The 57,671-nt window shown below is 31.5% G+C and carries 58 protein-coding genes and 1 riboswitch (2 of these 59 cut by a window edge); of the genes, 45 read left to right on the forward strand and 13 right to left on the reverse strand.

Annotated elements, in window-relative coordinates; genetic code table 11:
- A protein-coding gene (locus tag RIN63_RS04020) for an amidohydrolase family protein (protein WP_310443390.1) crosses the window boundary here: on the forward strand, positions 1 to 321 show its 3' portion. 936 nt of this gene lie to the left of the window's left edge; 321 of the gene's 1,257 nt are visible here — the last part of the coding sequence; its start codon lies beyond the left edge, outside the window; it ends in the stop codon at positions 319 to 321.
- A gap of 80 nt (positions 322 to 401) precedes the next feature.
- Here RIN63_RS04020 and RIN63_RS04025 read toward each other — a convergent pair whose 3' ends face one another.
- Both RIN63_RS04025 and RIN63_RS04030 read right to left on the reverse strand, forming a co-directional pair.
- On the reverse strand, positions 402 to 998 hold the full coding sequence (locus tag RIN63_RS04025) for a 4Fe-4S binding protein (protein ID WP_310443391.1): 597 nt from the start codon (positions 996 to 998) through the stop codon (positions 402 to 404).
- Positions 991 to 1,218 carry a 4Fe-4S binding protein gene (locus RIN63_RS04030; RefSeq protein WP_310443392.1) on the reverse strand — a complete coding sequence of 76 codons (228 nt, stop codon included), beginning with the start codon at positions 1,216 to 1,218 and terminating at the stop codon, positions 991 to 993. The genes RIN63_RS04025 and RIN63_RS04030 overlap by 8 nt, the downstream gene beginning before the upstream one ends.
- A gap of 389 nt (positions 1,219 to 1,607) precedes the next feature.
- Between RIN63_RS04030 and RIN63_RS04035 the strand changes: the two genes are divergently transcribed.
- Entirely contained in the window at positions 1,608 to 2,555 is a 948-nt protein-coding gene (locus tag RIN63_RS04035; protein WP_310443393.1) for a DegV family protein, read from the forward strand.
- A gap of 82 nt (positions 2,556 to 2,637) precedes the next feature.
- Here the strand turns inward: RIN63_RS04035 and RIN63_RS04040 are convergent, their stop codons facing one another.
- Together RIN63_RS04040 and RIN63_RS04045 are read right to left on the reverse strand one after the other, a co-directional pair.
- Complete coding sequence (locus RIN63_RS04040) at positions 2,638 to 3,426, reverse strand: ABC transporter permease subunit (protein WP_310443394.1); 789 nt, start codon at positions 3,424 to 3,426, stop codon at positions 2,638 to 2,640.
- A gap of 2 nt (positions 3,427 to 3,428) precedes the next feature.
- Positions 3,429 to 4,304, reverse strand: coding sequence for an ABC transporter ATP-binding protein (locus RIN63_RS04045; RefSeq protein WP_310443395.1), 876 nt, complete (start codon positions 4,302 to 4,304; stop codon positions 3,429 to 3,431).
- Between the two features lie 324 nt (positions 4,305 to 4,628).
- On the opposite strand from RIN63_RS04045, the gene RIN63_RS04050 reads away from it, so the two are divergent.
- From RIN63_RS04050 to RIN63_RS04175, 26 genes are all read left to right on the forward strand, one after another.
- Positions 4,629 to 5,324 (forward strand): ABC transporter ATP-binding protein, encoded by a 696-nt coding sequence (locus RIN63_RS04050; protein ID WP_310443396.1) that lies wholly within the window; start codon positions 4,629 to 4,631, stop codon positions 5,322 to 5,324.
- A 50-nt stretch (positions 5,325 to 5,374) separates the two neighbouring features.
- The gene (locus tag RIN63_RS04055; RefSeq protein WP_310443397.1) at positions 5,375 to 8,767 is read left to right on the forward strand and encodes an FtsX-like permease family protein; all 3,393 of its coding nucleotides are present in this window, start codon (positions 5,375 to 5,377) and stop codon (positions 8,765 to 8,767) included.
- Between the two features lie 82 nt (positions 8,768 to 8,849).
- A complete protein-coding gene (locus tag RIN63_RS04060; RefSeq protein WP_310443398.1) occupies positions 8,850 to 12,260 on the forward strand; it encodes an FtsX-like permease family protein in 3,411 nt (1,136 codons plus the stop codon).
- 115 nt (positions 12,261 to 12,375) lie between these two features.
- Positions 12,376 to 13,041: a lysoplasmalogenase family protein gene (locus RIN63_RS04065; protein WP_310443399.1), complete on the forward strand. Its 666-nt coding sequence runs from the start codon at positions 12,376 to 12,378 to the stop codon at positions 13,039 to 13,041.
- Positions 13,042 to 13,138: 97 nt separating this feature from the next.
- Positions 13,139 to 13,747: a superoxide dismutase gene (locus tag RIN63_RS04070; protein WP_310443400.1), complete on the forward strand. Its 609-nt coding sequence runs from the start codon at positions 13,139 to 13,141 to the stop codon at positions 13,745 to 13,747.
- A 104-nt stretch (positions 13,748 to 13,851) separates the two neighbouring features.
- A complete protein-coding gene (locus RIN63_RS04075; RefSeq protein ID WP_310443401.1) occupies positions 13,852 to 14,604 on the forward strand; it encodes a sugar phosphate isomerase/epimerase in 753 nt (250 codons plus the stop codon).
- A gap of 12 nt (positions 14,605 to 14,616) precedes the next feature.
- Positions 14,617 to 15,459, forward strand: a complete 843-nt coding sequence (locus RIN63_RS04080; protein ID WP_310443402.1) for a cobyric acid synthase — start codon at positions 14,617 to 14,619, stop codon at positions 15,457 to 15,459.
- Between the two features lie 86 nt (positions 15,460 to 15,545).
- The gene (cbiB, locus tag RIN63_RS04085; protein ID WP_310443403.1) at positions 15,546 to 16,481 is read left to right on the forward strand and encodes an adenosylcobinamide-phosphate synthase CbiB; all 936 of its coding nucleotides are present in this window, start codon (positions 15,546 to 15,548) and stop codon (positions 16,479 to 16,481) included.
- Between the two features lie 47 nt (positions 16,482 to 16,528).
- Positions 16,529 to 16,706: riboswitch (cobalamin riboswitch) on the forward strand.
- A gap of 278 nt (positions 16,707 to 16,984) precedes the next feature.
- Positions 16,985 to 18,025: an ABC transporter substrate-binding protein gene (locus RIN63_RS04090; RefSeq protein ID WP_310443404.1), complete on the forward strand. Its 1,041-nt coding sequence runs from the start codon at positions 16,985 to 16,987 to the stop codon at positions 18,023 to 18,025.
- Positions 18,026 to 18,041: 16 nt separating this feature from the next.
- Positions 18,042 to 19,043 carry an iron ABC transporter permease gene (locus tag RIN63_RS04095; protein WP_310443405.1) on the forward strand — a complete coding sequence of 334 codons (1,002 nt, stop codon included), beginning with the start codon at positions 18,042 to 18,044 and terminating at the stop codon, positions 19,041 to 19,043.
- Entirely contained in the window at positions 19,043 to 19,822 is a 780-nt protein-coding gene (locus tag RIN63_RS04100; protein WP_310443406.1) for an ABC transporter ATP-binding protein, read from the forward strand. Before RIN63_RS04095 ends, RIN63_RS04100 begins: the two co-directional genes overlap by 1 nt.
- Before the next feature lie 14 nt (positions 19,823 to 19,836).
- On the forward strand, positions 19,837 to 20,886 hold the full coding sequence (locus tag RIN63_RS04105; protein WP_310443407.1) for a histidinol-phosphate transaminase: 1,050 nt from the start codon (positions 19,837 to 19,839) through the stop codon (positions 20,884 to 20,886).
- Complete coding sequence (locus RIN63_RS04110) at positions 20,887 to 22,206, forward strand: cobyrinate a,c-diamide synthase (protein WP_310443408.1); 1,320 nt, start codon at positions 20,887 to 20,889, stop codon at positions 22,204 to 22,206.
- A 3-nt stretch (positions 22,207 to 22,209) separates the two neighbouring features.
- A complete protein-coding gene (locus RIN63_RS04115) occupies positions 22,210 to 22,830 on the forward strand; it encodes a precorrin-8X methylmutase (RefSeq protein ID WP_310443409.1) in 621 nt (206 codons plus the stop codon).
- Positions 22,827 to 23,903 carry a cobalt-precorrin-5B (C(1))-methyltransferase CbiD gene (gene cbiD, locus RIN63_RS04120; protein ID WP_310443410.1) on the forward strand — a complete coding sequence of 359 codons (1,077 nt, stop codon included), beginning with the start codon at positions 22,827 to 22,829 and terminating at the stop codon, positions 23,901 to 23,903. Before RIN63_RS04115 ends, cbiD begins: the two co-directional genes overlap by 4 nt.
- Positions 23,897 to 24,493: a precorrin-6y C5,15-methyltransferase (decarboxylating) subunit CbiE gene (gene cbiE, locus RIN63_RS04125; protein ID WP_310443411.1), complete on the forward strand. Its 597-nt coding sequence runs from the start codon at positions 23,897 to 23,899 to the stop codon at positions 24,491 to 24,493. Before cbiD ends, cbiE begins: the two co-directional genes overlap by 7 nt.
- A complete protein-coding gene (gene cbiT, locus RIN63_RS04130) occupies positions 24,480 to 25,034 on the forward strand; it encodes a precorrin-6Y C5,15-methyltransferase (decarboxylating) subunit CbiT (RefSeq protein ID WP_310443412.1) in 555 nt (184 codons plus the stop codon). Before cbiE ends, cbiT begins: the two co-directional genes overlap by 14 nt.
- Positions 25,027 to 25,782: a precorrin-4 C(11)-methyltransferase gene (gene cobM, locus RIN63_RS04135; RefSeq protein WP_310443413.1), complete on the forward strand. Its 756-nt coding sequence runs from the start codon at positions 25,027 to 25,029 to the stop codon at positions 25,780 to 25,782. Before cbiT ends, cobM begins: the two co-directional genes overlap by 8 nt.
- Positions 25,779 to 26,840 carry a cobalt-precorrin 5A hydrolase gene (gene cbiG / locus RIN63_RS04140; RefSeq protein ID WP_310443414.1) on the forward strand — a complete coding sequence of 354 codons (1,062 nt, stop codon included), beginning with the start codon at positions 25,779 to 25,781 and terminating at the stop codon, positions 26,838 to 26,840. Before cobM ends, cbiG begins: the two co-directional genes overlap by 4 nt.
- Before the next feature lie 25 nt (positions 26,841 to 26,865).
- On the forward strand, positions 26,866 to 27,597 hold the full coding sequence (gene cobK / locus RIN63_RS04145) for a precorrin-6A reductase (protein ID WP_310443415.1): 732 nt from the start codon (positions 26,866 to 26,868) through the stop codon (positions 27,595 to 27,597).
- A 78-nt stretch (positions 27,598 to 27,675) separates the two neighbouring features.
- Positions 27,676 to 27,930, forward strand: coding sequence for a cysteine-rich small domain-containing protein (locus RIN63_RS04150; protein ID WP_310443416.1), 255 nt, complete (start codon positions 27,676 to 27,678; stop codon positions 27,928 to 27,930).
- 19 nt (positions 27,931 to 27,949) lie between these two features.
- On the forward strand, positions 27,950 to 29,023 hold the full coding sequence (gene cobT / locus RIN63_RS04155) for a nicotinate-nucleotide--dimethylbenzimidazole phosphoribosyltransferase (protein WP_310443417.1): 1,074 nt from the start codon (positions 27,950 to 27,952) through the stop codon (positions 29,021 to 29,023).
- Positions 29,024 to 29,078: 55 nt separating this feature from the next.
- The gene (gene cobU / locus RIN63_RS04160) at positions 29,079 to 29,615 is read left to right on the forward strand and encodes a bifunctional adenosylcobinamide kinase/adenosylcobinamide-phosphate guanylyltransferase (RefSeq protein ID WP_310443418.1); all 537 of its coding nucleotides are present in this window, start codon (positions 29,079 to 29,081) and stop codon (positions 29,613 to 29,615) included.
- A complete protein-coding gene (cobS, locus tag RIN63_RS04165; RefSeq protein ID WP_310443419.1) occupies positions 29,612 to 30,346 on the forward strand; it encodes an adenosylcobinamide-GDP ribazoletransferase in 735 nt (244 codons plus the stop codon). The genes cobU and cobS overlap by 4 nt, the downstream gene beginning before the upstream one ends.
- On the forward strand, positions 30,337 to 30,903 hold the full coding sequence (locus RIN63_RS04170) for a histidine phosphatase family protein (RefSeq protein WP_310443420.1): 567 nt from the start codon (positions 30,337 to 30,339) through the stop codon (positions 30,901 to 30,903). The genes cobS and RIN63_RS04170 overlap by 10 nt, the downstream gene beginning before the upstream one ends.
- Before the next feature lie 124 nt (positions 30,904 to 31,027).
- Positions 31,028 to 31,501, forward strand: coding sequence for a hypothetical protein (locus RIN63_RS04175; RefSeq protein ID WP_310443421.1), 474 nt, complete (start codon positions 31,028 to 31,030; stop codon positions 31,499 to 31,501).
- A 103-nt stretch (positions 31,502 to 31,604) separates the two neighbouring features.
- Here RIN63_RS04175 and RIN63_RS04180 read toward each other — a convergent pair whose 3' ends face one another.
- Positions 31,605 to 32,525 (reverse strand): pseudouridine-5'-phosphate glycosidase, encoded by a 921-nt coding sequence (locus RIN63_RS04180; protein ID WP_310443422.1) that lies wholly within the window; start codon positions 32,523 to 32,525, stop codon positions 31,605 to 31,607.
- Between the two features lie 288 nt (positions 32,526 to 32,813).
- On the opposite strand from RIN63_RS04180, the gene RIN63_RS04185 reads away from it, so the two are divergent.
- The 4 genes from RIN63_RS04185 to RIN63_RS04200 all read left to right on the forward strand — a co-directional run bounded on the left by RIN63_RS04185 (position 32,814) and on the right by RIN63_RS04200 (position 35,340).
- Entirely contained in the window at positions 32,814 to 33,122 is a 309-nt protein-coding gene (locus RIN63_RS04185; protein ID WP_310443423.1) for a helix-turn-helix domain-containing protein, read from the forward strand.
- A gap of 196 nt (positions 33,123 to 33,318) precedes the next feature.
- Positions 33,319 to 34,020 carry a pirin family protein gene (locus tag RIN63_RS04190; protein ID WP_310443424.1) on the forward strand — a complete coding sequence of 234 codons (702 nt, stop codon included), beginning with the start codon at positions 33,319 to 33,321 and terminating at the stop codon, positions 34,018 to 34,020.
- A 15-nt stretch (positions 34,021 to 34,035) separates the two neighbouring features.
- Positions 34,036 to 34,635, forward strand: coding sequence for a nitroreductase family protein (locus RIN63_RS04195; RefSeq protein ID WP_310443425.1), 600 nt, complete (start codon positions 34,036 to 34,038; stop codon positions 34,633 to 34,635).
- Between the two features lie 147 nt (positions 34,636 to 34,782).
- On the forward strand, positions 34,783 to 35,340 hold the full coding sequence (locus RIN63_RS04200) for an NAD(P)H-dependent oxidoreductase (RefSeq protein WP_310443426.1): 558 nt from the start codon (positions 34,783 to 34,785) through the stop codon (positions 35,338 to 35,340).
- A 94-nt stretch (positions 35,341 to 35,434) separates the two neighbouring features.
- On the opposite strand, the gene RIN63_RS04205 is transcribed toward RIN63_RS04200, so the two are convergent.
- On the reverse strand, positions 35,435 to 36,349 hold the full coding sequence (locus RIN63_RS04205; protein ID WP_310443427.1) for a PfkB family carbohydrate kinase: 915 nt from the start codon (positions 36,347 to 36,349) through the stop codon (positions 35,435 to 35,437).
- A gap of 131 nt (positions 36,350 to 36,480) precedes the next feature.
- Complete coding sequence (locus RIN63_RS04210) at positions 36,481 to 36,798, reverse strand: hypothetical protein (RefSeq protein WP_310443428.1); 318 nt, start codon at positions 36,796 to 36,798, stop codon at positions 36,481 to 36,483.
- Between the two features lie 136 nt (positions 36,799 to 36,934).
- On the opposite strand from RIN63_RS04210, the gene RIN63_RS04215 reads away from it, so the two are divergent.
- The 11 genes from RIN63_RS04215 to RIN63_RS04265 all read left to right on the forward strand — a co-directional run bounded on the left by RIN63_RS04215 (position 36,935) and on the right by RIN63_RS04265 (position 46,946).
- Entirely contained in the window at positions 36,935 to 37,414 is a 480-nt protein-coding gene (locus tag RIN63_RS04215; protein WP_310443429.1) for a hypothetical protein, read from the forward strand.
- 183 nt (positions 37,415 to 37,597) lie between these two features.
- Positions 37,598 to 38,458, forward strand: coding sequence for a dipicolinate synthase subunit DpsA (gene dpsA, locus RIN63_RS04220; RefSeq protein ID WP_310443430.1), 861 nt, complete (start codon positions 37,598 to 37,600; stop codon positions 38,456 to 38,458).
- A gap of 2 nt (positions 38,459 to 38,460) precedes the next feature.
- A complete protein-coding gene (locus RIN63_RS04225; protein WP_310443431.1) occupies positions 38,461 to 39,039 on the forward strand; it encodes a dipicolinate synthase subunit B in 579 nt (192 codons plus the stop codon).
- A 141-nt stretch (positions 39,040 to 39,180) separates the two neighbouring features.
- Positions 39,181 to 39,663 (forward strand): DUF1232 domain-containing protein, encoded by a 483-nt coding sequence (locus RIN63_RS04230; protein WP_310443432.1) that lies wholly within the window; start codon positions 39,181 to 39,183, stop codon positions 39,661 to 39,663.
- Between the two features lie 62 nt (positions 39,664 to 39,725).
- Entirely contained in the window at positions 39,726 to 39,989 is a 264-nt protein-coding gene (locus RIN63_RS04235) for a YciI family protein (protein WP_310443433.1), read from the forward strand.
- 82 nt (positions 39,990 to 40,071) lie between these two features.
- Positions 40,072 to 40,584: a thiol peroxidase gene (tpx, locus tag RIN63_RS04240; RefSeq protein ID WP_310443434.1), complete on the forward strand. Its 513-nt coding sequence runs from the start codon at positions 40,072 to 40,074 to the stop codon at positions 40,582 to 40,584.
- 116 nt (positions 40,585 to 40,700) lie between these two features.
- Positions 40,701 to 41,204, forward strand: coding sequence for an SEC-C metal-binding domain-containing protein (locus RIN63_RS04245; RefSeq protein ID WP_310443435.1), 504 nt, complete (start codon positions 40,701 to 40,703; stop codon positions 41,202 to 41,204).
- 154 nt (positions 41,205 to 41,358) lie between these two features.
- Entirely contained in the window at positions 41,359 to 43,047 is a 1,689-nt protein-coding gene (locus tag RIN63_RS04250; protein WP_310443436.1) for a phospho-sugar mutase, read from the forward strand.
- Between the two features lie 139 nt (positions 43,048 to 43,186).
- Complete coding sequence (locus RIN63_RS04255) at positions 43,187 to 44,053, forward strand: sulfide/dihydroorotate dehydrogenase-like FAD/NAD-binding protein (RefSeq protein ID WP_310443437.1); 867 nt, start codon at positions 43,187 to 43,189, stop codon at positions 44,051 to 44,053.
- A complete protein-coding gene (gene gltA, locus RIN63_RS04260) occupies positions 44,053 to 45,435 on the forward strand; it encodes an NADPH-dependent glutamate synthase (RefSeq protein ID WP_310443438.1) in 1,383 nt (460 codons plus the stop codon). The genes RIN63_RS04255 and gltA overlap by 1 nt, the downstream gene beginning before the upstream one ends.
- A 143-nt stretch (positions 45,436 to 45,578) precedes the next feature.
- Positions 45,579 to 46,946, forward strand: coding sequence for an MATE family efflux transporter (locus tag RIN63_RS04265; protein WP_310443439.1), 1,368 nt, complete (start codon positions 45,579 to 45,581; stop codon positions 46,944 to 46,946).
- 6 nt (positions 46,947 to 46,952) lie between these two features.
- On the opposite strand, the gene RIN63_RS04270 is transcribed toward RIN63_RS04265, so the two are convergent.
- The 6 genes from RIN63_RS04270 to RIN63_RS04295 form a co-directional block, all read right to left on the reverse strand.
- Positions 46,953 to 47,993, reverse strand: coding sequence for an NAD(P)H-dependent oxidoreductase (locus RIN63_RS04270; RefSeq protein ID WP_310443440.1), 1,041 nt, complete (start codon positions 47,991 to 47,993; stop codon positions 46,953 to 46,955).
- Positions 47,990 to 49,240 carry a lactate/malate family dehydrogenase gene (locus tag RIN63_RS04275; protein WP_310443441.1) on the reverse strand — a complete coding sequence of 417 codons (1,251 nt, stop codon included), beginning with the start codon at positions 49,238 to 49,240 and terminating at the stop codon, positions 47,990 to 47,992. Before RIN63_RS04275 ends, RIN63_RS04270 begins: the two co-directional genes overlap by 4 nt.
- 13 nt (positions 49,241 to 49,253) lie before the next feature.
- Entirely contained in the window at positions 49,254 to 54,071 is a 4,818-nt protein-coding gene (locus RIN63_RS04280) for a cytidyltransferase (protein WP_310443442.1), read from the reverse strand.
- The gene (gene sdaAA / locus RIN63_RS04285) at positions 54,068 to 54,937 is read right to left on the reverse strand and encodes an L-serine ammonia-lyase, iron-sulfur-dependent, subunit alpha (RefSeq protein ID WP_310443443.1); all 870 of its coding nucleotides are present in this window, start codon (positions 54,935 to 54,937) and stop codon (positions 54,068 to 54,070) included. The genes RIN63_RS04280 and sdaAA overlap by 4 nt, the downstream gene beginning before the upstream one ends.
- Positions 54,938 to 54,941: 4 nt before the next feature.
- Positions 54,942 to 55,613, reverse strand: a complete 672-nt coding sequence (sdaAB, locus tag RIN63_RS04290) for an L-serine ammonia-lyase, iron-sulfur-dependent subunit beta (RefSeq protein WP_310443444.1) — start codon at positions 55,611 to 55,613, stop codon at positions 54,942 to 54,944.
- Positions 55,614 to 55,697: 84 nt separating this feature from the next.
- Complete coding sequence (locus RIN63_RS04295) at positions 55,698 to 56,339, reverse strand: undecaprenyl diphosphate synthase family protein (protein WP_310443445.1); 642 nt, start codon at positions 56,337 to 56,339, stop codon at positions 55,698 to 55,700.
- A 159-nt stretch (positions 56,340 to 56,498) separates the two neighbouring features.
- On the opposite strand from RIN63_RS04295, the gene RIN63_RS04300 reads away from it, so the two are divergent.
- Together RIN63_RS04300 and RIN63_RS04305 are read left to right on the forward strand one after the other, a co-directional pair.
- Positions 56,499 to 57,470 carry an MBL fold metallo-hydrolase gene (locus tag RIN63_RS04300; protein ID WP_310443446.1) on the forward strand — a complete coding sequence of 324 codons (972 nt, stop codon included), beginning with the start codon at positions 56,499 to 56,501 and terminating at the stop codon, positions 57,468 to 57,470.
- A gap of 46 nt (positions 57,471 to 57,516) precedes the next feature.
- Positions 57,517 to 57,671, forward strand: the 5' end (the start) of a protein-coding gene (locus RIN63_RS04305; RefSeq protein WP_310443447.1) for an iron-containing alcohol dehydrogenase. It continues 1,015 nt past the right edge of the window; the window shows 155 of its 1,170 coding nt (coding positions 1-155); it begins with the start codon at positions 57,517 to 57,519; its stop codon lies beyond the right edge, outside the window.

A 57,671-nucleotide genomic window follows, 5' to 3' on the forward strand; every position in this document is an offset into this window, starting at 1 on the left:
CCATGGTATCCAATGGGTAATGGAAATATGATGAATATCCTTGACAATGGAATTCACTTAGCTCAAATTATGTCACCAGAAGAAATAAGAACTGATTTAGATTTAATCACATATAATGGAGCTCGTTGCTTGAATATCCAAGATAGATATGGATTGGATGTAGGAAAAGATGCAAACTTCATCCTTCTTGATGGAAACAGTCCATTCGATGTAATAAGAAATCGTGCAAGAGTTCTTGCTTCCATTAGAAAGGGAGAATATCTATTTAAGCAAAAGACAGTAGAATATGATGTTGAACTTGATTTAGGTTTAAACAGTTAATATGAATTTAATCCACCAGTTTTTCTGGTGGATTTTCTTTCTAATTTTATTATTTAGCAGATCATGATAAGATTGATGGATTACATATTTTTTATTCTTTTAATATACTTAATAGTGGATATTCCATGTGTCATAGTTCCCATAGGGCAGTAGACACACCAAGATCTTGGTTTATAAAGTACCATGGTCACTAACCCTAATATAGTAGAAGTGAGCATAACACTATAGAATCCAAAGGCAAATTGAGCAACTCCAGGTGATACAATGCTTGTATTTGCCCAATTCCATGGTAGTTTAAATGTCCATAGTAAAGTCACCACTTCCTTAAGATTATTAATTCCAGAAAAGACTAGGTAAGTGTTAAACAACATATTTCCAAACATAATCATAAAAAATATTAAGAATCCATATCTAAAGTAGTTTGATTTCATAAAATTAGGCATAGGTTTATTTCTTGAAAGCTTAAGCTTTTTACCAAGAAGGTATAGCAGTTGACCTCTTCCACAGTAGTTATTACAATATGATTTTCCACCACCTACTAATGATATAATCAGTGGAATTGAAAAACATAATAATCCCAACCATGCAAAAAGGATATTGAATACACCAAGTAATAAATACAATATAGATGCAATATAAAGATAATCATTCCATTTTTTCTTATCTTTACTAGGCATATGTAACGACCTCCTCTATGGTAATCATCTCAATGATGGAAGCAGGACATTCTTTTGTACATATAGTGCATCCTATACACTTACTTTCATCAACTTCTGCAAATACACCATTTACTATTTTAATAGCATTCCTAGGACATATCTTTATACAAGTACCACAGGCGACACAGCTATTTTGAAGAACATTAGCTTTTTTCTTAATCTTAGTTTTTACATCCAAGTTTAAAACCTCCATAAATTAAATTCAGGAATATATATACCCCTAGGAGGTATTATAACAAATATAGCAGACATTGTAAACATACCTACCGGGGGTATAACTATTTAATTTTGAAAAAGCTATTCTATTGTGCTAAAATAGCCATGAATTTTTGAATATTTTAGATAAATCTGGTACTGTTGAAACTGGCAAAAATGCTTAAAACTATAGCAGATGGTACTAATGAAACTAGATAACAAATCTCTCATCCGAAATGGATGAGAGATTCTTTGAAATTCTATCATTCTACACTCATATATCTTTTACTTATAATATGATATAATTATATTCATGACAATTTGTCGAATTTTAAGAGATTTTGACTGTAAAGATTAGAATGGAGGAATGAAATGATTAAGATAATGGCTGATTCAACTTGCGATTTGTCTCAAGAGATAATTGATAAATACAATATTGGAGTGGCTCCGCTTAATATTATAATAAATGATATAACATATAGAGATAAAATCGACATTAACTCAGATGAATTTTTTAAAATATTACCGACTTTAGATAATTTACCTACTACATCAATGCCAAGTCCAGAGGAATATTTAAAAATAATAAATAATTCTATTACAGATGGATATACTGAATTTTTATGTATTTGCATGTCAAGTGGGACGAGTGGATCTTATCAATCTGCTGTTCTAGCAAAAGATATCTTCTTTGGAAATAATCCAGGTTCCAGTATAAAAATTCATGTAGTAGATTCATTATCTATGAGCCATGGCAGTGGATGGTTAATTTTAAAAACAGCAAAATTATTAGAAGCGGGATATAATTTTAAGAAATTAGTTGAATTTAATGAAACTTATAAGACTAATGTTAAACATTTTCTTTGTGTAGATGACTTGAATAATCTAATTAAAAGCGGAAGATTGACAAATGCTAGTGCCTTTATAGGGAAATTATTAAAAGTAAAACCTATTATGTCAATGAAAAAGGGAAGAGGCGCTATAGTTGCTAAGGAAAGAGGCCGTAATAGGGTATTAAGTTTTTATGTAGATGAGTTTGTTAGAAGAGTAGAAAAAGAAATTACAGATTTTATTATTATTGGATACTCTTCGGATATTGATATTGCAAATGTTCTAAAGGAAAAAATCAAAGAAGAAACAAATTTCGATGGTACCATCTATATAATGCAAATGGGAGTTGCAGTAGGGACTCATGTTGGATTAGGAGGACTCTCCATGTTCTTTATGGAAAGGGTAGATCTAAAAGATGGTTTGGTTAAAAATGAAATAAGGCATATTAAAAATAAAAAAGATGAGATAGTTAAAAAAATCAGAGGGTAATAAAGGGAACTATTGAATCTAAATAAAAAATCTCTCATCCGAAATGGATGAGAGATTTGTATACATCATACTATCTTCTTAACTAAGCTGCAATATCCTTTCTGCTATATTTCCAGTAAGCTAATCCAATGCAAATAATAGAATATAAAATTCCAAGAAAAACTAGAGTACCATCAAGGGTTGACTCTGCAATAATATCTGCTGGCTCTGCATAGCGAAAAGGTGTAATGTATTTAACAAAATCAGCTTTTTCGCTGATGTTACCAATGATATTTAGAAAATACAAAAGTGCAGCAAATCCTAACCCAATGCCCATACCCCTAAGTTTTAAAAAAGCAGAAAGGCAGAAACATATGCAGGCAATTTCAATATGCATTAGAAATTGTCCTAGATGGAATAACAAAAATTTATCCCAAATAATATCTTCCCCAATTATATAAAAGGAAACAATCGATACCACGATGCAGATAGCATTAAATAACATAAGTTGTGTAATTACTGCAAGTAATTTTTCACTTATGATACGATATCTACTAATAGGGTGAGTTAGCAGAAACTCTGCCGTATGATTTGCTTCTTCTTTAGCTAATGCTCCAACCCCTAGCATAGCTGCAAAAAAGGCTCCACCAATGCCTAACATATTTCCACCCTCAATAGCATAAAATCCCATGACTTCTCCAAAATTTATTTTATCCATCCCAAAGGCAGCAGTAAAATCTCCCATACTTGTAAACATTTCATTTACTCCATCCATTTGATTTTTCATTTCAGGAAACATAATCATAACAATAAAGAGCATAAAGGCAACAATACCGCTCCAGATTAATAAAGATTTTCTGCCACGCCTCAATTCATGAATGTATAGTGTCATTTCTATTCACCATCCTTTTCGTAATAATGGAGGAACACTTCCTCTAAAGTTGGCTCTAATACTGTCATATCAGTAATTGTAAGACTGTTTAGAGTTGAGATAAGCTTCTGCATTTCACCTTGGTAGAGGAAGCTAACGCTACCATCCTGTAGGACTAAATCTTTAATACCTTCTAAAGAAGGCATCTCTGAAATTCCATGCAATGTTACTCTTCTTGTTGCAGTTTGAGAAAGTTTTGTTACAGAATCAGATACAATCAACTTACCCTCACGGATAATAGCTGCATTTTTACAATGTCTTTGAACTTCTGAAAGAACATGTGAAGATAGAAAAATAGTAGCATCTTCATTGTACCTTTCTTCCATAAGACTCCAAAACTCCTTCTGCATCAGGGGATCAAGTCCAGATGTTGGTTCATCTAAGATGTATAGCTTAGGCTTATGCTGTAAGGCACAGACAATACTTACTTTCTTGCGATTACCTAGAGATAATTCCTCTATTTTTTTCTTTGTATCCAACTGTAGTCTATCACATAGTTTTTTGGACTCAGCAGTACAGTCTTTTTTATGCAATTTTGCAGATAAATCTATTACCTCACTTACCTTCATTCCATCCCAAAACATTGCTTCAGATGGCATATAACCAATACTTGATAGAATAGATCTTTTATCCTTTGTGCAATCCTTACCAAATATGGTAGCACTACCAGAAGTGGGTGTAATTAGCCCTAGAAGTGTACGAATAGTAGTACTTTTCCCAGCTCCATTTGGACCAATAAAACCAAAAATATCTCCTTCATGAACTCTTAAATCAAGATCAATTATTCCTCTCGCTTTTCCATAATATTTTGTAAGATTTTTAGTTTCCATAATTACCATGATTCACATTCCCCCTTATAACGGATTTATATAATTATTAGGCTTCCTAAGAACATAATCATATATAGTAAGACCCTAATAATAAGTATATATAAAGACTTAAATACTGTCCATAACTATGTTCAATATTTGAGTAAGAATAAGTAAAAAGTGCTAATTGAATAAAAATTCTCAATATTATGGTATTATTAGTTATTGAATGGTATAATTGATTTAACAAATATTGTATATATAAAACCATACTAATATTTGATTATTTAAGGGGGGAGGTAAAAAGTCTCATTGTAGTCAAAAAATAACTTAATAGGAACAGGGGGAGATTTTGTGGAAATTATACTTAAAGCAGAAAACATTGAAAAAACTTATGGAAAAGGTGAACTACAGGTTCATGCTTTGAAAGCTTCAAATCTGGAGATTGAAGAGGGAGTTTTTCATGCGATTATCGGACGCAGTGGGTCTGGTAAATCGACGTTATTACATATTCTAGGAGGGTTAGATAAACCTTCTGGAGGAAAATTGTACTTAGAGGGAAAGAGTGTATTTGATAAAAAGGATAGTGAATTAGCTATTTTGCGTCGCAGGCGTATAGGCTTTGTGTTCCAATCCTTCAATCTCCTACAGGAGCATACTGTACAGGAGAATATTTTAATGCCTATTCATCTAGATGGAAAGGATCCTGATATGACTCATTTCAATGATGTTATTGATACTTTAGGTATTAGAGAAAAGCTTTCATATTATCCTGATGAACTTTCCGGTGGAGAAAGGCAAAGAGTAGCTATTGCGCGTGCTTTAGTATCAAAGCCTGCAATAGTCCTTGCAGATGAACCAACAGGTAATTTAGATGAAAATACAGGCCATGAAGTGTTACGACTTATGAAGGAATCAGCTAAAAAATTTGGTCAAACTATTATTCTTGTTACCCATGATATGGATATAGCAGCACAGGCAGATAGAATTATTACTATTGTAGATGGTAGAATTTCATCTATAGTAGATTCTGAGAACTATTTAAGCTAATCAAATATCTAATTGATATATTCAATTCACGGGTAAAGGAGTAGAATAAAATGAAAATATGGGATATTGCTAGAAGAGGTCTAAAAGGTCGGAAAAAAGATACTCTTCTACTTAAATTGGTTATAACTTTAGCCTTTATATTTATAGTTACATCAACTATTTTTGAAGCTAGTATAGGAAAGACTAAATCAGAACAACTATTTGATCTTTATGGAGAATGGCATGCTGCATATCTAGGAGGAAATCAAGAAACTTTAGAAAAACTAAAAGCTGAACCCAATATAGATAAGCTTGGCTCTAGTCTGATAATAGGCGAATCGGATAAAACTGGAGTAGTGGGAACTTTCAATCAAGACTTAATTGATATGGGAAGATTATCATTGTACAAGGGAACTTACCCTCAGGCAGACAATGAAATCATGTTAGAGCTTAATCAGATGAGCAATATGGGTCTAGAACTTGAAGTAGGGCAAACAGTACAGATTGCCATTACCATTCCAAGAAGTGAAGCTGACCCATCCGAATATATTCTCAATCTAAATAAGAAATTTTATGAGAGAAAAAAAGACATGCCTAGACCTGCATTTTACGATGAGTTAGATGAAATTTATAAAGAGTTAGATATGTTGTATGCCTCAAACCCTGAAGATGAAGAAGAACTTCAAAAGAAAGAAGCAAGAATTAATGAGCTAGAGAATAAAAGAAGTTCAATTTATGGAAGGTACTATAATGAAATACGAATGGGTAGACCTGACTATTATAATCACCATGAAACACCTTTTGAGCAAAGTGGTGATGTATACTTAGTAGTTAGTAATGATTATTTTTTCTATTACTTGAATGGTGATGAGGTTAATCCAGAGATAATCAGGGAGAAGGGGCTTCTGAGAAATCAAAAGATTGTATTGAAAAAAGAGTTTGTTGTTACAGGAATACTCCAGACCTATACAGATAAATGGGACTTAGGGGTATACAAATCTCCTAATGCATTTATTACTGAAGGTGGAGGTAAAAGCTTTACAGATGCATTATATGGCTCTTCTCTGGGAGACTTTTCAGATTATAAATTGGATTACAATATATTCTTACATTCTAGTTCATTAAAAGAGGAGTTGTACTCGTCTATAGTATCAAATTATCCAAATATAGAAACTTCGCCTGAAAAAGAGAAAGTAATTATTAATGATGTTCATTTTTGGATGAATATGTATGGTAGATCTGATGAGGAAATAGAAAAAAGCCTGGAGAACATGAATAACTATGTCAGTATTAATAGAAAGCCTGAAGATTGGATGGATAATTCAATTGAGGGGAAAGTAGTACAGGACAGTAAGATGGAAGTAAATACGGATAATTTTAGAAGGAATATCTTCTCCTATCCTGAGGATACTGTATCCACTGAGAATGTACTTACATTGACCATTATTGCTGTAATCTTTATAGCTACTGCCTTAGCAATATTTCAGATATTTCTAACACAAATGAAGAGAAGGTCACGAAAGATTATTCTATTAAAATCCATTGGTGCTACTAATTTGCAAATTGTGAAGACCCTCATATGGGAAGGGTTGTATTTATTACAAACAGGATTATTGATTGGAATCCCAAGTGGCTTCGCTCTTTCTGCAATAATAATATTTGGGATGAATGCTTTTGGAGGAAGGAATCTTCACTATCATGTAATTCCATCATTCCTTATTTTAGGTATTATAGCAGGCTGTATGGCATTATTCATAGGCATGGCTGTACCTATGATATTTGCAATACGAATACCTTTAGTTGGAACCATGTCAAAACCTCCAAAGCACAAGAAGATTAAGAGAAAAAGTGATAATAAAGAAATTCGTCGTCAGACCTTTAGATATATTAATTGGAAAAACTTTCAGTTAAATAAAGGAAAGTCTTTTATTTCTTTTGGCATATCTTTAGTTATCATAACAATTTTATTATCTACGATTCTGTTGTCTTATTATTCATTTAACAACTACAGAACTAAGGTCATAGCAAATAATCAACCAGATTATGCCATGGAGACTTACTTTGGAGAGACAACTAGACATATTAAAGCAATAGAAGCAGAGCTTAAAGAAATTGATGGTATTGAATCTGTAGAATACTACAAGGTTGGGAAACAGACTTTCCTTTGGTATGATGGCATTGAAAACAATAAGATTATAGAAAGTTATAGACAGCTACTACCTAGTAAACTCTCAATTCGTCATTTTAGCAGTTACAACGAAGACCTTCTTGATGAACCTGAATGGATAAAAAATGCCTTCTTTACTAAAATCTATGGAATAGATCCTAAGGGGGAAATCTTTGACTCCTACAATTCAATGCTAACAGAGGGAACTATCAATAGGGAAAAATTTGAAAAAGGTGAAGATGTTATATTGCTAATTCCAATGTATTTACCTGGAAAATCTGATATTGGAAGTAGAGCTTTTACTCCAGAAGAAGTCTTGGCTGCTAGTAATGAAAATAATAGGATGAATTGGATTTTAAACAATGCTAATATTTACAATACATCTTATAATAGTCGATTTAACAAATACTATTATAAGCAAAATGATATTAAGATAGGGGATTCAATTTACCTATCTGCCGATGAGGAAAAAATTGATGGGGACAGTTATGTTATAAGCCATAAAACTAAGGAGGTAACAGTTGGAGGCTTTATATACTATTTCCCAAAGGAAGGTCAGTGGCCATTTTCCAATACTGTAGATTCTCACATAGTAATAGGGTCTATTAACTGTATGGAATCTATTTATCCAAGCTCCATGATGGGATTAAGTAGAAATTCCCTTGATGAGATGAGAGCTATGATTGATGTTCTTTATCCAAATAGATATGGACGCACTATTTGGTATATAAATACTAACTCCGATAAAAAGGATCTAGTTATGGATGCAAAATTATTGGGATATGCAAACAATAATGGATACACTGTTTATAATTATAAAAATAGTGCTGCACAACTACATCAAGAAGCCTTTAACAATGCTTTAATTATAGCATTATTAGGTATTACATCAGCTGCCATTGCATCTATTATTTTATACAATACGACAGTATCTAAGATGGAACAGGATAAGAATCGAATTGGAATATTGCAGTCCCTTGGAGTAACAAGATCAGAATTTTCTAGTCATTATATTTATACAGGGGTTATTCATGGTGTATTAGCAATATTAATTGCAAATCTAGCATTACTAATAGTACTATTCCTGACCTCTTTAGCTTCCGTTGGAGGCATAAATATGACCTTTGCTGATTCTATTATGGATATATTTGCTTATAGACTTTGGCAATATCCATGGACATTACACATTATTGGATGTGGGATATTTTTTCTATTAACAGTATTGATGCATTATTTGCCTTCAAGAAAGATTATTAACCTATATCCAGTTGAAAACATAAGGAGTTTGGGAAGATAAAGTTAAAGCCTTGATTATAGTAATGGTCAAGGCTTTATAGATAAATATAAAATGATTTCATAATGGGATAGGGGGGAATCAAATGAAAATGAAAGATATTGCTAGAAGAGGACTTAAAGGTAGGAAAAAGGACACTCTTCTACTTAAATTGGTTATAACATTATCCTTTATATTTATAGTTACATCAACTATTTTTGAAGCTAGTATAGGAAAGACTAAATTAGAACAGAGGCTTGACCTTTATGGAGAATGGAATGCTGCATATTTAGGAGGCGATGAAGAAACTTTCGAGAAATTAAAATCCGAACCTGATATAGAAAAATTAAGCAGTAGCTTGATTATAGGCGAATCTTTTAAATCTGGTGTTATAGGAACATTTAATCAAGATTTAATAGATATGGGAAGATTGTCATTATATAAAGGTCGCTACCCAGAAACTTCTAATGAGATAATGGTGGAATTAAATCAAATGACTAATATGGGACTAGAGCTTGAAGTGGGGCAAAAATTAGGAGTTGATATTTATATTCGGACGATTGATGTAGATCCAAAAGAATATATCCTAAATCTTAATCAAGAATTATTTGAACGAAGTGGTGGTCAAGCATCTAAAACACAATATCAGAAAGAATTAGATAGTCTTTATGAAGAAAGACTAGCAATTATAGCCATAGAAGCTGAAAGCGAAGAAGATAATGAAGAGAAGGATGAGCAGTTAAGAGAAATACAAAGTAAAATAAACAAGATATATGATGAGCATATTTTTACTTATGAAGTTGGCAGACCAGAACACTACAAACATCATGAAACTCCTTTTGAAATAATAGATGATGTAACGGTAGTAGCTAGTAATGATTATTTTTTCTATTACTTATCTGGAGACGAGGTCAACCCTGAAATAATTAGAGAAAAGGGCTTATTACATAATCAAAATCTTGTATTAAAGAAAGAGTTTATAATTACAGGTATACTGGATACTTATACTGATAAATGGGACTTGGGAGGATATAAATCTCCAAATACTTTTTTAACAGAAGAAGGTGGAAGGTCTTTTATTGATGCCTTGTATAGTACAAGTTTGGGAGATTTTTCAGATTATGAATTTGATTATAATACATTCATATATTCAAAATCATTTAATCAAGAGCTAATGGCAAATCTTGAGATGAATTATCCAAACAGAGAAAAATCTTCTGAGGAAATAAAAATACAAAATTTTGGAGACTTTAATACTTGGATGTCTATGTATGGCATGAGCAATGAAGAAGTAGAATCATATCTAGAAAAACAAGAAGAACTGATGGAAAAACTCAGTGTTAAGAGAAAACCAGAAGAATGGAGAGATGATTCCTTAGAAGGCTCGCAAAAAACTGGAGGTAAAATAGAGGTAAATACAGCTAACTTGCGTCAAAACAGATTTTCCTATCCAGATCATAGTGTTTCAACAGAATATGTTTTAACCTTAACTATTATAGCAGTAATCTTTATTGCTACTGCATTAGCAATATTCCAGATATTTTTAACTCAAATGAAGAGAAGATCAAGAAAGATAGTTTTATTAAAATCCATAGGTGCCACTAATATGCAGATTATAAAAGTTCTTGCCTTTGAAGGACTATATCTTTTAAAAAATGGTCTTTTAATAGGTATCCCTGGAGGAGTTGGACTGGCCGCTGCTATTATTTATTCTATGAATACTTTTGGAGGAAGGGATCTTCAGTTTCATGTAATTCCAACATTCTTTATACTTGGTATAATAGCAGGTTGTTTAGCTTTATTTATAGGTATGGCTGTTCCAATGTTTTTTGCCATAAGAATTCCTTTAGTAGGTACCATGTCAAAACCTCCAAAGCATAAGATAATTAAACATAAGGAAAATGAAAGCAAAAAGATTTATCGCCAGACTTTTAAGTATATTAACTGGAAATATTTTAAGTTAAATAAAGCTAAGACATTTATATCCTTTGGCATATCTTTTATTACAATTACAATACTTTTAACTACTGTTTTACTTTGTTATCTCTCTTTTGATAACTATAGGACCACAGTTTTAGTAAAGAATAGACCAGATTATGCAATGGAAGCATTTTTTGGTGAAACTAGTAGACAAATTTGGTCTTTAGATAAAGAAATATTAGCAATCGAAGGGGTTGAATCCATAGAATCATATAAAGTTGGTAAGCAAACATTTCTATGGTATGAAGGTATAGAAAAGAATGAGATGTTACAAACATTCGATAATCTATTGCCACCAAGACTACTAAATAGTCATTTTTCTTTCTATAATAAAGAACTTGAAGATCAACCTGAGTGGATTAACAATGCACTATATACTAAAATTTATAGTATAGATCCTAGTGGTAGCTTATATAAGCGTTATGAGGCCATGCTAACAGAGGGAACTATAGACAAAACAAAATTTACAAAGGGTGAAGAGGTCGTTCTGCTGATCCCAATGTATCTCCAAGGAGATAGTAATATAGAAGCAAAACCTTTTGAGGAAAAGAAAGTATTAGATGCTACAAATGAAGATAATAGAATGAATTGGATGTTTGAGCAAACGGGCTCTTACAAAACTACTTATTCTAGTAGATATAAAAACTACTATAGTAGACAAAAGGATATAAAACCAGGGGATACAATCTACTTATCTGCTGACAAGGAGCAAGTAAGTGGTGAATCACTTTTATCTTCCTATTCTAGTAAAGAAGTTGTTGTTGGAGGGATAATATACTATTTTGATAAAGATGAGATTTGGCCATTTTCAAATAATGTTGCACCCTATGCTGTAATTGGATCTCATAATTGTATGGAATCAATATATCCAAATTCCAAATTTGGAATGGGGTACTATAGTCCTAGTCAGATGAAAACAATGATAGATATTTTTTACCCATATAGATATGGTCGTACATTATGGTATATAAATACTAATTCAAATGTGGAAGACCCAGTATTGGATTCTAAGTTGCTGACTTTTGCTAATCGCAACAGCTATACCCTTTACAATTATAAAGAGAGTAATGTTCAATTGTATCAAGAAGCCTTTAACAATGCCTTAATAATAGCATTATTAGGTATCACATCAGCAGCTATTGCATGTATTATTTTATACAATACTTTAGTATCTAAGATGGAGCAAGATAAAAATAGAATTGGAATACTACAAGCACTTGGAGTAACAAGAAAAGAGTTTTCCAAACATTATATTTCTGTTGGAGTATTAAATGGATTACTTGCTGTCTTAATTGTTAATCTAGGATTAATGATTGTAATGTTTATTACTTCTGTAATTGCAATTGATGGGATGACCTTATCCTTTGCTGACTCAATAAAAGATATATTTGTTTACAGACTTTGGCAATATCCATGGATGCTCCATACTATAATATGCATAATATTTTTCATATTAACAGTAATTATGAATTATTTACCTGGCAGGAAAATTGCAAAAGACTATCCAGTTGAAAATATTAGGAGTTTAAGTAGATAATATAGCAAGGGATAAACTAGCAAATAATAGCAAAATATATTTTTAGATTATAGCCAAACTATTAAAAAGAACTTACAGCTAGAGGGTGAAGGTCATAATCTATGAATCAAAAGTAATGAGATCAATATTAACAATTATATTTATATTATATGTTTCCTTTGTTTATATGGAATTTAACAATATTAAAATAACAATGCCCTTAGAATCACTCAAATATATAGGTATATTACTTTGTTTTTTAATATCCTTGACTATAGAAGGAAAGGGGCTAAATGCAAGAGATACAAGGCTATTACAAATTGGTATGTTCTTTACTGTTATAGCAGATCTCTTCCTTGTAATATTAGATTATTATTTCTTAGGTGTATTAGCATTTTGTATAGTTCAATTAATTTACATTAAAAGATACACAGAAGACAGATTTTCTTCAATTTTCAAGAAATCAATTATTTCACTTATGTCTATTTTTATAGTTTATTTTATCATTAGAAGATTTATTGTTGATTTGGATATAATATTTCCATTGGCAATCTTTTACTCCATATGCTTATTTATTAGTATTATTAAAACTATAGATGCAATGGAAAAGAATATCTATCCATATCCAAATAAACTTATGATAATAGGTGGAATGATATTATTTACTTTGGGTGATATAAATGTTGGCCTATCTTATTTGGGAATAAACTACGATCTTTCAACTAATTTAATTTGGGTATTTTATTTTCCTTCACAAATACTCTTATCCTTAAGTGGATATAATTACAAAAATAAATTTTAATTTTGGCAAATGATAATGTTTATCATTTAAAAATATGGGCATATATATAATACAGTGATAATTATGAAATTAATATATATGACAAAGGAGAGATACAATGAAATTTTTATTGCCAGAATTAAAATATTCTTACGAAGGATTAGAACCACATATAGATAAACTTACAATGGAAACTCATCATTCAAAGCACCATCAGGCTTATGTTGATAACCTAAACAAGGCATTAGAAGAGCATGAAAAATATCAGGAAATGGAAATTGAAGATATACTAAAATCCCTAGATACTTTACCAGAAGCTATTAAAAATGCAGTAAGAAACAACGGTGGTGGGCATTATAACCATTCCTTATTCTGGGATACTATGTCACCAAATGGTGGCGGTAATCCAGAAGGCGAGTTGGCAAAGAAAATAGATGAGGATTTAGGTGGATTTGAGAAATTTAAAGAGGATTTCAAAAAAGCTGCATTAGGTCAATTTGGTAGTGGATGGGCATGGTTAGTGCTAGATAATGGAAAACTTTCAATAGTTCCTACTCCAAACCAAGATAATCCAATATCACAAGGAAAGACTCCACTTATTGGTATAGATGTATGGGAACATGCATACTATCTAAAATACAAAAATAAAAGAGCAGATTATATAGATTCTTGGTGGAATCTAGTTGATTGGAAGAAAATCGAAGAAATATACAAGAGTAATAAATAAGACCTATGACATTTGCGACAGGAGATGATTCCTGTCGCAAATTTAATTTTACTAGACATTGATTAGGATAGTTATATATAATGATTGGGGAAGGATGTGAATATATGGAAAGAAAGATATTGAAAACCATAAGGACAGTAGATAGTCTAGATATAGAAGAAATAAAAGAGTTAAATATGAGTATTGAAATACAGGATTTTACTGAGCCAAATTTGCTTGTTTCAGAATTAGCTATAGCAATAGCTGTTTATAAAGAAAAGCTTAAGGATTTCAATGATATCAGAGCTCTACATGGTCCATTTTTAGATTTAAAGCCTGCAAGTCCAGATAAGTTAATTAGGGAAATAAGCTATAATAGGTATTTAAACACAATAAATATAGCTAAAGAGCTTGATATAGATTATCTAATATTTCATAGCCAAATAAGTCCATATTTGAATCAACCAAGTTTAAGAAAGCTAAATAATCTCCAAAGCAAAGAATTCTGGAGAAAGATATTAAATGAAGTCCCAGATTTTAATGGAATCATACTATTAGAAAATATATTTGAGGAAACACCTCTTATGTTAAAGGAATTAGTTGAAACAATAGATTTACCTAATATTAAGATTAACTTAGATATTGGTCACGCTAAATTAGGGAAAGTTTCTCTGGAAGAATGGATAAAGGAGCTTAAAGATTATATTTTTTATATACATGTCCATTCCAATGATGGATTGTATGATGACCATCAGAGTCCAACTGACGAGGAAATAAAGAATCTATATTGCTTACTAGATAAATACTCATTAAACCCCATATTATCATTGGAATATCAAGTAGACAATCTGGAGAAAGAAATAAAGAGATATTTATAGGAGGAAAATGAAATGACAAATATTATGATACAAGGAACTACTTCTTCTGCAGGTAAGAGTCTTATGTGTACAGGGTTATGTAAGATATTTAAAGAAGATGGATATAAGGTATATCCCTTTAAATCTCAGAATATGTCATCAAAATACTATACTACTAAAGAAGGATATAAAATAAGTACAGCTCAAACCTTGCAAGCAATGGCAGCTGGACTAGAACCAGATCCAAATATGAATCCAATCTTACTTATACCAAGAACTGATATAGGATCAATGGTGGTTATAAAAGGTGAAGATCAGGAACACATGGAGGCTATAGAATATTTCAAGTATAAAAATACTCTTAAGCCAATGATTTTAGATACATATAAAAAGATAGAAAAGGAAAATGATATAATTGTTATTGAAGGAGCAGGTAGCCCAGCAGAAATTAACTTAAAGCAAAATGATATAGTCAATATGGGTATGGCTGAAATGGCAGATGCTCCAGTGCTTTTAGTAGCAGATATAGATAGAGGAGGAGTATTTGCTTCCCTTTATGGTACTGTGATGTTACTGGAAGAGCATGAAAGAAAGAGGATAAAGGGTCTTATAATCAATAAATTTAGAGGTGATAAGACTTTATTAGATTCGGGAATTAAAATGATTGAAGAAATATTAAATATACCAGTTATAGGCACTATACCTTTTACACATTTAGAATTAGTTGATGAGGATTCCTTAGTAGATTATGAGAAAGAGTGCAATACAAAACCACAGACAGAAGAGCAAATGGAAAGAGAATTAAGTAAATGGGCAAATGTTTTACGGGAGCATATGGATATGGATTTTGTTTATAGGATTATGGGAGTAAAATAAATCTGCGAATAGTGAGTAGTGAATAGACAATAGCCAATAGAGGAAAGTAGGGACGACCTTTGGTCGTCAGGTAAGGAGAATTAAAGATGCTAATTAGTATAATACTTGCAGTAATTCTAGATTTTATTATTGGAGATCCATATAGCTTTCCTCATCCGGTAAAGCTAATGGGCAGAATAATTTCCTTTGAAGATAAATTAGCCAGAAGAGTAGCTAGGTCGAAACAAGGACTAAAATTAGCTGGATTTATCATTGTTATAATAAATATTTCACTAGGTTTTTTTGTGCCATATGTATTTTTACAATTTTTAAAACAGTATAAAATACTATATATCATAGTAAATACCTATTTGATCTATACTTGTATAGCTGCCAGATGTTTACATGATGAGGCTATTAAAGTTTCTAAAGCCATAAATATTAGCATAGAACAAGGAAGGACAAGGCTTAGCTACATAGTTGGTAGAGAAACTAAAAATCTTGCAGAGGAAGAAATTATAAAAGCGACGGTAGAAACTGTGGCAGAGAACACATCTGATGGGGTCATTGCTCCATTATTTTATATAATGCTTTTAGGTGCTCCTGGAGGACTAGCTTATAAGTTTATAAATACTATGGACTCTATGTTAGGATATATGAATGAGAAGTACATAGACCTTGGATATTTTCCTGCAAAAGTGGACGATATATTTAACTATATTCCTTCTAGGTTAACTGGAATATTAATGTGCCTAAGTTCTCTAGGGAAATTCAATGCAAAAGATGGTATCAAAGTAATGATAAGAGATAGAAAAAATCATAAAAGCCCAAATTGTGCCTATCCAGAGGGAGCTGTGGCAGGGCTTCTAGGTATTCAGTTAGGTGGAAACAATTATTATCATGGAAAGTTAGTAGAGAAGCCAACAATTGGTGATAGGATAAATGATATTACAAAAGTAGATATTAATAATACTATAGAAATTATGTATCGTAGTGAATTTTTACTTTTAATCACTTATTTTGCATTGAACTATTTATTGTAGAATTAACTTGAATTAAACATAGGATTGTGATAGCATAAAAAAGAAAACTAAATATAATTACATTAGGTTCTACAAGATTAATAGGGAAATCGGTTAAAGTCCGATACAGCCCCCGCTACTGTAAGTGATGATGAAATCAACTTATACCACTGGAGAAATCTGGGAAGGTGTTGAGAGTAAAATGATTCACAAGTCAGGAGACCTGCCTAATAGTATTAAGTGACCTTCGGTGGGAAGGAAAAGCTCGTAATTGTACTATTTTTACATAATTTTTAACACTAGTATAATTTCCATCCCTAATCTGATTTCAGGTTAGGGATTTTTATTTTCCATTGTAGGTCAGCTAATTTAGTAATAAATGATTATTCCTTTAAAGATAAAAGAAAGGTGGTTGAGGAAGGATCTAATACATACTAAGAAAGGATATTATCAGAAAACCATATGGCATTTAATGATAATGACTACATATTATCAGTTATGCTAGAAAAACTAGGAGGATTACAATGAAAAATAAAAAAGCATTATTATTAATACTAGTCATAGTACTAATAGCAGGAAGCTTGGCAGGGTGTAAATCTAAGGAAAATGATAAACCAATAGCTAGGATTGAAGACAACAGTAAAGAAATTGAATCTATTTCCACTTCAACTGAAGATATGATGGATGAATATGGAATCATAATTACAGATGATACAGTACAATTTACTGATGGAAGAAATGAGGAAGTTACAATAAATAAGAATCCTGAAAGAGCAGTAGTACTTTTTGCATCTTTTGCAAATATTTGGGTTAGAAATGGAGGAGATATGGTAGGAATGGTGGAGCCTTCAAATGAAGACTTTATACCAGGAACTGACCATGTGGAAACACTTGGCAAGCAAGGTTCCATAAGTCTTGAGAAAGTTATAGCATTAGAGCCTGATTTAGTAGTTTTAAGCTATAATACGAAATCACATCTTGACATGATTCCAGCCCTAGAAGAAAATAACATTCCAATCATGGTATTGGATTATCAATTTAAAGATGATTATTTTAAAATATCTAAGATATTTGCAGCATTAAACGACAATATGGAAGTATATGAGCAAGATACAAAAGTTGTAAAAGAAGAAACTCAAAGAATAATCGATAATGTTCCTAAGGACAAAGAATTAAAAGTACTTATTATAATGGCGACAAAAAATAATATCAATGCTAGGAATTCAGAAACCACAATAGGAGAAATGTTTAAAGATCTCAATACCATAAATATAGCAGATTCATCAAATGATACCTTAAGTGATAAGAACTTTAGTCTTGAAAAGATTATTGAAGAGGATCCCGATTTTATTTTCGTACAAGCCATGGGGTCTGATATGGCAGCAATTGAAGAAAGATTAATAAATGATGTTAAATCAAATCCTGCATGGTCATCTTTATCAGCAGTAAAAAATGATAGATATATATTATTAGATAAAAGTTTATATACCTATAAGGCAAATGAAAGATATGCAGAAGCCTATGAAGAATTAGCAAAGATTCTATATCCAGAGGTATTTAAATAAACAATAGGAGAGTGCTATGATTAAGTATATTGAAAATGAATCTAAAAAGACTATAATCCTAGGCGTTTTTATACTATTATTCATAGTGAGTTTCTTTTTTAGCGTTGGTAATGGAGCAGTGAAAATTAGTCCTTTAAGTATAATTAAGTCCATATTTGTTGAACAGGATACAACTAATTTTCAAATAATATGGAATGTAAGACTACCAAGAACCATAGTTGCAGCCTTAGTAGGCATATGTTTATCATTGTCCGGTGCAATACTTCAAGGAATTATGAGAAATCCCCTGGCAGGACCCAATATCATAGGAGTTTCCTCCGGGGGAGGCTTCTTTGCTTTAATTATTCTAATAATCTTCCCACAATATTATTACTTAGTGCCAATAGGAGCTTTTATTGGAGCCTTATCAGCCACATTATTTATATATTCCTTGGCATGGAAAGAAGGTGTACTTCCTACAAGGCTGGTACTAGCAGGAGTAGCAGTATCATCGCTCTTTAGTGCAGGTAGCAATGGGCTTATGACATTTTTCCCAGATAGAGTACAAGGGGTCTTAGGATTTATGGTGGGAGGATTATCTGCTATTACTTGGAAGGATGTAAGGATGATTCTACCCTATGCAATACTAGGAGTCATACTATTGCTATTTTTACCAGATAAATTAAATATTCTTATGTTAGGTGATGAAGTAGCCACGGGTCTAGGATTAAAGGTAGAGAGGACAAGATTTCTATTTATTATAATCTCATCTTTATTGGCAGGAGCAGCTGTATCTGTAGTAGGTTTATTGGGATTTGTTGGCCTTATAGTACCTCATATGGCTAGATTATTTGTTGGATCAGATTATAGATATCTTTTTCCAGGAACCCTTTTCTTTGGCGGATCCATTGTGATGATATGTGACACTTTAGCTAGAATATTATTTGCGCCAACTGAAATTCCAGTGGGGATTATTATGTCAGCATTAGGAGCACCTTTCTTTCTTTATTTATTGAGAAAAAAGGAGGTAGCTAAGTAATGGGGATAGAAGCTGTAAACTTACAAATTAAATATGGAGACAAATTAGTATTGAAAGATGCCAATGTAAAAATAAATAGTGGTGAAATAGTTACAATTATTGGACCAAACGGCTCAGGAAAAACTACACTTATTAAAGCACTGTCAAGATGCCTAAGACCACATACAGGAAGGATATTCCTTAATGGAAAGGATATATATAAAATACCAACCAAGGAAATAGCCAGGGAGATGGCCATATTACCACAGGTAAAGAATGTATCTCAAGATATCACTGTAGAAAGTTTAGTTTCCTATGGAAGATACCCTCATCTAAGTTTTAAAAAAAGAATGAGTAAGGATGATAAAAGTATAATCGATTGGGCTATTGAAAAGACTGGACTTATAGAACTTAGAAATAGACATGTAGTTACTTTATCAGGTGGAGAAAGACAAAGAGCTTGGATTGCCATGGCTTTAGCACAAAACCCAAAGATATTAATTCTTGATGAGCCAACTACTTATTTAGACATATCCTATCAATTGGAAGTATTGGAACTAGTAAAGGAATTAAACCAATCCTTAGGTATTACAGTTATTATGGTTTTACATGATTTAAATCAAGCAGCAAGATATTCAGATAATATTTATGTAATAAAAGATGGAGAGATTTTTCAATACGGGAAGCCAGATAGTATTATAAGATCAGAATTATTAAAGGATGTATTTAGAATAGAGTCTAATATATACAAGGATGAAGTAAATAATTGTCCATATTTTATACCAAATAAGATCGTGTAAAGAAGGTGAAGAAATTGGAACATGGAGGAGATTTATTATCCTATGAAAATTGCTATAATGGAGAGTTAATAGATTATAGCAGCAATATAAATCCCTTAGGACCACCAAAGGGATTAGAGAAAGTGCTCATAGATAGCTTCAAAGATTTAGAGGCATATCCAGACATAAAGTATAGAAAGCTAAAAGAAGCTATATCTCAATATTTAAATTGTAGTATTGCTAATATAGTAGTTGGAAATGGTGCAGTAGAGCTAATTGACAATTTTATAGACATATCCAATAGAGTGTTGATTTGTACTCCATCCTTTTCTGAATATGAGAAAAGAGCTATTGTTCATAAAAAGGAAGTCATTAGAGTTCCATATAATTTAGATTATACAATAGATAGCTTAACTATAGGAAATAAGATTCAAAAAGATGATCTAGTAATATTAGGTAATCCCAACAATCCAACAGGCCTAAGAATTGATAAAGTAGAATTGATAATGTTATATAATAGCATTGTAAAATCTGGAGCATATTTATTATTAGATGAGGCATTCTTTGAGTTCTGTCCTATAGACTATGATAGTATAGAGCTTTTTAGACAAAGTAATTATGAAAATCTAGGTATTATAAGAGCTGCAACAAAATTCTTTGCATTACCTGGCATAAGACTAGGCTATGGTTGCACATCTATATCTTTAGCTGAAAGGATATCTAAAATTCAGTTACCTTGGAGCGTTAATTCCTTGGCAGAATCAGCAGGAAGATACATATTTAAAGACAAAGAATATATAGATGAAAGTAAAAAGTATATAGATAATGAAAGAAAGTACATGATCGCAGAACTATCAAGGATTTCCAGTATAAAGGTATATCATACAGAAAGCAATTATATTTTAGTTAAGTTACTAAAATGGGATGAAGAATTTGTATTTGATTTTTTCGTAAAAAGAGGAATAGTAATAAGGAAATGTTCAAGTTTCATTGATCTTGATACAAAGCATATTAGACTTGCCATAAAGAGCAGGGAAGATAATATGAGACTTATAGAAATCTTTAAAGAACTGGAGTGTATATAAATGGAATCTATAATGATTACTGCTCCATCTAGTAATACCGGTAAAACCACTATTACCCTTGGATTAACTAGGGCAATAAAAAATAGGGGAATAGATATATCTGCTTTTAAAACGGGCCCAGATTTTATCGATAGAAAGTATTTAGAAGTGGCTTCAAAGAAACGGGCTGGAAATCTTGATATGCATTTAATGGGAAGAAAAGGAATTAAAGAATCTATGGCCATGAATTATGGAGAATATGCCTTAATAGAGGGAGCCATGGGATATTTTGATGGCATATATAATACCTTTGAAAACTCCAGTTTTCATATATCTAAGGAACTGGACATACCTGCCATTTTAGTATATAGCCCTCAAGGAGAGATGTTTTCAGCCATTCCAAAAATAAAGGGGATAGTAGAATTTCCAGATTCAAAGATTAGAGGAATTATACTCAATAAAGTAAGCAAGGAGATGTACTTACTATTAAAGGAGAAAATAGAGGAATACATAGATGTAAAAGTATTAGGCTATCTTCCAAAAGATTTATCCCTAGAAGTAGAAAGTAGATATCTTGGCTTAATGCAAATTTATGAAAATACTAATTGTGAAGAATTTATGTCTAAAGTAGCTGAAACTGTGGAAAAGACCATAGATATAGATTTGCTTTTAGACTTAGCTAGAGATGTAGAGATTATTCCCAATAAAAGTCTGAAAAAAAGGGATATAAGAGTTGCCATAGCCTATGATGATGCCTTTAACTTTTATTATAATGAAAATTTAAATTTACTAGAAAATACATGTAAAGTAGAATATTTTTCTCCTCTTAAAGATAAGGAAATCCCAGAAGCGGATATTATATATATTGGGGGCGGATATCCAGAGCTGTATAAGGAGGAATTATCATCAAATACAGATATGATAAATACCATAAGAAAAAATGCTATGAAGGGTAGGATAATATTAGCTGAGGCAGGGGGTCTTATGTATCTAGTATCCTCAATAGAAGATTATCCAATGTGCAACATATTTACAGGAAATGCAGTTATGACAGATAGGCTACAAAGATTTGGATATGTGAATTTGGAATTAAAGCAAGATACCATATTGGGCAAGAAGGGCAGTATAATTACTGGAAATGAATATCATCGTTCTGCCATACACATAAATGATTCAACTGTATTTAATATTACTAAGCCAATGAATAATAAAAAAACATGGCAATGTGGATATATATATAAGAATGTATTGGCATATTACCAGCATATTAATTTCCTTGGAAATATGGAGTGCTTTGAATATTTACTGAGTTATGCAGAAAATCATAGCAAAGGAGAATAAGAAATGTATATTAAAAATCCTATGGAAATAGAAAATAAGAGCATGGATATTATCGATGAGGTCATGGGAGATACTAATTTCTCAGAGGAAGAAAAAATAATTGCAAAGAGAATGATTCATACTACTGGAGATTTTGATTATAGGAATATAATTGTATTTAAAAATAATTTTATTGAAGAGGCAAAAAAGGTTATTTTAGAAAAAAATATTATATTTACAGATACAAAGATGGCCTCTATTGGAATCAACAAGCCAGCCCTTAATAAATCGGGGTGTGAATTAAAATGCTATATAGATGATGAACGAGTTTTTGCTCTATCTAAAGAGTTGGGAACTACAAGGTCTGCCTGTGCAGTGGATTTAGCTGTTAAAGATGGGGTGGAAGTATTTGTCATTGGCAATGCACCTACTGCCTTGTTTAGGATATTGGAGTTAGTTAAAGAAGGTAAGGTCAATCCAAAACTAATAGTAGGAGTCCCTGTTGGCTTTGTAGGTGCGGCAGAGTCAAAGGAATATTTAAGAGAGTTTAATATACCATCAATATCCACCGTAGGAAATAAGGGTGGAAGTAATGTAGCAGCTTCCATTATCAATGCCCTATTATATATGGTGGTAGGCAGATGACCTTAGATTTATATGTAATTAAGGAAGGGAAGAGTTTGAGATGTGGATATACTACAGGTTCCTGTGCAGCTGCAGCAACTAAGGCTGCTGCCATTATGCTTGAAACAGGTGGGATAATAAAATATGTTGAGATAGATACACCTGCAGATGTTAGATTAAAGCTTGAAGTGACAAATCCATTTATCGAAGATAATATAGCAATCTGCTCTATTGTCAAAGATGCTGGAGATGACCCTGATAATACTGATGGGATAGAAATATTTGCAGAAGTCAGAAAAAGGGAAGATGGAAAGATAAATATAGATGGGGGAACAGGGATTGGAAGAATAAAAAGAAAAGGCCTATTTGGTAAGGTAGGAGAAGCAGCTATCAATCCAATACCTAGAGAGATGATTCAAAAAGAATTAAAAGAAGTCTCAAATAGTGGATATGATGTACTTATATTTTCACCCCATGGTGAGATTATTGGGAAAAAGACATTTAATGAAAATATAGGGATTGAAGGTGGAATCTCTATTATAGGAACTAAAGGTATAGTGTATCCAATGTCTGAGGAAGCCCTAATAAAAACCATTTATATGGAAGTGGATATGGCAGAGGAGACATACGGAAAAGATCATATAGTTCTGGTACCAGGGAATTATGGAGAAAAGATATCTGAATCAATGGGTATCCATAAGCCCATGGTAAAGGTTTCTAATTTTTTTGGGGATAGTCTTTTATATGTATATCATAAGGGATTTAAGTCCATTACCTTAATAGGTCATATAGGCAAATTTGCAAAATTATCTATAGGAGTATTTAATACTCACAGTAAAGTATGTGATGGAAGAATGGAAGCCTTTATCTACTATTTATCATTAATGGGAGCACCAATGGAATTACTAAATAGAGTAAACAACTCAATTACAGCTGAGGAAGGCTTAAATATCTGCATAGAAGCAGGATATGGTCATGTTAAAAAGCATATGGAAAAGGGTGCAGAAGATAGAATAAGAAAATATCTAAAGGATGAAAGCTATAATATTAAGGTAATCATCTATTCCATGGAAAGGGGAGTGAGCATATGCTGACTATAGCAGGTGTAGGACCAGGGAATCCCAGATATTTAACCTATGATGTTAGAGAGAAAATAGAGGAAGCAGAGTATATACTGGGATTTGGTAGAGTTGCAAACTCATTAACTGATATCCGAGATGATATTGTGCAAGTAAATAAAGTGGATGAAATATTAAACTATATAGATAAAGACAAAGAAACTCTTTTACTTGCCTCAGGAGATCCGAATTTTTTTGGTATAGTAGATTTTATTAAAAGAAAAGAAATACCTATAAAAGAGGTCTTACCTGGCATATCTTCATTCCAATATATGCTGGCAAAACTTCAAAAACCATGGCAGGAATCATTTTTTTTGTCCCTCCACGGAAGAAGTGAGGAATTAAAAGAAATTAAGGGAAAGAAACTTACTATATTACTTATAGATAAGGATAATACGGCAAGCAATATATCAAAGGAACTTTATGGATTAGGAATTAGGGGAAAAATTTATACAGGATTCAATCTATCCTATGATGATGAAAAAGTAATTATCAAAAATATTGGAGAAGAAATAGAAGATGTATCTTCCCTAGGAGTGGTGGTTATTGAAAATGAAATGGATTAAAGATGAGGAATTCATGAGAGGCAATATTCCCATGACTAAATTTAATATCAGGGTACTAACAATGGGATACTTAGCCATAGAAGAAGGAGATAGACTACTGGACATTGGAGCAGGGACAGGCTCTATATCCATAGAAGCAGCCCTTCATGGAGCTAAAGTTTGTGCAATAGAAAAGGAAAAAGAGGGCATAGAACTAATAGGGATTAATAGTAAAAACTTTGGCACAGATATTCATTTAATACATGGACAAGCTCCAGATGCCCTTCCCACAGATAGATTTAATAAATGCTTTATAGGAGGCTCTGCTAGCAAATTAGAAGAAATATTCTTATATCTAGAAGAAAATCTAGAGGGCAAGGGAATCGTATGTGGGAATTTCATAACCTTGAAAAATCTAAATAAGTTCATTGAATTTTTAAACAAATATAACTACAAAGATATAGAAGTACAATTAATCCAAGCATCAGTCATGGACAAAATAGGACTATTAAAAGGGCAAAATCCAATCTTTATAGTAAAAGGAGTGAAATCTAATGATTAGTTTTGTAGGTGCAGGACCAGGAAATGTAGATTTAATTACAGTAAAAGGAAGAAAGCTCTTAGAAGAGGCAGATGTAGTCATATATGCAGGTTCATTAGTATCCAAAGAACATTTAGAATTTTGCAAAGGAGAAGTTCAATTGCATAATTCAGCTTCAATGACATTAGAAGAGGTAATTGAAGTAATGGAAGACTCAACAAAGAAAGATCTAAAGCTAGTTAGACTTCATACAGGAGATCCTACAATTTATGGAGCCATAAGAGAGCAAATGGATTTGTTAGATAATAAGGGTATTTCCTATGAGGTTATACCAGGAGTCAGCTCATTTACAGCTGCTTGTGCATCTATTAAAAAGGAGTTGACACTTCCTGATGTATCTCAGACCATAATACTAACTCGAATAGAAGGCCACACTCCAGTACCTGAGGAGGAGGACCTTGAATCTTTGGCTAAGCATAGAGCTTCAATGGCAATATTCCTTTCAGTACAAGAAATTCATAGAGTAGTTGAGAAACTAATAAAGGGATATGGCAGTGATGATGTGCCAGTTGCCATAGTGTATAAAGCAACATGGGAGGATGAAAAAATTATATTTGGTACTCTTAAGGATATTGAAGAAAAGGTAAAAAAAGAAGGGATCAATAAGATGGCTCAAATTTTAGTTGGTGATTTTATAGAAGGGGATTACGAAAGATCAAAGCTATATGATCCAAGTTTTACACATAAATTCAGGAGTGCATCAAAATGAAAATAGCTTGTTTGTCATTTACTGAAAAAGGTAAAATTCTAGGTGATAAACTGAAATCTTTAGATATAGAGAGCAAATTTCATGTAATTCATCATCTTTATAATAAGGATATACATGGTGGAATAAAAGGTTTTTTGAGCAGTTCTTGGGATGAATATGATGGCTTTGTATTTATTTCTTCTACTGGAATAGCTGTAAGGATGATAAATCCATATATAAAGGATAAAAGCATAGATCCAGCAATTGTGGTAATAGACGATTGTGGAAGATTTTCCATATCCCTATTATCAGGGCATTTAGGTGGAGCAAATGAATTATCCAAATGGATAGGGGAAATGATAAATGCCATTCCTGTCATTACCACAGCATCTGATAATAGAAATATAGAGTCTTTAGATATGTTTGCTCAGAAAAATAAATATTATATAGAAGATATGGAAGCTATAAAAAATATTACAGCAATGATGGTAAATGGTAAAAGCATTGCTTTCTACTCTGAAGAGGACAAAATAATAGATTATCCTAATCTTCAAGTTTTATCATTGAAAGATGTTATTCTGAATGAAATTACCTCTGGCGTAGAGGGCATGATTATAATTAGTTCAGCAAATTTAGAAAATCAGGACAATGATATTCCAATAGCATATTTGAGACCTAAAAATATTAATATTGGTATAGGTTGTAGGAAAGGTATAGAAGGAAGAAGAATTATTGAGGCAATAGAGACAACCCTTGGGCAAGTAAATTTATCCGATAGGAGTATCAAGGCCATTGGAACAGTTGAAGTAAAAAAAGATGAAAAAGGAATTATTGAGGCAGCGGAGTACTTCAATTGTCCAATGAAGATATTTACCATTGATGAAATAAAAGAAGTAGAAGATAATTTTGACAAGTCTCAGTTTGTTAAGGATACCATAGGAGTTTATTCAGTTTCTGAGCCCGCAGCATACTTGCTTGGAGGAAATTTAATTGCAAAAAAAGCTAAATATAATGGTATTACAATATCTATATCAAAGGACATAGGAAGTATTAATTTCTATGAGAAGGATAATAAATAATTATATTGAGAGGATATAGTATAAAATGATTTGGATTATCGCAGGTACCAGTGAAGCAAGGGAAATAATAGAAAGAATAAAAGATTTAGATAACTATATTGCCACCATAGCCACAGAAGGAGGCAAAGAATTTATCAATACTCATAGACTCATAGTAGCTAGAATGAATTATGAGGAAATGATGAGCTTCTGCCAAGACCGTAATATATCATTAATAGTAGATTTAACCCATCCCTATGCAAAAATAGTATCCCAATACGCTAAGAAAATAGCAGACAAGCTAAATATTGACTATATTAGATATGTTAGAAAAAAGATAAATATGGCAAGAAGTGCAATTTACTTAAATAGCTATGAAGCTGCTTACGAATATCTATCTAATATTTCAGGAACAGTATTTTTCACAACAGGGTCAAAAAATATTGGTGATTTTGAAAAGGTAAGAAAGGGCAATAGATTCATTTATAGAGTACTACCAGCCTTAGACAGCATAGAAGAATGTAGGAAATACAAGATTTCAATGTATGATATAGTAGCAGTCCTAGGACCATTTTCTACAAAGTATAATGAAATAATGTTTAAAGAATATGGGGTTGATTATGTTATAATGAAAGATAGTGGAGATAAAGGTGGAACCATTGAGAAAATAAGAGCTTGTGAAGAGCTTGATATAATACCAATAATAATAGGAAGAGAAGAAGAAAAAGGTATATATAGTCTAGATGATATAGAAAAAATCATCAGAGAAAAAATTTAGTTAAGGGCTTGAACACTTTCACAAAAAAGATAAAAGAAATGTCAGGTTGTCTTTTTTGGAAAAAAGGGGGAGAAATAAATGGAAAACTCATATAGATTTTATAGAAATACTTCCTGTGACTATTTTCCCTGTCACAAGGTAGAAAAAGAAGATGAATTCAATTGTATGTTTTGCTATTGTCCATTATATCTTTTAGAGGATTGTGGTGGAAATAATATAGACAACGATGGAGTCAAAGATTGTTCATATTGCATAATACCTCATAGACCAAAAGGCTATGATTATATAAATAATAAGTTAATGGAACAAAATGATTTAAAAAGACGAAAATAATTGTAAAGGTGGGATATATATGAATTCATTAAAAGAAACATTAAATCTCATAGGGCCAGTAGATGAGAATGCAAAGAAAATTACTAGAGAAAAATGGGATGGATTAGTGAAACCTATGGGTAGCTTAGGTACATTAGAAGAAGCTACTATAAAAATAGCAGGTATGACTGGTAAAGTAGCTAACAAAATCGACAAAAAAGCCATAGTTGTAATGTGTAGTGACAATGGAGTGGCAGATGAAGGAGTAAGTTCTGCACCTCAAATATTTACAAAGATTTTAACAGAAAGCATGACTAAGGGATTGACTGGTGTTGCTACATTGGGCAAATATACAAATACGGATATTGTAACAGTAAATCTAGGTGTAATTGGTGAAATAAATGACCCACAAATAATAAATAGAAAGATTGCAAATGGGACAAAAAACTTCGTAAAAGAATCAGCTATGACTTATGAAGAAGCAGTTAAATCCATAGAAGTAGGTATAGAAATAGGGGACAAACTATATAGTGAAGGATATGATATTTTAGGCACTGGAGAGGTAGGCATAGGAAATACTACTACATCTGCAGCAGTTTTATCTGCTTTAACAGGTTTAGATGTAGATATAACCTGTGGAAAAGGAGCGGGTCTTACGGCTGAACAACATTCTAACAAGAAGGATATAATCAGAAAAGGAATAGAGGTAAACAAGCCTAATAAAGAAGATCCAATTGATGTACTAGCAAAGGTAGGAGGCTTTGATATAGGTGGAATGTGTGGAGTAGTTTTATCAGCAGCTAAAAATAAAAAGCCTGTAGTAATAGATGGATTCATTTCTGGTGTAGCAGCTCTTTGTGCTGTTAAATTAAATCCATTGGTTAAAGACTATATAATTCCGTCTCATTTATCAGGAGAACCAGGAGCTCAATATGTATTGAATGAATTAAAGTTAAAACCGATGTTAAATTTAGGTATGAGATTAGGAGAAGGATCAGGTTGTCCATTAACATTTCAAATCATAGAAGCGGGTCTTTATACATTAGAAAATATGGGCACATTTGCTGAATTAGCCTTAGATGGGGATGCATTAGTAGATATAAGAGAAGAATAATACAAAGGTAACACAGAGGGACAGTCCCTCTATGTTGTTTAGATGGAGGGATAGAATGATTACTTTAGTTACAGGTGGAGCAAGATCAGGGAAGAGTCGTTTTGCAGAAAATCTATATAAGGACAAAAAAGATGTAGTATATATTGCTACATCTAAGATATTTGACGATGAAATGGAAGAAAGAATAAAACTGCACCAAAATTCTAGACCACGGGAGTGGAGAACCTATGAAGGCAATTATAATCTTCAGGATGCTATAGATAAGGAAAAAAATTATCTTCTAGATTGTATTACAGTCCTTACATCCAATATTATGTTTGATATATCTAAGGATGCAGAATATATAGATTATGAGATGCAAAGAGACATAGAAGATACTATAGTTTTAGAAATCAAAAACTTAATCAGTAATATTAAAACAAAGGATTATAATCTAGTTTTAGTTACCAACGAAGTAGGAGATTCCATAGTTCCTGAGCACCATGTATCTAGGGTATTTAGAGATATTCAAGGAAGGGTAAACCAACAGATAGCTCAACTCACAGATCAGGTTTATTTGGTATGTTGTGGCATACCAGTGAAAATTAAATGATAAAGGGGCTAATACTTTCTTTGCAGTTTTTTTCAAGAATACCAATTAATATAAATGTAGATTTTAATGAGAAAAACGCCAAATACTCGGTATTTTTTCTACCCTTAGTTGGAGCTATAATTGGAGGATTAGGAGGACTGGTCTACTATCTAATTTCTCCATATAATAAACTTATTGCTTCTTTTCTTGCATTACTTACCACTATAATAGCAACAGGAGGCCTGCATTTAGACGGACTTTCAGATACTTGTGATGGTTTCTTCTCCAATAGAGATAAGGAAAAGGCTTTAGAAATAATGAAGGACAGCAGAATTGGAGCCTTTGGAGTATTGAGCATTGTTCTTTTGATTTTATTCAAATTTATACTTATAGCAAGTATTGAAATGTTGCCAATAGCAATAATACTGTCCTTTGCTAATAGCAGATTAGTTGTTGCAAGAATAATATCCTACAAAAAGAGCGCTAGACCAGGGGGTCTAGGAGATTTTTTTCATAGTAGCAAACCTGAGAAGCTAATGATTGCAAGTGCAGTTATCTATATAGCTATCTTGATATTATTAGATATAAGGTATTTGATTCCATTATTGATTACAGCTTTGGCTGGAGAATATATCTCACATGTATCTTGTAAAAAAATAGATGGACTAACAGGAGATGTCTATGGTGCTATTATAGAAATAGGAGAGGCAATTTCCTTATTGAGCTTTTGGGGAGTGATGATATGGATATAATAATGATAAGGCATGGGGAATCTGAGGATAATATAAAAAAGATTTTCAGTAGAGATGATACATCACTTACTGAAAAAGGTATAGAGCAGATAAAAAGAACTAAAGAAACATTAAAAGAATTTACTTATGATAAAGTATATTACAGCCCATTATCAAGAACAGTAGAAACCTTAGAAAATTTAGGATTAGTAGGTACAGAAGAGCTAAGAGTCAGAGAGATTAATTTTGGAATCTTCACTGGAAGAACCTTTGAAGAAATATCAGAAGTCTATTCTGATGAAACCAAACTATGGCTAGAGGATGCAAATAATTATGTAATCCCCCAAGGAGAAAGTTTATTAGATGTATACAATAGAGTAAAGGCATTCATAGAAGAAATATCTAAAGAAAAGGAGAATATACTAATAGTTACCCATGATTGTGTTATTCGACTAGCCATGTCATGGATATTCGATAACCCAGATTATTTCTTTAAGTTTAAAATAGATAATGGTAGCATCAATATAATATCTATAGAGGATGATTATAAATATATAAAGAAGTTGAATTACAATTAAGTATACTATAAGTCAACTTATGTCCTAAGTTCATTTGTTTTGATAAGGAATCAAATTAATGGGTAAATTCAATATACATACTGCTGCTTATAAAGAAAATTCGTATATTGAAAGGGATATGACAATGAGTAAACAAACTGAAGAAAAAATAATTAATTTTATAAAAAAAGATCTTTTAACTAAAGAAGAGAGTCTAGAGTTAATAGATAGTTTGTATTGGGCTGATTGGGATTTGATAAATAGAGAATATCAAGAAAGTATAGATGATATATTCCAACATTTAAGCAAGGAAGGATTATCTAACGAGGAAATATCTTTAATTCTCAAACTCTACAACAACCCCAATGGGGCATATGTAAATGAGTTTGCCAATGTAATTGTCAATCTGTACAAGAAAGATAAAACTAAATTCATTCAATCTTTAAATCTAGAAAAAGAAGAAGCAATAAACTTGGTCTATATATTTAGAACTCATTATATAAAACTAGATGAAGATCAAGAACTACTTGACATCATTAATTCAGGAGAACTATCTGAAGAAGAGATAGATACTGCAGAGAAGTTTATAAAAATGTACGAAAATATTTGCAACACCTGAGTGTAAGATAAAGAGAGGTTCTCTAATGATAAAAAATCCTTGTGAAACTATAATATAGTCATCACAAGGATTTTTTAACTAGAGATGAATTGACCCTCTAATCTTATAATTTACATAATTCAGAAGAAATCTGCGCTCCTAATTTTACATTGTTATATACCAATTGAATATTAGCTTCAAGGCTTTTACCTTCTGTTATCTTTTGAATTTTATCCAGTAAATAAGGCGTTGTATCCTTTCCTTTGATACCAAGTTTTTCAACTTCAACAGTTGCATCTTCTATTGCTTTTGAAATATAGGAGCTATCCATGGCATATTCTACAGGAATAGGATTTGCAATGACCATAGAACCCTTCATATTTAAATCTTCCTTTGCCTTTAGGGACTTCGCAATTTCAATTGGAGTATCCATTCGATAATTTACCTTAAATTCACTATCTCTAGTATAAAAAGCAGGAAGTGTATCTGTTTCATAGCCGATAACTGGAACTCCCTTAGTCTCTAGATATTCCATAGTTAAGCCAAGGTCCAAGATGGATTTTGCCCCAGCACATACAACAGCTACATTGGTATTAGCTAATTCTTCAAGATCTGCTGAAATATCCATAGTTGTTTCAGCTCCTCTATGAACACCACCTATTCCACCTGTGGCAAATATCTTTATTCCAGCAAGGGCAGCTATAATCATAGTAGCAGCAACAGTAGTAGCGCCATCTTCTTTCCTTGCTACAAGTATTGGAATATCCCTTCTACTTGCCTTAGTTACATCAAGACCTTTCTTTCCAAGATAGTCAATTTCCTCATGAGTAATACCTACAGAAAGCTTTCCGCCTATTATAGCAATAGTAGCTGGAATAGCTCCATTTTCTCGAACTATTTTTTCAACATTAAGAGCTGTTTCCACATTCTTTGGATATGGCATCCCATGGGATATAATAGTGGACTCAAGTGCTACTACAGGTTTATTTTCGTCAAGAGCCTTTTGAACTTCTGGATTTACTACTAAAATATCCTTTAAATTCATAAAATTACCTCCAATTATTTTATATATTTGTAAAACTTATTAACTAATAAATCTATTTGATTCTAATTAACAGATCAAATAGTATTATATGTTTTTATTGATAAATATAACCTTATAGTATATCTAGTATTTAACTTTGTCAATAAATTATATACTAATAATAATTAAATAAATCTAATAAATACAATGAAATATGTAAGCCTGATTATAAGAAAATTCAATTATATATAATAAGGTACTTACTTTATTATACTAACTATGATATAATACAATTAGGTGGTGATTAATATGGAAAAATATCATTTATGTCCAAAATTTGAAGATGCTTTTGAGTTATTGGGGAAGAGATGGACAGGATTAATTATAAGAACGCTGCTAAGTGGAGAGAAACGCTTTAGTGATATATCAGCAGCTATACCCAATATGAGCGCAAGAATGCTAACAGAAAGATTTAAAGAATTGGAGCATCAAGAAATCGTTATTCGTAATGTATATCCTGAAACCCCTGTAAGAATCGAATATGAACTTACTGAGAAAGGAAAAGAACTTAGCGTAGCTATGGATGAGATACAAAAATGGGCAGAGAAATGGATATAAAACAATATAAAAAAGTATATGGAAAATCCTCTGAACTTAAATTTAGAGGGTTTTTTATATATAAATAAATATTTTAAAGTTTTACTTGACATATAAATTAAGTTATGTAATAATATAAATATACAAAGTAACAAATAGTAACTAAGTAATCAATGCGAACAAAATAAATAATAGTAATCGATTAGGAGGATAATAAATGTTAAGAAGACTAGAAAGCAAAGATATGGGTAAATCAGATTTAGGTTGGTTAAAAAGCCTTTTTCATTTTTCGTTTTCAAACTACTATAATCCAGATAATATGAACTTTGGTGTATTAAGAGTAATAAATGATGATTTATTAAAAGCTAATACTGGATTTGATACTCACCCTCATAAGGATATGGAGATAATATCTTATGTAGTGGATGGAGAACTTACTCACGGTGATAGTATGGGAAATAAAAATGCTATAGGAAGAGGCCATGTGCAGTATATGAGTGCAGGAACTGGAATTTATCATAGTGAACATAATTTTGGTGAAGACACTTTAAGGTTTTTACAGATATGGATATTACCAAGTGAAAAAGGGCTTAAACCAAGCTATGGTGACTATAGATTCAAATGGGAAGACAGAAAGAATAAATGGCTTCAAATAGTATCAAGTGTTGAAGGAAACGCACCTATAAAAATATATCAAGATGCAAATATATATGTATTAGAATTAGATAAGGATAAAGAAATAGAGTTTAAAGTAGATGAAGGTCGCCAAGCTTATTTAGTACAAATAGAAGGAAGTACACAGATAGATGGAAATATATTAAAAGACCGAGATGCATTGGAAATTGTTGAAGAGGACATAATAATAAAAGCAAATGACCTATCTCATGTCTTAATAATAGAAATGAAAAAAGAAAATTAATTGGAGGAAGAAAAAATGACAAAAAATTTTTATGAAGGATTAAAAGAAAGAAGATCATATTATGGAATTAGTAAGGAAAATGTCATATCAGATGAAAAATTACAAGAATTAATAGAAGATGTAGTGAAACATACGCCATCAGCTTTTAATTCACAAACAGCTAGAGTAGTATTGTTACTTGGCAAAAATCATACAAAACTATGGGATATTACAACAGAAATAATGAGACAAAAATTGTCACCTGAACAGTTTCCTACTACAGAAGGAAAGCTTAAGACTTTTGAAGCTGGATACGGTACAGTTTTATTCTTTGAAGATACAAGTATAGTAAAAAGTCTACAAGAACAATTCCCTTCTTACAAAGATAATTTTCCAATATGGTCATTAGAATCATCTGGAATGAACCAATACAATGTTTGGCTTGCACTAGAACTAGAGGGATATGGAGCATCATTACAACACTATAACGAGCTTATAGAGGAAGATGTTAAAAAAGAATGGAATATACCAGATAGCTGGCAATTAAGATCACAGATGCCATTTGGTAAAGCAGTATCTGAGCCAGGTGAAAAAGACTTTAGTCCTATAGAAGAAAGAGTAAAAGTATATAAATAATAATATTATATAGATTTAAGACATATTGCATTAGGAAAAAGTTTTTCAAATTATGTTTAGTGTATATATTCGAGGGTATAATATTATTAGAAGCAACTTATTAATAGTAATAAAGTAATTAATCATAACCATATAGGAGGTAGTAAAATGTTAAAGATAGGTATAATTATAGGAAGTACAAGACCAGGTAGAAATGCTGAACAAGTTTCAAAATGGTACTATGAAGTAGCAAAGAAGAGAACAGATGCTGAATTTGAGCTTATAGATATTGCTGATTATAACTTGCCATTGTTAGATGAAGAACTTCCAGCAGGATGGAATCAATATGCTAAGGAACACACTAAAAAATGGGCTGCTAAAATAGCTGAATTTGATGGATTTGTAATGGTAACTCCAGAATATAACCACGCTCCATCTGCTGCACTTAAAAATGCTATAGATTATTTAGCACTTGAATGGAATAATAAGGCAGTTGCATTTGTAAGCTATGGTAGTGCAATGGGAGTTAGAGCAGTAGAACATTTAAGATTGGTTGCGGGAGAGCTTCAAATGGCTGATATTCGTCAACAGGTTATGTTCTCTTTATTCACTGATTTTGAGGATATGAGTGTATTTAAACCAGGTGAAGGTAAGGATAAGAGTGTAAATGAACAACTTGATCAATTGATTCCTTGGACTAAAGCTATGAAAACAGTTCGTGGATAATAAAAAATAAAAGATAAAAAAAGAGTTAATAATTCCAAATTATTAACTCTTTTTTTTTATGATATTTTAAAATATAATTATATGTTTTAAAATTCTATTTGATTAAATTTATTATCTTTTCAGCAGACATATGCTCTGATACAGTCATATTTGATTGTATGCAAATAGAAGATGCAGCTAATCCGGCTTTTGCTGATTTTTCTATATTAAAATCCTTTAAATATGCCCAAACTAAAGCTGCTATATAACTATCTCCAGCCCCTGTAGTATTTATCACTTCTGTAGAAATAGGTGGAATACTGCCCCTTTTTACTCCATCTGTATAATATACACCTTTTTCCCCTAAGGAAACAAACAGCCTTTCAATACCTTTTTTTAGAATAAAATCAGTTGCCTTTTCTAAATCTTCTGTGGTGTGAATTTTCATATTAGATAAGATTTCTGCTTCTATAATATTAGGTTTTAAAGTATGAATATTACGAATAGAGTCTTTAATTTTCTCGGTTTTTTTAGTAGAAACCGTATCAAGAAATATAGGTACATTTGAATTATCCATTATATACTCCAGTGATTCTTGAGGAATATTAGTATCTAGTACACATGCTGCTCCACCATTAATTATTTCTAGTTTTTTTTCCAAATAATCTGGGGTGATATATTTATAAATCTCCATATCAGAAATAGCCAATTGCATTTCTCCTAGTTCATTATTGATGCAAAGATAAGTAGAGGTTCTCTCATCAGGCATAATTAGAGAATGTTTTAAGCTAATATTTAGATCCTGACAACTGCTTTGTATTTCATTAGAATAACCATCGGCACCTAATACAGTGATAAATTCTATATTAACTCCCATTCTACTAAGATTTTCAGCAATATTTCTAGCAACTCCACCTAATGCCAATGCAGATTTACCTGGATTTGAATCATTTGGGTTTAATTTATAATAAGGTGTACCTATAATATCAATATTGGCACCACCAATAATAGACACATATTGTCTTTCCATCTATTTACTTACCTCCTACTTACCATAGTATATATTTATATTATAGTTGATAATTAATTTTGTCAACTAACATCTGATCTAGGAGAAAAAGAATAAAAACCATTAGAAGAAAGAGTTAAAGTATATGAGTGTCAAGTCCAATTGTTATCCTGAATATTTATAATGTCTTCATCGCTACTATCATTTCTCATATTTACTAATGATTCTACACTATTACAATATTCATCTAGTAAACTATAATCCAGATATTCCTTAAATTCTCGTATGATTATAATCAGTTCTTCTCTACTAAATTCTCTTCTATCTTGTACCATATCCAGGTAATTTCTAATATTACTTTTAATATTTATTTTTAAATATTTACCTACAATACCTAATTCTCTTCCATAAACTTCAGTTTTATTTATTATTTTTTGTATATCATTAACATATCTTTGAACTCTCAACAAAAAACTCACCACCTATGTATATTTTATCTTATATTATTATTTTTATACTATTTAAGACTAATAGCTTTAAAAAATGGATTTAATTCTACAATTTTGATATAATATATTTTGAATTAAAGTAACTCAAGAGGAGTTGATGACAATTATTAAATTAGTTAAACTTGCAGTATTAGTAATAATTATAATTTTAATACTAAATTCATTGGGCATGTTAAATCTAGAAACAAGTAAAAAGGTAGATGAAGCAGTGGAGACAACAAAAATAAAAATTAGTGAACTTAAATATAAGGACACTCCAATTACTGAGATGTCATTAAAAGAGCTATCATCCAATATTTCTTCGGATATTACTTATCTAAAAGAAAATGTAATAACAGAAGATGGATTAAAGCTTTCTGGTAAAGGACTAGATGTAATGATTAATCCGACGAAGGAGAGAATCCTTTCTGCTCAAGTTGATACTGCAGAATCTAAGTCAGTGGAGACTATAGAGAAACTTTTATATAATTTAACCAAGAAGGAAATTAAGGTTCCAGATGAACTATTAGAAAAGGGTAATTTTTCAGTTGTAGTAGATAAGATAGATGGTGAATTTAGCGTTAAGTTTGATAAATAGTCATTCATAGAAGCATCACAATAATAGATAAGTTTATTCTATTACTGTGATGTTATTTTTTTGCCCTCAGATATGCTAATTATCAAGATTATTCATTAGCATTAGAAATACAAGCACTTAATACTTTGAAGTACATAATATGTATTAGTCTCTAAATATTTTTAGAGTATAGGAGGGAAAGTAATGAAAATTGCTGTAATAGGTGGAGATAAAAGAAGTATTGGGTTGGCAAAAATGCTCTGGGAAGATGGTCATGATATTAAAGTATTCGGCTTTAATAAATTAGAGGATACTTCATTAAATCATATAGATGATATGAATTTAGCTATTAAAGAATCAGAAACAATCATAGGGCCATTACCTTGTTCAAAGGATAATATAATATTAAATACTCCATTTAACCTAGAAGAAATACTATTAGAGGAAGTTTTTAGTTTAATGGAAAGCAATCAAATATTTATTGGTGGAAAAATTACTGAAAAAATATCAGATATTGCAGGAATCTATAATATTTCTACTATAGATTTACTTGAAAGAGAAGAGATGGCAGTACTAAATGCAATACCCACTGCAGAAGGGGCGATTCAGGTTGCAATGGAAAATATAGATATTACTCTTCATGGTTCTAATATTATGATCTTAGGATTTGGAAGGATAGGAAAAATACTTGCTAAAATGCTTCATGGAATTGGTTCTAATGTCTTTGTTGAGGCAAGAAATCATACAGATTTAGCATGGATTAGTAGCTATGGTTATATACCAATACATTTAGATTCAATAAATGACTATATTCACAATATGGATGTAGTTTTTAACACTATTCCTACCATGGTTTTAGGAGAAAATTTATTAGTAAAAATGAAGAAGGAATCCTTAATTGTCGACCTAGCATCTATACCTGGAGGCATTGATTTTAAAAAAGCTGAGGAATTGGAGATAAAGACTATTTGGGCATTAGGGTTACCTGGAAAGGTAGCGCCTATTACTGCTGCAAAAGTTATGAAAGAGACAATTTATAATATCGTAGGAGAATTGGAGGGGTAATTATGTTGTTAGATGGGGTAAAGGTTGGTATTGCAGTTACAGGTTCATTTTGTACCTTTGAAACTATATTAATAGAAATGCAAAGACTAGTTGATGAAGGAGCAGATGTTTATCCAATAATGTCTTATAATGCATATAATTTTGATACTAGATTTGGTACTGCAGAAGAATGGAAAGAGAAAATAAAGACAGTAACAGGGAAGGAAATCATATCAACAATACAAGATGCAGAATCAATTGGTCCAAAGGCATACCTTGATATAATTGTTATAGCACCTTGTACAGGAAATACACTTGCAAAATTAGCAAATGCAATCACGGATACACCAGTGACTATGGCTTGGAAAGCACATTTAAGGAACAAGAAACCAGCAGTAGTCGCTATATCTACAAATGATGGACTTGGAGCTAATGCAAAGAACATAGCTGTATTATTGGATAAGAAAAATGTATATTTTGTGCCATTTGGCCAAGATGATGCAATTAAAAAATCCACCTCACTAATTGCTCATTATGACATGATAGTGCCTACTATTCTAGAGGCACTCAAAGGAAAACAAATTCAGCCATTGTTAGTATAATGAAAGGAAGCTTAGAGTATCAGTTGCTACTCTAGCTTCTTTTCATATTGAATAATAAATAAACTATTTTATGAAGTTTATAATATAGTATAATTAATATTGGGTATATTAATTAATAATACTATTTATTGGAGGGTGTATATGAAAATAGATTTTAATGCAATTTTTAGAAAGTTAGAGGGTAAAGCCAATGCAATTTCCTTTGATAATGCTAGACTAAAGAATCTTTTAGAATCAGCTAGACAAAAGGCAGAAGGAAATAAACAAATTATGGAGATTTGGGATGATTTAAAAATACTTATAGAATTAATTAGAGATTGGATGAAAGGGGAGTATAGGGACTTAAATAGATCTTCTGTTGTCATGGTAATAATATCCTTATTATATCTAGTTAACCCATTAGATTTAATACCAGATTTTATTATAGGGGGTTTTGTTGATGATTTAGCAGTTATTGCATATGTAATTAAAAAAATATCTGAGGAGTTAAATCTATATAAAAAATGGAAGAATATAGACAATAATAATAATAAAGATGAAGAGGCAGAAATATTTGAAAACACGAAAGATGATGACAATATAGAAGTAACAGAGTATACAGTATATGAAAATGAAGAAGATTAAAGCTAAAATATGGTATAATATACTATGCCAATGATGGCCTATTATATTTTAAGGAGGACAAAATGATATTATATGCTGCCATATTAAAGACTATTGACCCTAGGAAGGATGCAGAGGTATTAGACGAGCATAAGGCTTATCTTCAAAAGTATATTGATATAGGGAAAATTTATGCAAAAGGACCTTTTACAGATCATAGCGGAGGGTTGGTTATTTATAAAGTAGACAGTATTGATGAAGCAAGAGAAATTATAGAAAATGATCCAGTCATTAGAGAAAATTCTAGAGAATATCTCCTTAAAGAATGGAGAAGCAATATTGATTAACTATTATTTGATTGATTCTGCCCTTTTAGGGGTAAATTCATCTATAAGATAATATATGAATTTATGAAGGGAGATATAAATAATGGAAAAAAGAAAAGATTTAGTTACTATGGGTGGAAATCCAGTGACATTAATAGGTAAGGAAGTAAAAGTAGGAGATATAGCACCAGACTTTACAGCACTAAAAAATGATATGTCCCCATATTCTTTAAAAGACGCAGGCAAAGGAGTAAAGGTAATATCAGTAGTGCCATCTTTAGATACAGGAATATGTGAGCTACAAACTATAAACTTTAATGAAACTGCTACAGAGTTAGGTGATGTAACTATTTTAACTTTGTCAGTTGACTTACCTTTTGCTCAACAAAGGTTCTGTTCTGCAAATAGTATAGATAAAGTTGTTACATTATCTGATCATAGGGATTTGTCTTTCGGAATGAACTATGGTTTTGTAATGGAGGAGCTTAGACTTCTTGCTAGGGGAATAGTAGTTATTGATAAAGATAATATAGTTAGACATGTAGAATATGTAAAGGAAATAAAGACTCATCCTGACTATGATAAAGCTATGGAAGTAATAAAAGAACTAATTTAATTAACATTTAATATTAGAGACTAGCCATTAGCTAGTCTCTAATATTCAGTGTTGCAATAAATGTTATTATTTGATATATTTTTAGTATGAAAATTATATAACAAAGGAGATAAGGTATGAGTCTGTTAGAAACTTGGAGAGAAGAAGCATATGAAATTGAAGGGGAAGAAAATCAAGAGAAGTTTTGGCAAGAATACTTTGATATTGAAAAGAGAATATATAGTGAAATCCTAGATAACCCAGGTGAAGCCATTAAAGGAAAAATGTCTGACTTAGCAAATCATTTTAATACAGACATATTGCATTTTACTGGATTTTTAGATGGCATTAATACAAGCCTTACAGAAGCAATCAATCTAGAAGAAATGGAAGAAAACACTGAATTAAATTTCACTATAGACACTGAAAAACTATATTATAACATGCATGGAGCTAAAGCAGATTGGTTATACAATTTACCACAATGGGATAATATATTAACTGTAGAAAAAAGAAAAGAAATTGAAAAAGAAGAGAGACTTTCGGGAACAGTTATAAAGGGAGAAAAAATAGGTAGAAATGATCCTTGTCCATGTGGAAGTGGCAAAAAATACAAAAAATGTTGTGGAGCAAACAATTAATTTAAATAAAGAGAGATTACAGGACATGGAAATCATCATTAGATGTTTCTATGTCCTTAATATTTATTTTAACCTTATCTAGCTATGGACAAATGGGTAAATAACTAATAAAATGGTATCAATAGATAAAGAATATTTAAATTGGGGTGAATTTATGAATTATAAAGATAAGTATAATCTTTGGTTGGAAAGCGAATATTTTGATGCTGATACTAAACTAGAGCTTAGTAGTATCACAGATGAAAAAGAGATAGAGGATAGATTTCATACTAACCTATCCTTTGGTACAGCTGGATTAAGAGGTAAGATTGGTGCTGGAACAAATAGGATGAATAGATATACTGTATCCTTGGCTACACAAGGATTAGCACAGACCATCGTGAAAAAGGGGCAAGATGCCATGAATAAGGGTGTGGCTATTGCTTACGATGTAAGACATTATTCAGATAAATTTGCTGAGATTGCTGCTAGAGTTTTAGCAGCTAATGGAATAAAGGTCTATCTTTTTGATGGGATAAGGCCAACACCTCTATTATCATATACAGTTAGAAAATTGAAAACCATTTCAGGAATAGTAGTCACTGCTAGCCACAATCCACGAGATTATAATGGGTACAAGGTTTATTGGCAAGAAGGTTCACAGATATTAGATGAAATAGCAGATGAAATATTAGGTGAAATTGACTCTATTAAAGATTATTCAGAAATAAAGCTCATGGATTTAGATGAATCTATAGATAAAGGATTTATCCAATATATAGGTAAAGAAATTGATGAGGCGTATGATAAAGAACTTCTGAACTTATCTCTAAATGACAACATAGATAAAAACATAAAGATAATTTATACTCCATTAAATGGTACTGGTAATATTCCTGTAAGAAGGATATTAAAAGAAAGAGGATTTACTAATGTAATTGTAGTAGCTGAACAAGAAAACCCAGATGGAGATTTTACTACTGTAGGTTATCCAAATCCTGAAGATATAAAAGCCTTTGATTATGCTAAAAGATTAGGAGAAAAGGAAAATGCAGATATTATCATAGCTACTGATCCAGACTGTGACAGAGTTGCAATGATGGTGAAGGATGCTAATGGAGAATTTAGCTTTATAAATGGAAATCAAACAGGTGCTTTGCTTGTAAATTATATATTATCCCAAAGACAAAGAATAGGGGACATACCCACTAATGGAGCAATAGTGAAGTCCATAGTAACAGGAGACTTAAGTAAAGCTATAGCTAAAAAACACAAAGTAGAAACTATAGAAACTTTAACTGGATTTAAACATATTTGTGGGAAGGCAAATGAATTTCAAATTACCAAAGAGCATACCTTTATTTTTGGATATGAGGAAAGCATAGGATATGTCTATGGCACTATAGTTAGAGACAAAGATGGAGTAAATACATCTATGTTTATAGCTGAGATGGCTGCTTTCTATAAGAGAGAAGGAAAAACATTAATAGATGTATTAGAAGATCTCTACAAAGAACATGGATATTATAAAGAAAAGTTAATTTCTATAGTATTAGAAGGGCTAGACGGGAGTAAGAGAATTGGAAATATAATGGAAGACCTTAGAAGGAGCCCTATTAAATCCTTAGGTCAAATGAATTTACTAAATACTGTAGACTATTTACTTGATGAAACAGGAAATCCAATATCAAATGTATTAAAATACTATTTAGACGATGGATCTTGGTATGCCATAAGGCCATCGGGAACTGAGCCTAAGATAAAATTATATATTTATACTAAGGATAAAAATAATAAAATAGCTACTGAAAAAATAGAAATTATTGAAACAGAAGTAATAAACAGAATCAATTCTGTTAAATAAATATCCATGACAATTAATTGTCATTAAAGGTTGAATTAAATATTTTGTTATGTTAGAATTTTAGTGATGTTAATGTATATTATTTTCTATATGGTACCAATTAACTAAATAATTATTTTATTATAAGGAGGAAATGCAATTGTATAAAATTGTTGAAAAACAAATCCTGGCTCCAAATATTTTTTCAATGGATATTTTGGCACCAAGAGTAGCTAATTCTGCAAAACCTGGGCAATTTGTTATTGTAATTGCTGACGAAACAGGAGAAAGAGTACCTCTAACAATCTGTGATTATGATAAGGAAAAAGGAACGGTACAAATAGTTGTTCAATCCATGGGTAGTTCTACAAAAAAACTTGCTAAACTAGAAGAAGGTGAATATGTAAAGGATTTTGTTGGACCTTTAGGAATGCCTTCAGAATTTGTTGAAGAAGATTTAGAAGAGTTAAAGAAAAAAAGAATACTATTTGTAGCTGGTGGAGTTGGTACAGCACCTGTATATCCTCAAGTTAAATGGTTAAAAGAGCATGGTGTTGATGCAGATGTTATTATAGGTGCAAAAAATAAGGATTTAGTTATCTTAGAAGAAAAGCTAAAATCAGCTTCTGGCAATCTATATGTTTGTACAGATGATGGTTCCTATGGATTCCACGGAATGGTTACTAAGTATATAGAAGAATTAGTAAACAACCAAGGAAAAGAATATGATGTATGTATTGCCATTGGACCTATGATAATGATGAAATTCGTTGCATTAACTACAAAAACTTTAAATATCCCTACAGTAGTATCTCTTAATCCTATAATGGTTGATGGGACAGGCATGTGTGGAGCATGTAGAGTTACAGTAGGTGGAGAAACTAAATTTGCTTGTGTACATGGTCCAGAGTTTGATGGTCATATAGTTGATTTTGATGAAGCTCTAAAGAGACAAACACAATATAAGCCTGAAGAAGCAAAAAAAGATGAAGCTTATGAATGCAAAATAGAGGAGGGAAGTAACTAATGGATAGATTCACTAGAACTCCTATTGCGGAGCAAGATCCACAAGTAAGAAATCATAATTTTGAAGAAGTATGTCTTGGTTATACTGAAGAAGAAGCTGTTATGGAAGCAAAGAGATGTTTACAATGTAAAAACCCTCTTTGTAGACCAGGATGTCCAGTATCTATAGATATACCAGGATTTATTAAACATATAGCAGAAGGTAATTTTGGAGAAGCAGCACAAGTTTTAGCAGAATATTCAGCGCTTCCAGCTGTTTGTGGTAGAGTATGTCCACAAGAAAGTCAATGTGAAAAAACTTGTATCTTAGGAAACAAGGGAGATGCAGTTGCAATAGGTAAATTGGAAAGATTTGCAGCTGACTGGGCTAGAGAAAATAATGTTGAAGTTGGAAAAACTAAACCTAGCAATGGTCATAAAGTAGCTATTATTGGTTCAGGTCCTGCTGGAGTTACATGTGCAGGAGAATTAGCTAAGGAAGGCTATGATGTAACTATTTTTGAAGCTTTACATGAACCAGGTGGAGTATTGGTTTATGGTATTCCAGAGTTCAGACTTCCAAAAGAAAAAGTAGTAAAGCATGAGATAAATAACCTGAAAAAACTAGGAGTAAAAATTGAAACTAATGTTATAGTAGGTAGGACTATAACTGTAGATGAAATATTTGAAGAAGGTTACGAAGCTATATTCATAGGTTCAGGAGCTGGACTTCCTAAGTTTATGAATATTCCAGGAGAAAACCTTAATGGTGTATTCTCTGCTAATGAATTTTTAACTAGAAACAATCTAATGAAAGCTTTCAAACAAGAATATGAAACACCTATTAAAGTTGGTAAAAAAGTTGCTGTAGTGGGTGGTGGAAACGTAGCTATGGATGCTGCAAGAACTGCTAAAAGACTTGGAGCAGAAGTATATGTAGTTTATAGAAGAACAGAAGCTGAACTACCGGCAAGGGTAGAAGAAGTTCACCACGCAAAAGAAGAAGGAATTATTTTTGAACTACTTACAAATCCAATTGAAGTAATTGGAGATGGAAACGGTTGGGTAAAAGGTCTTAAATGTGTAAGAATGGAATTAGGTGAGCCAGATGCATCAGGTAGAAGAAGACCTAGAGAAATAGCAGGATCAGAATTTGAGTTTGAAGTAGATACTGTTATTATGTCACTAGGTACATCACCAAATCCACTAATTTCATCAACTACTGATGGATTGGATGTAAATAATCATCTATGTATAGTGGCTGATGAAAATGGACAAACTTCAAGAGAAGGCGTATTTGCTGGTGGAGATGCAGTAACAGGTGCAGCTACAGTAATATTAGCTATGGGTGCAGGTAAAGATGCAGCTAAAGCTATGGATAAATATATAAAAGCAAAAAACTAATAAAAATAAATATTATAAATATAAAATAAACTCTCCTTTGGGGAGTTTATTTTATAGAAGATTTATGATATAATATTTAGAGTGCCGAATTAATTTTCAAGATATTAGGCAAAATAATTAATGAAAGTCAAGGTGGAATCAAAATGGAATCTAGTCTCAACAAAAAGCATCTAAAATCCGAAATAGTTAAGATAGCTAGCCCTGTATTTATAGAACTTCTAATGGGTACTCTCTTTGGTATGATAGATATGATGATGCTTGGTAGATCAGGAGATGCTGCTACGACTGCTGCATCTATTGCTGCAGTAGGGGTAACTAACCAATTAGTGTTTATAGGACTATCTTTGGTGCAATCTCTTAATATTGGAGCCACAACTATGGTAGCAAGGTACATAGGAGCAAAACGAGAAGATAGGATTGAATCCGTAGTTAAACATGTTACCATATTGACTCAGATACTTTTAGTAATACCTATATTGTATATAGGATTGGGAATGACAAACTCTGCTATGAAGTTTTTTGGTGCCCATAAAGATACTATACTAATAGGTAGTGGTTACTTTAGAGTAGTTGCCATGGGATTTGTTTTTCAAGCTTTTAATTTCTCAATGTTTGCTTCATTAAGAGGTTCAGGTGATACTAAGACACCTATGAAAATCAATATTACAGCCAACTTATTAAATGTTGTTGGTAATGCTGTTCTGATATATGGTCTATTTGGTTTTCCTGCATTAGGTGTATTAGGAGCAGGAATATCCACATCATTATCTCAAGTAGTAGCAAGTATTTTATTACTTAGGGTTGTATTAGATGAAAAAAACTTAGTTCATATAAAGTTAAAAAAGAAATTTAAGTTTGATAAAGATATTATCTACAATTTAGTTAAGATTGGATTACCAGCTTCACTAGAGCAAATTGCAATGAGAGCAGGCTTACTTATATTTACAAAGATAATTGCTTCATTGGGTACTATAGCCTATGCAACACATCAGATTTGTATTAGTATACTTAGTCTTTCATTTACACCAGGACAAGCCTTTGGAATATCTGCATCTACTTTGACTGGACGAAGTTTAGGTGAAGAAGAACCTGATAAAGCAGAAGCCTATATTAAAATGTGTATGAAAATAGGTTCTCTGATTGCAACGGGTATGGCGGTTATGTTTTTCTTCTTTGGATCTTTTATAGCATCCCTATATACAAACAATAAAGAAGTAGTAGCCCAAGCGGGAGGAGTACTAAAGCTAATAGCATTTATTCAACCATTTCAATGTTCACAGCTGATTATTTCAGGTGGATTAAGAGGAGCAGGAGATACGGTATGGACTCTTATATCTACTTTTATAGGAATTTTAGTAATTAGGTTAATATTTGCATATATTTTTGTAATAAAGATGGGTATGGGACTTCAAGGAGCATGGCTTTCTATATTAATAGATCAAGGTATTAGATGGATATTTATTTCAATTAGATTTAGAACCAACAAATGGAAATATGTGACTATAAGATAAGCAGCCTCAATTGAGGCTGCTTATCTTATCAGCAAACTCCTTTGCCAATATTTCTATATCTGCTACATTTTTTATAGCTCCCTTATCATTAGCAGTTGCCATAAGTGAAAAATAGGGTGGGAGCATGAAGGTCTTATTGATATTTAAGCTAGATATTAATTGTTTACCTATTGCATCTCCACCGGAATATCCTGATACGATAATTGAGAATATACTCTTATGAAAAAACTTAGTTTGTCTAAATAAAGCAGTAAGTCTATTTATTGTTGCAACTAAATTGGCATTTACCATATCATTGTAGTTTGGACAAATAAATAAAATAGAATCAGATTCAAGTATTGCTGGATAGACTTCATCAACAACAATTCCACCATAGAAACACCTAGATTGCATACCTAAATGCTTGCAAGTTTTATATGGGCAACCTCTGCAATCCAATATATTTCCATTCCCTACATTAATCTCATTTATTTCAATTCCTTGTAAGTGAATTTTCACCATATCCCATAGCATTAATGTATTGGATGTTTCTCTATTACTTGAATGTAAAACAAGTAGCTTTTTAACCCCAATATTATTATTGTTTTCTAAAAACCTATTACCTAGTTCCTTACATAAATGTAGGCATATTTCCTCTAATGGCATATTATATATATTTTCCACTGCTACAAAGCTATCAAGATTAGCTGTTGCCTCCACAAGTGGTCTACCTATGAAGCTGCATCCTAGGCTGTTTGAAAGGAATATAATAGACTGAGCTGTAGTTTTTGTAAATAATAAATAATTACTATGGATTAATATAGCTCCCTCAGAATTGAGTAAAGAATCATTTCCTCTTTTATAGAGTTCTAGAAAAATATCATTTAAGTTATTTGATGTGCCTATTTCATTTAATTCCACTACAAATAATATCTTCTTGTTTTGCAGATTCCCCAATTCATTATATGATCTTATTATAGTATGTTTTTCATTACCTAAGGTATTAGACATCATCCTAGACAATAAATCGCTAGGTTTCTCAGGCATTATAACTATGATCTCCTTCATATTATCGCCGCCAATTTATTATAGGTATCTTTAATCTTATTTTCCAAAGCTTCAGGTAAATTTAACTGTTCTACTTCAATTCCAGAAGGCAAAAGTCTACATTTAGATCCCATATATACTTCATTCATAAAAGTAGATCCATAGAACCAATCCCCCCTAATAGTGGCAATAAGGGATAAAGCACCAGAAGAAAGAGAGGGAGCAACAAATGGTTTATATCCAAATCCTCTTACTTCTTTATTTGCATTTATGGTTTTATCAGTTAAATAATTTGATATTTCTTGATTATAATTTTCTATACTATTAGCTACAATAAGCCCTTCTCCATGGGGACCGAATACTCTACCTTCATTAAGATAGTGGATCATTTCTTCATTCTGCTCTGCATAGAAGCAGGCTCTACCATTCATTACCCCAAGACCATATCCAATAATTTGATTTGCAGCTAGACCATTAAAATCCATATTCCCCTTATTATCCTTGTTGCTTTCTAGAAATGCTACCTTGCATAATAGATCTACAGGGTCTGATACAACAGCAAATATACCTTCAAACTTCTTATCTCTAGCCATTTGAGCATAACTAGAGATAATCTTTGAATTTGACTCAAACTGAGCCATTCTAACATCTGAAATGCTACTACCTACAGGAGGTATACCCTTAGATGCACAAAAGACAAATATATCGCAATCAAATAAATCCTTTTCGTCAATTGCTTTCACAGGAGTAAAGGCCCTTTCATCAAAGGGACGCCTTATTTGATTTAACTCATATTCCCATCTTTTAATTCTGTTTATATTCCTATCATATATACCTATATCACTGATGCAATCTTCTCCAAGTAGTCTCAATCCTATGAGTAAAGTACTACCAACATCGCCTAAGGCAACTAAATTGAGCCTCCATTTTTTCTTATGCTTTTTATTTAATATGTTTTTCCAGTTAGGATAATTGGTATTGATTGAGACTGTTTCTCTATTATGAATTTTATTTTCCATCCATTGAGGAATATTATGGTCTGGCATTTCATTACCTGAATTTAATAGATTTAAACCTTCCTCAGCTAAAAACAAATGGGAAATAGAAGATACAGAGAATGATTCCCTAGAATTTAATGGAGGCAGCTGGTTTAAGAAATAAATTAATTTACTCTCGTCCTTTATTTCCTCCTCAGATACATTTACGAATTCATCATAGTGAAATCTGGAAAATAAATACTTGTCATCTAGTTTGTAATAGTTAAACATTTTAATATCTCCTTTATCTTCTTATGATATTTTCTAGCCTATTAAGGTATTCTAAATCATTCTCAATAGCAGCAGAAGGCCTCATATTATTATAAGCAATATTTTTGCTCATATCTGGATGTCTTGGAGAAATAATTACTTCTCCTAAGCCTTTAATATTTAAGTTCTTCTCGTTTATTGACTGATACAGTTCTTCTAAGGCTTTAAATAAAGTGAATGTATTTTTTAAACAGGTTTCTGATAGATTGTATAGTGCATCATTTGTAGTATTTTTTATAAATCTAGGAGAAACATAAGGGAGAATCATATTGATACTAGGTATAGAAATAGAACCTAATTCATTGTTCTCAACCATATCACCGCCTATATATGGATATAGACTACTTTCATTAAACCAAAGATTTAGATTTGGAACAAAATATGCTGAATCAATGTCAAGGTTTTTTGTCTGTCCGATTTCTTTTCCACGACCAGAAAGAATACCTACTATGACTTTTTTTATTTCTACACCTGCATTTTTCAATATTGGTTCAATTACATTTATCCTATAACCCTTATTGAGCAAGTCATCAACCAATATTACAGGTCTGTTGAAAGACTTCAAGACCTTTGCTTGATCTTCTAGAGATAAATAAAATGGGTATGAGCCTATAGTAAAATCTTTAATATTTGTTTTAAATATTTTTTCAGTATGGAGAGTCTTTGTGACGGTATTTGGTATTATGCTATTATTCAATATTGAACCAAAGGGGACACACATATTTAATCCAAGCTCTCTTACACTAGGTTGGAAAATACTTACATCATTTGAATCACATATTTTTTGTATTAATTTGCTATATATCATATCTCTATTGAAGGTAAGTATCAACTGACCAGGGTAAAGTTTAGTTAATGATTTCTTTAGCAAATTTCTTGTACTTCTAATTTTTTTAGTTATCTTTGGGTCAATATCATAAGGTGATTTTAACATATTTTCTAAATCCAGATTAAGAGTAATAGGATTATTCATATCTACTATTAAAATTCGATTATAATTGTATTGATGATCAGTTCTCAAAAATCCCTGCAACAAAAAATGTTCTTCAATTTTAGGATTTTTTTCCTTCAGTAAAGCATTACTATACATAGAAAAATTATAATCTTTAACAACAGACAGTGCTAAGGTTTCGTTGATTACAATTTCAATTAACTCTTCGTCATTGTTTAATGCGCATATTCCAGAAATAAGCATTATTCTGCCTTTTGCATTTCTCCTCAAATAATCGGTTATAGAAGTATCTTGAAATTCATCATATAATCTAGAACGGTGTATTCCATAATAACTAGAAAAACCTAAAATAGCCTTAGATTTAGAATCTCGAACTAAAAGCAATCTATGATTTGGTTTTTTTTCAAGGGCTTTTAGATGATCCAAGTGTATTGTATGTCCATAATTATGATGAAGCTCATCTAATATATTTTCATCAATATTTTTTAGTGTTTCAACCTCTATAGTCTTAGTTTCCAATAAAGTCTTATACTGCGGTTCCCTTAGGTATAGTCCATAGTTGTATATAAAAGATTGAGCTAGTGGATCTATAAATTTGGATATGTCTCTATTTAAATCAATATTTTGTCTTATTTGTGTTGAACTAATATCCTCATATTGAGGTGGTAGGGAAAGTCTTACAACTCCACCATGTATATTGGCAATACTGGATTCTAACTTTGCCTCATCATCATCTTTAGAAATACTTGATTTCCTATCAAAGACTATATGAGGAAAATCTAGTATTGGGCTATTGTTCTTATATGCAGATGCATTTATTAAAACATCAGAGCCTACTACAATAAAAACTTTTTGATCAGGAAATAAGCCCTTTAATTTATCTAAATCAGAAGGGTTGCTAATATTTATAGGAATATTATTGGGGAAAAGATGTATATCCATTTCATCAGCTATACTCATATTTATTATATCTCTTCTAAAAGCATGGGGCTCAGTTCTCTTAGACCAAGAAAATTCATCTACTGCCAAATATACTTGAAAGTCCAGATTTCTTATTTCAGTAGCTATTTCCTTATGACTTAAAGAAAAAGGATCAAAACTACCAGGGAAGAAGGCAATGTTTTCATCAGTATTTACCAGTGTATGACCATAGTGGAATTCATATTCAGAAATAAATTTATATATATGGTTTAAGGATGAAGCATTGTTATAGAATAAAAATTCATCTTCTTCATTATAATCCAAGAATGTCAAAAGCTTTTTACATATAGTATTTAGTATCTTATATTTTTCATCGAAACTAAGAATATTAGAAGTAAATAGAGCAGAACTCATTATTCTAAGGGACTCATTTTTAACATCTACATTATAGGAAGCCATAGCAATGAATAATAGTCCAAGAAGCTTATTAAGTCTTTTAGCATGGACAGTTTGATCTTCATCAAATCTAATTTTATATGCTTCATAATTTTCAATTGAGATAACGATTGTATTTAGTAGCAAGAATATTACATTAGTACTTGAAACCTTTATTTTGCTTTCAAAATCATCTATTATTTCATCAAGCTCCCTAGGGCGCAAATACAGTATCAATTGACCAAAGTATTTTGGTATATACTTGGTAAATTGATAGGATTCCATTTCCAACGCTCGAAGCAGCTCAATAGCTACATCATTTCTTTCATTAAGGGAGAGTAATGGAAAAATATTTACAAGGGTAATACCACTGTAATTTCTCACCCTTTCTATTGCTGATACTTTTAGGATATTACATAGATGCATAGCAACATGGAAGCCTTTGCTTGATGGATTTTCAACTACTTGGTCATATAGCATATCGATATTTATTTTCTTAATAACCCATTCAGTAGCAGTCTTGAGATTTTGTAAAAAAATTTCAGAGGTTTCATTTTCTCTATAATTTTTATCTAATATATCTTGGTATTCTGGAGATATATTTATTTTCTTACCGATTATATATTTTAGGTAGTTCTCTGTTAATACAGATGATTTCTCAAGGTTCTCAACAATCCAATTTCTAATTGAAGCAATAAACATTATATCATTAGTTTTTACTAGTATCTGAGAAATACTATCTAAAGTAGTAAGCCTGATTTCCATATCATTAGAATCTAATTGCATAATGGTATAGGTAAATAATTTAATCAATCTATTTTCATCTAAGCTTTTAATAGGAATATAATCAATTGTTTGACATAGATAGAACTGTCCTATATCAGAGAGATTAGTATATTCATCAAAGTACTTTGACAATACATCAAAATACATTTTATGAAGGGATATATGAGACTCTCTAAATAAAGACTTAAATAGAGTCTTTAAATTATAAAGCCACTCACCTTGAGAATCGGCTACCTTGTGGCTAGGATGTAATAATTTATATAAAAATTCATCCAATAAATCCGCAGATGAAATATTAGAGTTATGAAATTTTATCGATGGTGGCAATTCCTTTCTATACTCTTCATCATATAATGAAATCAATCTACCAATTAACTCAGCAGATTCCTTGCGAATGTCCTCTCCCTTATGGAGAAGTAAATCAGATAGAAAATGAAGAGTTGTAATTTTTTGTTTCTGAGTTAGATAAGTTGAGTACTCATGGAAAATTTGAAGATAGAGCTTAAGCCTTCTCCAATTAGTTTCTCCTCTTGCTGTTTCAATTATATAATTAAAGGAAACATTATCTGTTAGCTTGGACATCAAAATAATATTGTGTTCAATTGATTTGTACTTTATATTTTCCATAACTTCGTTTTTATCCATCAACTCAAAGGGTTTATGGGTTGATGGAATTAAATTATGTTCTAGAGTAGTATCTACTCCTAATGAGATAATATAATCCTCAAAATCTCTTAGCTTTTTATATACCTTTTTGTACCTATTTTCTTTAGCTTCATCTACATTATCAAGTTTATTTAATATTACATCAAAGGATTCTTTTAATGGAAACATATGCATAGTATAAATATTATTTTCAACAAAATTTTTAACCCTAAAATCAGCATATATAAGTATCAAAGATTCTAGGGGTAAAGTCTCTAATTCTAAATCCCATGTAGAGTGATTAGTTGCAATATGTCCTATCTTATTGATTTTGAATTTTTTAAACCATTCTTCAGTATAATAATAATGGTAATAAGGAACTTTGGATTTATCCTTATCTAAGACTCCATATTTACCAATGTCATGTCCAAGACTAGCACCTACAACAACACCTAAATCAACAGGAAGTCCTAACTCATATAATTGTCTAGCGATATACATACTAAGATAATTTACACCTATTACATGATCCAAAGTATTGTGTCCGGTGATTGCCATATCTAAATTCATTAATTCATATATATAATAATCAATAAATGCAGATTTGAAGCTATAGTACTCCTGTGATATATTAAGGTTAAGTTCTTCCTCAACAGTTAAGAAGGATATTGGATATTTTTGTATAAATTTATCATCATTAAATTGATTATCCAACACTAGAAACTTACCATATGAATTTAGAAAAAACTTATACAATGTATTTAAATTCATATCAAATTCATTACTTCCCTTATTAGGGAAAGATTTATTAATGACCCAGTTATATATTGAATTTAACCATTCTTGTGAAGTTTGGGATTTGGACTTGTTGAGATACTCTATAAATAAGTCTAATAAAGAAAAGACAGAAAAGTTTCTGTCTTTTATAATTTTGTCTAAATGATTTTGAAACTTCTCATTTTCTATATATTCAAGAAGAGTTTCTCTATATTCTAATAAGTAACATTTAGATATTTCATCTTTAAAAAAACCATTGAAGTCATTTTTTATCAATGTTGTAGCCTCCTTCGGATTTCCTCCCCAGTGGCAGTAGTAGCGACTCCTCCTAAAGCAGTTTCTCTCAAAGCCTCAGGCATCATTTTCCCTACTCTATACATAGCATCAACTACTTCATCAAAAGGAACTAAGGATTTTACCCCTGCAAGTGCCAAATCAGCAGAGATAAGTGCATTTACTACACCTGATGCATTTCGAAGAGCGCAAGGATATTCTACTAAGCCTCCGATAGGATCGCATACAAGACCCATTATATTCACTAAGGAGAAAGCTGCGGCAGCGAAAGAAGCCTCAGGGTTTCCACCTGCCATTTCTACAATAGCAGCTGCAGCCATGGCAGCAGCAGTTCCACATTCCGCCTGACATCCGCCTTCTGCTCCAGAGACAGTTGCATTTTTTGCTACAATTTCTCCAATACCTGCAGCTGCAAAAAGTCCCATTAGAAGCTGTTCATCTGTTAAATTCAATTTCTCTTGTGCAGATAATAAGGCACTAGGTACAATACCAGATGCGCCAGCAGTAGGAGCTGCAACTATTCTTCCCATAGACGCATTAATCTCAGAAGTAGATAGAGCTTTAGCCATGGCTGATATTATCAAAGTCCCTGTTAATGTTTTACCTGAGTTCTTATACTCTTCAACCTTTTTTGAGTCTCCACCAGTTAATCCACTTACTGAAATAATTTCTCTATTTAAAGCAGAAGTAGCTGAATTTTTCATAACATCTAGAGTTTCTTTCATTCGTTCTATTAATTCATCATATGAAATATCAGAATTAGCCAACTCTTTTTCAATAACTATTTCTGATATTTTCTTGTTGTTTTCATTACATAGTTTTAGTAGTTCTTCAGCTTTGTTAAACATTTTATCACCTCTTAATAGGATTTATCCCTTTGATGTATAGTATTTCTTCTAGTTTATCCATTTCTTTAATTATATCCTCACTTATTTCAGAATCAGTTTCTACTACCATAGTAGCAATATTACTTTCTCGAATTACTTTCATAGTCGCAATATTAATTTCATTAAAAGAAAGGATAGAGCTTATTCGCGATATAATTCCTTTTTGGTCAATATATTTTATGAGCATAGTAGGGTAATCACCACTAAATTCAACTTTATTACCATTAATATCTGTAATTAGAATACTTCCGCCACCAATAGAAGAACCAGTAATGTAAATATCTTCGCCATCTTCAAACCTGAAAACTATTTTGACGGTATTAGGGTGTTCATATCCTAGATCAGCTTCAATAAACTCAAATTCAATGTTTTTAGACTTAGCTATTTCAAAAGAATTTCTAAGGTCTTCATCTGATGGTTCCATACCAAGTATACCTGCTACTAAGGCCTTGTCAGTACCATGTCCTTCATAAGTTTTGCCAAAAGAGCCATGTAAGTAAAAGATAACTTTATTAAAATTATCAGTAGCAACGATTTGCTTTGCAATTTTTCCTAAACGAGCAGCGCCAGCAGTATGTGAGCTTGAAGGGCCTATCATAATTGGACCAAGTATATCAAAAACACCATATTCATTCATCTTTTTTCTCCTTTCTATATATTAATTTTGAGCCTATTAATTCTATCATTTTATACCCATGTTTTCAATAATCAAGCAAGATTTCTAGCCTCCTAGAGTAATATCTTGCTCATTATACCATTCTAAAGCTTTATAGAAGTGTTCGGGAGAAAATTCAGGCCAATAATCTTCAATTATATAAAAATCGGAGTAGACGGATTGTAAGGGCAAAAATCCACTAAGTCTTCTTCTACCTCCCCATCTAATTATCAAATCCACCCTAGATATATCACGAGATTTTATGGCATCAAATTGATTTAATTTATTCTCTCTACTTAATTCATCTTTTAAATCCCATTCCCAACCATAATTAACTAAAAAATTAACCTTTATTCCACCAGTACCAAATCTTTGTCTTCTAAGGGCAAAGGGGATGAGTTCCTTAGGGAACATTTCAGACTCTGTATTACCTAGTACTAATAAATCAGCATTTTCTTGGGAAAGCAATTTAACAGCATCAATACAAGCCTTTGTAAATGCTAATCTCTGAAACTTAGGCCTCTTAGTATTATCTACAGTAAATCCATAATAAGTTATTTCTTTAATTCCTACTTTCTCACACAGTTTAAACAACTCTAATCCAGGGTTTAGTCCTGCAACATAGCCTTTTTCCTTTGTCATACCATTATCTACAGCCCAACGCCTATTTCCATCAGGAATTACACCTATATGTCTTGGAATTCTCATAAAAATACCTCCTAAATTTTGTTAATTTTAGTATTCCATTATAATAGAGAAAAATGCATAATTAAAAAAATATAGGATTTAGTTCAAGATAGAATTAATTTGACAATACTTGGATTAATAAATATCATATAGTTAAGATATAAAAATGAGGTGGATAATTTGATAACTAAGGTATATGAAGATATATATATGATAGAAGTAGTATTGCCAGAGAATCCTTTAAAAGCTTTAAATTCTTATGTTATAAAAGGCAAAGACAAATCCTTGATAATCGATACTGGATTTAATAGGAAAGAAAGTGTAGACGCTCTTTTTGGGGGTTTGGAGGAACTAGGTATTGATATAAAAGATACTGAATTATTCATTACCCATTTACATTCAGACCATTCTGGCATGGCATCAATATTCATGGAAGCAGGAGTCAACATATATGCAAGTGAAATAGATGGAAGAATGATCAATGAAATGTCTGGGATAGAGTACTGGGAGAACTTTGAAGGATATAAGATATTATTTGACTTAGAGAGAGATGGTGTTACTTTTTCAGAGCATCCAGGATATAAATATTGCCCAAAGGAAATAATAGATTTTACCTATGTAAAGGAAGGTAAGGGTATACAAGTTGGTAACTATTTTTTTGAAGTAGTGGATATCCCTGGCCATACTCCTGGACATATAGGATTGTATGAAAGAGACCACAAGATTTTCTTTGGTGGGGATCATATATTAGATAGAATTACACCTAACATTGCTTTCTGGGGTTTTGAGGAAAATATTTTAGCTACTTATTTTAATAGTTTAGGCAAGATATATGCTTATGACATAGATTATTTATTTTCTGCCCATAGAAATATAATTAAGGATCATAATAGGCGGATTAGTGAATTACTATCCCATCATAAGGAAAGACTTAATGAAATAATTGAGATATTAAAATTAGGAGAATCTACAGTAAGAGATGTAGCGGCAAAAATGAAATGGAGTATAAGAGCCAAGGATTGGGAAGATTTCCCTACTTCACAAAAATGGTTTGCAGCAGGTGAGGCTATGTCCCATCTAGAACATCTATACTGCATTGGGAAACTTGAAAAAGATTTAAGAGAAGGAAAGCTATATTATAAATTGAAATAGCTTTATTTGGGTATGAATAATGAGAAAAGAGAAGGGAGATGATTAAATGCTTAATTTTAATTACAATATTCCAACAAAAGTTTTCTTTGGAGAAGGTAAAATAAATTTTTTAGCAAAACAAATAAAAAAATATGGTTCTAGGGTACTCCTGACTTATGGCGGTGGAAGTATTAAAAAAACTGGAATCTACGACAAAGTAGT

Source organism: Tissierella sp. (assembly GCF_031460495.1).
Taxonomy (GTDB): domain Bacteria; phylum Bacillota; class Clostridia; order Tissierellales; family Tissierellaceae; genus JAVKTS01.

Coding starts and splice junctions, on each gene's coding strand:
- RIN63_RS04215 (WP_310443429.1), top strand. CDS start 36,935: ATGACAATTATTAAATTAGTTAAACTTGCAGTATTAGTAATAATTATA.
- tpx (WP_310443434.1), top strand. CDS start 40,072: ATGGAAAAAAGAAAAGATTTAGTTACTATGGGTGGAAATCCAGTGACA.
- RIN63_RS04060 (WP_310443398.1), top strand. CDS start 8,850: ATGAAAATGAAAGATATTGCTAGAAGAGGACTTAAAGGTAGGAAAAAG.
- RIN63_RS04075 (WP_310443401.1), top strand. CDS start 13,852: ATGGAAAGAAAGATATTGAAAACCATAAGGACAGTAGATAGTCTAGAT.
- cbiD (WP_310443410.1), top strand. CDS start 22,827: ATGACCTTAGATTTATATGTAATTAAGGAAGGGAAGAGTTTGAGATGT.
- RIN63_RS04295 (WP_310443445.1), bottom strand. CDS start 56,339: ATGAGAATTCCAAGACATATAGGTGTAATTCCTGATGGAAATAGGCGT.
- RIN63_RS04175 (WP_310443421.1), top strand. CDS start 31,028: ATGAGTAAACAAACTGAAGAAAAAATAATTAATTTTATAAAAAAAGAT.
- cbiT (WP_310443412.1), top strand. CDS start 24,480: ATGAAATGGATTAAAGATGAGGAATTCATGAGAGGCAATATTCCCATG.
- cbiB (WP_310443403.1), top strand. CDS start 15,546: ATGCTAATTAGTATAATACTTGCAGTAATTCTAGATTTTATTATTGGA.
- RIN63_RS04185 (WP_310443423.1), top strand. CDS start 32,814: ATGGAAAAATATCATTTATGTCCAAAATTTGAAGATGCTTTTGAGTTA.
- RIN63_RS04230 (WP_310443432.1), top strand. CDS start 39,181: ATGAAAATAGATTTTAATGCAATTTTTAGAAAGTTAGAGGGTAAAGCC.
- RIN63_RS04100 (WP_310443406.1), top strand. CDS start 19,043: ATGGGGATAGAAGCTGTAAACTTACAAATTAAATATGGAGACAAATTA.
- RIN63_RS04025 (WP_310443391.1), bottom strand. CDS start 998: ATGCCTAGTAAAGATAAGAAAAAATGGAATGATTATCTTTATATTGCA.
- RIN63_RS04190 (WP_310443424.1), top strand. CDS start 33,319: ATGTTAAGAAGACTAGAAAGCAAAGATATGGGTAAATCAGATTTAGGT.
- RIN63_RS04195 (WP_310443425.1), top strand. CDS start 34,036: ATGACAAAAAATTTTTATGAAGGATTAAAAGAAAGAAGATCATATTAT.
- RIN63_RS04235 (WP_310443433.1), top strand. CDS start 39,726: ATGATATTATATGCTGCCATATTAAAGACTATTGACCCTAGGAAGGAT.
- RIN63_RS04040 (WP_310443394.1), bottom strand. CDS start 3,426: ATGACACTATACATTCATGAATTGAGGCGTGGCAGAAAATCTTTATTA.
- dpsA (WP_310443430.1), top strand. CDS start 37,598: ATGAAAATTGCTGTAATAGGTGGAGATAAAAGAAGTATTGGGTTGGCA.
- RIN63_RS04180 (WP_310443422.1), bottom strand. CDS start 32,525: ATGAATTTAAAGGATATTTTAGTAGTAAATCCAGAAGTTCAAAAGGCT.
- sdaAB (WP_310443444.1), bottom strand. CDS start 55,613: ATGAATGAATATGGTGTTTTTGATATACTTGGTCCAATTATGATAGGC.
- RIN63_RS04245 (WP_310443435.1), top strand. CDS start 40,701: ATGAGTCTGTTAGAAACTTGGAGAGAAGAAGCATATGAAATTGAAGGG.
- gltA (WP_310443438.1), top strand. CDS start 44,053: ATGGATAGATTCACTAGAACTCCTATTGCGGAGCAAGATCCACAAGTA.
- RIN63_RS04055 (WP_310443397.1), top strand. CDS start 5,375: ATGAAAATATGGGATATTGCTAGAAGAGGTCTAAAAGGTCGGAAAAAA.
- cobK (WP_310443415.1), top strand. CDS start 26,866: ATGATTTGGATTATCGCAGGTACCAGTGAAGCAAGGGAAATAATAGAA.
- cobU (WP_310443418.1), top strand. CDS start 29,079: ATGATTACTTTAGTTACAGGTGGAGCAAGATCAGGGAAGAGTCGTTTT.
- cobM (WP_310443413.1), top strand. CDS start 25,027: ATGATTAGTTTTGTAGGTGCAGGACCAGGAAATGTAGATTTAATTACA.
- RIN63_RS04250 (WP_310443436.1), top strand. CDS start 41,359: ATGAATTATAAAGATAAGTATAATCTTTGGTTGGAAAGCGAATATTTT.
- RIN63_RS04080 (WP_310443402.1), top strand. CDS start 14,617: ATGACAAATATTATGATACAAGGAACTACTTCTTCTGCAGGTAAGAGT.
- RIN63_RS04110 (WP_310443408.1), top strand. CDS start 20,887: ATGGAATCTATAATGATTACTGCTCCATCTAGTAATACCGGTAAAACC.
- RIN63_RS04270 (WP_310443440.1), bottom strand. CDS start 47,993: ATGAAGGAGATCATAGTTATAATGCCTGAGAAACCTAGCGATTTATTG.
- RIN63_RS04275 (WP_310443441.1), bottom strand. CDS start 49,240: ATGTTTAACTATTACAAACTAGATGACAAGTATTTATTTTCCAGATTT.
- RIN63_RS04095 (WP_310443405.1), top strand. CDS start 18,042: ATGATTAAGTATATTGAAAATGAATCTAAAAAGACTATAATCCTAGGC.
- RIN63_RS04045 (WP_310443395.1), bottom strand. CDS start 4,304: ATGGTAATTATGGAAACTAAAAATCTTACAAAATATTATGGAAAAGCG.
- RIN63_RS04070 (WP_310443400.1), top strand. CDS start 13,139: ATGAAATTTTTATTGCCAGAATTAAAATATTCTTACGAAGGATTAGAA.
- RIN63_RS04225 (WP_310443431.1), top strand. CDS start 38,461: ATGTTGTTAGATGGGGTAAAGGTTGGTATTGCAGTTACAGGTTCATTT.
- cbiG (WP_310443414.1), top strand. CDS start 25,779: ATGAAAATAGCTTGTTTGTCATTTACTGAAAAAGGTAAAATTCTAGGT.
- RIN63_RS04150 (WP_310443416.1), top strand. CDS start 27,676: ATGGAAAACTCATATAGATTTTATAGAAATACTTCCTGTGACTATTTT.
- RIN63_RS04035 (WP_310443393.1), top strand. CDS start 1,608: ATGATTAAGATAATGGCTGATTCAACTTGCGATTTGTCTCAAGAGATA.
- RIN63_RS04090 (WP_310443404.1), top strand. CDS start 16,985: ATGAAAAATAAAAAAGCATTATTATTAATACTAGTCATAGTACTAATA.
- RIN63_RS04265 (WP_310443439.1), top strand. CDS start 45,579: ATGGAATCTAGTCTCAACAAAAAGCATCTAAAATCCGAAATAGTTAAG.
- RIN63_RS04115 (WP_310443409.1), top strand. CDS start 22,210: ATGTATATTAAAAATCCTATGGAAATAGAAAATAAGAGCATGGATATT.
- cobS (WP_310443419.1), top strand. CDS start 29,612: ATGATAAAGGGGCTAATACTTTCTTTGCAGTTTTTTTCAAGAATACCA.
- RIN63_RS04205 (WP_310443427.1), bottom strand. CDS start 36,349: ATGGAAAGACAATATGTGTCTATTATTGGTGGTGCCAATATTGATATT.
- RIN63_RS04065 (WP_310443399.1), top strand. CDS start 12,376: ATGAGATCAATATTAACAATTATATTTATATTATATGTTTCCTTTGTT.
- sdaAA (WP_310443443.1), bottom strand. CDS start 54,937: ATGTTTAACAAAGCTGAAGAACTACTAAAACTATGTAATGAAAACAAC.
- cbiE (WP_310443411.1), top strand. CDS start 23,897: ATGCTGACTATAGCAGGTGTAGGACCAGGGAATCCCAGATATTTAACC.
- cobT (WP_310443417.1), top strand. CDS start 27,950: ATGAATTCATTAAAAGAAACATTAAATCTCATAGGGCCAGTAGATGAG.
- RIN63_RS04170 (WP_310443420.1), top strand. CDS start 30,337: ATGGATATAATAATGATAAGGCATGGGGAATCTGAGGATAATATAAAA.
- RIN63_RS04200 (WP_310443426.1), top strand. CDS start 34,783: ATGTTAAAGATAGGTATAATTATAGGAAGTACAAGACCAGGTAGAAAT.